Source organism: Salinivibrio sp. IB643 (assembly GCF_001996105.1).
Lineage (GTDB): Bacteria > Pseudomonadota > Gammaproteobacteria > Enterobacterales > Vibrionaceae > Salinivibrio > Salinivibrio costicola.
In genome coordinates this window covers 1-48,287 of record NZ_MUFF01000023.1, presented here as the reverse complement: position 1 = coordinate 48,287, position 48,287 = coordinate 1, and the positions used below count along the sequence as shown (strand labels likewise).

43 protein-coding genes and 1 riboswitch are annotated in these 48,287 nt (G+C 50.7%); of the genes, 29 read left to right on the top strand and 14 right to left on the bottom strand.

From position 1 onward, the window contains the following. Positions 1-151 precede the first annotated feature (151 nt). The gene (gene polA / locus BZG77_RS10760) at positions 152-2,902 is read left to right on the top strand and encodes a DNA polymerase I (RefSeq protein ID WP_077647242.1); all 2,751 of its coding nucleotides are present in this window, start codon (positions 152-154) and stop codon (positions 2,900-2,902) included. Positions 2,903-3,100: 198 nt separating this feature from the next. Then, positions 3,101-3,148: a hypothetical protein gene (locus BZG77_RS15235; protein WP_438616993.1), complete on the top strand. Its 48-nt coding sequence runs from the start codon at positions 3,101-3,103 to the stop codon at positions 3,146-3,148. A gap of 333 nt (positions 3,149-3,481) precedes the next feature. On the opposite strand, the gene yihA is transcribed toward BZG77_RS15235, so the two are convergent. Further along, positions 3,482-4,126, bottom strand: a complete 645-nt coding sequence (gene yihA, locus BZG77_RS10755) for a ribosome biogenesis GTP-binding protein YihA/YsxC (RefSeq protein ID WP_077647241.1) — start codon at positions 4,124-4,126, stop codon at positions 3,482-3,484. 149 nt (positions 4,127-4,275) lie between these two features. On the opposite strand from yihA, the gene BZG77_RS10750 reads away from it, so the two are divergent. The 5 genes from BZG77_RS10750 (at position 4,276) to hemN (ending at position 8,761) form a co-directional block, all read left to right on the top strand. Then, positions 4,276-4,893, top strand: a complete 618-nt coding sequence (locus BZG77_RS10750; RefSeq protein ID WP_077647240.1) for a c-type cytochrome — start codon at positions 4,276-4,278, stop codon at positions 4,891-4,893. Between the two features lie 657 nt (positions 4,894-5,550). Continuing rightward, the gene (locus BZG77_RS10745) at positions 5,551-6,195 is read left to right on the top strand and encodes a class I SAM-dependent methyltransferase (protein WP_077647239.1); all 645 of its coding nucleotides are present in this window, start codon (positions 5,551-5,553) and stop codon (positions 6,193-6,195) included. Further along, the gene (gene yihI, locus BZG77_RS10740) at positions 6,192-6,680 is read left to right on the top strand and encodes a Der GTPase-activating protein YihI (RefSeq protein ID WP_077647238.1); all 489 of its coding nucleotides are present in this window, start codon (positions 6,192-6,194) and stop codon (positions 6,678-6,680) included. Before BZG77_RS10745 ends, yihI begins: the two co-directional genes overlap by 4 nt. A 13-nt stretch (positions 6,681-6,693) precedes the next feature. After that, a complete protein-coding gene (locus tag BZG77_RS10735; protein ID WP_077461681.1) occupies positions 6,694-7,188 on the top strand; it encodes a DUF2489 domain-containing protein in 495 nt (164 codons plus the stop codon). A 199-nt stretch (positions 7,189-7,387) separates the two neighbouring features. Then, positions 7,388-8,761, top strand: coding sequence for an oxygen-independent coproporphyrinogen III oxidase (gene hemN, locus BZG77_RS10730; protein WP_077647237.1), 1,374 nt, complete (start codon positions 7,388-7,390; stop codon positions 8,759-8,761). 48 nt (positions 8,762-8,809) lie between these two features. On the opposite strand, the gene add is transcribed toward hemN, so the two are convergent. The 6 genes from add to glnA form a co-directional block, all read right to left on the bottom strand. Beyond that, positions 8,810-9,811 carry an adenosine deaminase gene (gene add, locus BZG77_RS10725; protein ID WP_077461679.1) on the bottom strand — a complete coding sequence of 334 codons (1,002 nt, stop codon included), beginning with the start codon at positions 9,809-9,811 and terminating at the stop codon, positions 8,810-8,812. 85 nt (positions 9,812-9,896) lie between these two features. Beyond that, the gene (locus BZG77_RS10720; RefSeq protein ID WP_198532412.1) at positions 9,897-12,443 is read right to left on the bottom strand and encodes a bifunctional diguanylate cyclase/phosphodiesterase; all 2,547 of its coding nucleotides are present in this window, start codon (positions 12,441-12,443) and stop codon (positions 9,897-9,899) included. A gap of 135 nt (positions 12,444-12,578) precedes the next feature. Further along, positions 12,579-13,988, bottom strand: coding sequence for a nitrogen regulation protein NR(I) (glnG, locus tag BZG77_RS10715; protein ID WP_077647235.1), 1,410 nt, complete (start codon positions 13,986-13,988; stop codon positions 12,579-12,581). Continuing rightward, a complete protein-coding gene (glnL, locus tag BZG77_RS10710; RefSeq protein ID WP_077647234.1) occupies positions 13,981-15,045 on the bottom strand; it encodes a nitrogen regulation protein NR(II) in 1,065 nt (354 codons plus the stop codon). Before glnL ends, glnG begins: the two co-directional genes overlap by 8 nt. 109 nt (positions 15,046-15,154) lie before the next feature. Further along, positions 15,155-15,691: a DUF4124 domain-containing protein gene (locus tag BZG77_RS10705; protein WP_158011441.1), complete on the bottom strand. Its 537-nt coding sequence runs from the start codon at positions 15,689-15,691 to the stop codon at positions 15,155-15,157. A 201-nt stretch (positions 15,692-15,892) separates the two neighbouring features. Then, a complete protein-coding gene (glnA, locus tag BZG77_RS10700; RefSeq protein WP_077461674.1) occupies positions 15,893-17,302 on the bottom strand; it encodes a glutamate--ammonia ligase in 1,410 nt (469 codons plus the stop codon). A 531-nt stretch (positions 17,303-17,833) separates the two neighbouring features. Here glnA and typA point away from each other — a divergent pair. The 4 genes from typA (at position 17,834) to BZG77_RS10680 (ending at position 22,154) form a co-directional block, all read left to right on the top strand. Further along, a complete protein-coding gene (gene typA, locus BZG77_RS10695) occupies positions 17,834-19,660 on the top strand; it encodes a translational GTPase TypA (RefSeq protein WP_077647232.1) in 1,827 nt (608 codons plus the stop codon). Positions 19,661-19,807: 147 nt separating this feature from the next. Further along, on the top strand, positions 19,808-20,776 hold the full coding sequence (locus BZG77_RS10690; protein WP_021022576.1) for a virulence factor BrkB family protein: 969 nt from the start codon (positions 19,808-19,810) through the stop codon (positions 20,774-20,776). After that, positions 20,748-21,182: a D-aminoacyl-tRNA deacylase gene (gene dtd, locus BZG77_RS10685; protein ID WP_077647231.1), complete on the top strand. Its 435-nt coding sequence runs from the start codon at positions 20,748-20,750 to the stop codon at positions 21,180-21,182. Before BZG77_RS10690 ends, dtd begins: the two co-directional genes overlap by 29 nt. A 27-nt stretch (positions 21,183-21,209) precedes the next feature. Continuing rightward, positions 21,210-22,154 (top strand): bifunctional GNAT family N-acetyltransferase/hotdog fold thioesterase, encoded by a 945-nt coding sequence (locus BZG77_RS10680; protein WP_077647230.1) that lies wholly within the window; start codon positions 21,210-21,212, stop codon positions 22,152-22,154. Here the strand turns inward: BZG77_RS10680 and BZG77_RS10675 are convergent. From BZG77_RS10675 to hslR, 4 genes are all read right to left on the bottom strand, one after another. Beyond that, positions 22,151-23,992, bottom strand: coding sequence for an AsmA family protein (locus BZG77_RS10675; RefSeq protein ID WP_077647229.1), 1,842 nt, complete (start codon positions 23,990-23,992; stop codon positions 22,151-22,153). The genes BZG77_RS10680 and BZG77_RS10675 overlap by 4 nt on opposite strands. A gap of 124 nt (positions 23,993-24,116) precedes the next feature. Next, complete coding sequence (gene pckA / locus BZG77_RS10670; RefSeq protein ID WP_021022572.1) at positions 24,117-25,745, bottom strand: phosphoenolpyruvate carboxykinase (ATP); 1,629 nt, start codon at positions 25,743-25,745, stop codon at positions 24,117-24,119. A 321-nt stretch (positions 25,746-26,066) separates the two neighbouring features. Continuing rightward, positions 26,067-26,942, bottom strand: a complete 876-nt coding sequence (gene hslO, locus BZG77_RS10665; RefSeq protein ID WP_077647228.1) for an Hsp33 family molecular chaperone HslO — start codon at positions 26,940-26,942, stop codon at positions 26,067-26,069. 35 nt (positions 26,943-26,977) lie between these two features. Continuing rightward, the gene (gene hslR / locus BZG77_RS10660) at positions 26,978-27,382 is read right to left on the bottom strand and encodes a ribosome-associated heat shock protein Hsp15 (RefSeq protein ID WP_077647227.1); all 405 of its coding nucleotides are present in this window, start codon (positions 27,380-27,382) and stop codon (positions 26,978-26,980) included. A gap of 274 nt (positions 27,383-27,656) precedes the next feature. Here hslR and gspC point away from each other — a divergent pair, with 274 nt between their 5' ends. From gspC to cysQ, 14 genes are all read left to right on the top strand, one after another. Further along, positions 27,657-28,526 (top strand): type II secretion system protein GspC, encoded by an 870-nt coding sequence (gene gspC / locus BZG77_RS10655; protein WP_158011440.1) that lies wholly within the window; start codon positions 27,657-27,659, stop codon positions 28,524-28,526. 71 nt (positions 28,527-28,597) lie between these two features. Then, positions 28,598-30,577, top strand: a complete 1,980-nt coding sequence (gspD, locus tag BZG77_RS10650; protein ID WP_077647243.1) for a type II secretion system secretin GspD — start codon at positions 28,598-28,600, stop codon at positions 30,575-30,577. After that, complete coding sequence (gene gspE, locus BZG77_RS10645) at positions 30,574-32,100, top strand: type II secretion system ATPase GspE (RefSeq protein WP_077647225.1); 1,527 nt, start codon at positions 30,574-30,576, stop codon at positions 32,098-32,100. Before gspD ends, gspE begins: the two co-directional genes overlap by 4 nt. Then, the gene (gene gspF, locus BZG77_RS10640; protein ID WP_077647224.1) at positions 32,100-33,335 is read left to right on the top strand and encodes a type II secretion system inner membrane protein GspF; all 1,236 of its coding nucleotides are present in this window, start codon (positions 32,100-32,102) and stop codon (positions 33,333-33,335) included. Before gspE ends, gspF begins: the two co-directional genes overlap by 1 nt. Before the next feature lie 7 nt (positions 33,336-33,342). Further along, a complete protein-coding gene (gspG, locus tag BZG77_RS10635; RefSeq protein WP_033379158.1) occupies positions 33,343-33,798 on the top strand; it encodes a type II secretion system major pseudopilin GspG in 456 nt (151 codons plus the stop codon). 1 nt (position 33,799) lies between these two features. Further along, positions 33,800-34,348, top strand: coding sequence for a type II secretion system minor pseudopilin GspH (gene gspH, locus BZG77_RS10630; protein ID WP_158011439.1), 549 nt, complete (start codon positions 33,800-33,802; stop codon positions 34,346-34,348). Then, positions 34,348-34,725: a type II secretion system minor pseudopilin GspI gene (gene gspI / locus BZG77_RS10625; protein WP_021022563.1), complete on the top strand. Its 378-nt coding sequence runs from the start codon at positions 34,348-34,350 to the stop codon at positions 34,723-34,725. Before gspH ends, gspI begins: the two co-directional genes overlap by 1 nt. Then, on the top strand, positions 34,709-35,347 hold the full coding sequence (gspJ, locus tag BZG77_RS10620; protein WP_077647222.1) for a type II secretion system minor pseudopilin GspJ: 639 nt from the start codon (positions 34,709-34,711) through the stop codon (positions 35,345-35,347). Before gspI ends, gspJ begins: the two co-directional genes overlap by 17 nt. Beyond that, on the top strand, positions 35,344-36,348 hold the full coding sequence (gspK, locus tag BZG77_RS10615) for a type II secretion system minor pseudopilin GspK (protein ID WP_077647221.1): 1,005 nt from the start codon (positions 35,344-35,346) through the stop codon (positions 36,346-36,348). The genes gspJ and gspK overlap by 4 nt, the downstream gene beginning before the upstream one ends. Continuing rightward, on the top strand, positions 36,317-37,570 hold the full coding sequence (gene gspL, locus BZG77_RS10610) for a type II secretion system protein GspL (RefSeq protein ID WP_158011438.1): 1,254 nt from the start codon (positions 36,317-36,319) through the stop codon (positions 37,568-37,570). Before gspK ends, gspL begins: the two co-directional genes overlap by 32 nt. Further along, a complete protein-coding gene (gene gspM, locus BZG77_RS10605) occupies positions 37,567-38,061 on the top strand; it encodes a type II secretion system protein GspM (protein WP_021022559.1) in 495 nt (164 codons plus the stop codon). Before gspL ends, gspM begins: the two co-directional genes overlap by 4 nt. A 4-nt stretch (positions 38,062-38,065) precedes the next feature. After that, positions 38,066-38,812, top strand: coding sequence for a type II secretion system protein N (locus BZG77_RS10600; protein ID WP_077647219.1), 747 nt, complete (start codon positions 38,066-38,068; stop codon positions 38,810-38,812). A gap of 43 nt (positions 38,813-38,855) precedes the next feature. Continuing rightward, entirely contained in the window at positions 38,856-39,410 is a 555-nt protein-coding gene (gene nudE / locus BZG77_RS10595) for an ADP compounds hydrolase NudE (RefSeq protein WP_077461661.1), read from the top strand. Positions 39,411-39,413: 3 nt separating this feature from the next. Beyond that, the gene (gene cysQ / locus BZG77_RS10590; protein WP_021022556.1) at positions 39,414-40,223 is read left to right on the top strand and encodes a 3'(2'),5'-bisphosphate nucleotidase CysQ; all 810 of its coding nucleotides are present in this window, start codon (positions 39,414-39,416) and stop codon (positions 40,221-40,223) included. A gap of 76 nt (positions 40,224-40,299) precedes the next feature. Here the strand turns inward: cysQ and sthA are convergent, their stop codons facing one another. Continuing rightward, complete coding sequence (sthA, locus tag BZG77_RS10585) at positions 40,300-41,718, bottom strand: Si-specific NAD(P)(+) transhydrogenase (protein ID WP_077647218.1); 1,419 nt, start codon at positions 41,716-41,718, stop codon at positions 40,300-40,302. Positions 41,719-41,903: 185 nt separating this feature from the next. On the opposite strand from sthA, the gene fabR reads away from it, so the two are divergent. Together fabR and BZG77_RS10575 are read left to right on the top strand one after the other, a co-directional pair. After that, positions 41,904-42,539 carry an HTH-type transcriptional repressor FabR gene (fabR, locus tag BZG77_RS10580; RefSeq protein ID WP_028569605.1) on the top strand — a complete coding sequence of 212 codons (636 nt, stop codon included), beginning with the start codon at positions 41,904-41,906 and terminating at the stop codon, positions 42,537-42,539. A 12-nt stretch (positions 42,540-42,551) separates the two neighbouring features. Further along, a complete protein-coding gene (locus tag BZG77_RS10575) occupies positions 42,552-42,935 on the top strand; it encodes a YijD family membrane protein (RefSeq protein ID WP_021022553.1) in 384 nt (127 codons plus the stop codon). 73 nt (positions 42,936-43,008) lie between these two features. Here the strand turns inward: BZG77_RS10575 and trmA are convergent, their stop codons facing one another. Beyond that, the gene (trmA, locus tag BZG77_RS10570) at positions 43,009-44,112 is read right to left on the bottom strand and encodes a tRNA (uridine(54)-C5)-methyltransferase TrmA (protein ID WP_077647217.1); all 1,104 of its coding nucleotides are present in this window, start codon (positions 44,110-44,112) and stop codon (positions 43,009-43,011) included. 122 nt (positions 44,113-44,234) lie between these two features. Further along, positions 44,235-44,461: riboswitch (cobalamin riboswitch) on the top strand. Positions 44,462-44,493: 32 nt separating this feature from the next. Here trmA and BZG77_RS10565 point away from each other — a divergent pair. Then, positions 44,494-46,305: a TonB-dependent receptor domain-containing protein gene (locus tag BZG77_RS10565; protein WP_077647216.1), complete on the top strand. Its 1,812-nt coding sequence runs from the start codon at positions 44,494-44,496 to the stop codon at positions 46,303-46,305. An 80-nt stretch (positions 46,306-46,385) separates the two neighbouring features. Beyond that, a complete protein-coding gene (gene murI, locus BZG77_RS10560) occupies positions 46,386-47,207 on the top strand; it encodes a glutamate racemase (protein ID WP_077647215.1) in 822 nt (273 codons plus the stop codon). Here the strand turns inward: murI and BZG77_RS10555 are convergent. Beyond that, positions 47,161-47,643, bottom strand: coding sequence for an RNA recognition motif domain-containing protein (locus BZG77_RS10555; protein ID WP_077647214.1), 483 nt, complete (start codon positions 47,641-47,643; stop codon positions 47,161-47,163). The two genes, murI and BZG77_RS10555, sit on opposite strands and share 47 nt — an antisense overlap. Between the last annotated feature and the right edge of the window lie 644 nt (positions 47,644-48,287).

Below are 48,287 nucleotides of genomic sequence, written 5' to 3'. Positions count from 1 at the left end.
CTATTTAGACAAGCCAAAAACCCTATAAAATATTTACCAACAAAGTTATCCACAGATAGACGACGCGATGGGAAAAACCATGGTTAACAGGGGTCACGACTCGTGGCATGCTTAACGACTAACGTGTTTAACTGGCAATCAAGATACTGATATGGCAACTCTTCCCGATAACCCCCTCATCCTGGTGGATGGATCCTCTTATCTTTACCGGGCTTACCATGCGTCACCCAGCCTCACCAATAGTGAAGGTGAGCCGACGGGTGCGGTCTATGGTGTGGTGAATATGCTGCGCAGTTTATTGCGCCAATACCCGCATTCTCATGTCGCGGTGATTTTTGATGCCAAAGGGAAGACGTTCCGCGATGACATGTACGAACAGTACAAAGCGAATCGTCCACCGATGCCAGATGACTTACGTGGGCAAATAGCCCCCCTGCATAAGATTATTAAAGCAATGGGGTTGCCTTTACTTGCGGTAGAGGGGGTCGAAGCCGATGACGTTATCGGCACACTTGCCACTCAGGCCTCACAAGCCGGAATGCCGGTACTGATCAGCACCGGCGACAAAGATATGGCTCAATTAGTGGACGAGCATGTCACCTTAATCAACACCATGACTAATGTGGTGATGGACCCGGATGCGGTGCGTGATAAGTATGGCTTTGGTCCTGAGCATATTATTGATTATCTCGCGCTGATGGGGGATAAAGTCGATAACATTCCTGGCGTGCCGGGGGTGGGCGATAAAACTGCGACGGCGTTGATTGCCAACCTCGGCGGCTTGGATGATATCTACGCCAATCTGGATAAAATTGCTGAGCTGAGCTTCCGCGGCGCCAAGAGCATGGCAAAAAAGCTAACGGACAATAAAGAGGGCGCCTATCTTTCCTATCAGTTGGCTACTATCAAATTAGATGTGGCGCTTGATTTCACCCCGCAACAACTGATTAAGCAAGCACCTGATAATGATACCTTGGTAGTCATGTACCGCGATTTACAGTTCCGTCGTTGGCTAAAAGAGCTCGACGAGGGAGATGCGCCAGAGGAATCAACCTCTGATGAGCCTTTATCGCAGGCAGTCAGTATCGATCGTGATCATTATCAAACCGTACTCACGCGCGAGTCACTGGAAACATGGTTAGAGAAAATTCGTCAAGCTGACGTGGTGGCGGTGGATACGGAAACCGATAGCCTTAACTATATGGAAGCCAATCTGGTTGGTATTTCATTTGCGGTCGCGCCAGGCGAAGCGGCTTATGTACCGGTGGCCCATGATTATCTCGAAGCGCCTGAGCAGCTATCACTGGAAGATGTGATCACTGTATTGCGCCCTTGGTTGGAAGATCCCGCGGCGGCGAAAGTCGGCCAAAACCTAAAGTATGATGCCAGTGTCTTTGCGCGCCACGGGATCACCTTAAAAGGGATAGCCTACGACACCATGCTGGAGTCGTACGTTTACAACAGTGTCGCGGGGCGTCATGACATGGACAGTCTCGCTGAGCGTTACTTACAGCATACCTGCATTAGCTTTGAAGAAATTGCGGGTAAAGGAAAAAAGCAGCTTACTTTCAATCAGATCCCGTTAGAACAGGCCGCACCTTATGCCGCGGAAGATGCGGATATTACCCTACGGTTACATCAGTATTTGATTGGACGAGTCACCAGTGATGAAAAGTTAAAAACCATTTTTGAGTTTTATGAAATGCCACTGGTCAGTGTGCTATCGCGCATGGAACGTCATGGTGTATTAATTGACAAAGACAAGCTGGCGACGCAATCAGAAGCGCTGCATACCCGTTTGATTGAGCTTGAGCGTGAAGCGTTTGAGATTGCCGGAGAAGAGTTTAACTTAAGCTCGCCGAAGCAACTACAAGCGATTTTATTTGAGAAAATGGGTCTGCCAGTGGTCAAGAAAACCCCATCAGGTAGCCCGTCGACCAATGAAGAAGTGCTGCAAGAGCTCTCGCTCGATTACCCGTTGCCTGCGCGTATCTTGGAGTATCGTGGGCTGGCAAAACTCAAATCGACTTACACGGACAAATTGCCGCGCATGATCAATGCGCAAACAGGCCGTGTGCACACCTCGTATCATCAAGCGGTCACAGCCACTGGGCGTTTATCGTCCACCGATCCAAATTTACAGAATATCCCGATTCGGAACGAGCAGGGTCGCCGTATTCGTGAAGCCTTCACCGCGGAACCGGAGCATACGATTTTAGCGGTGGATTACTCGCAGATCGAATTGCGGATTATGGCGCACCTATCCGGTGATAAAGCCTTGTTAGAAGCGTTCCGTGAGGGCAAAGATATTCACGCAGCCACGGCGGCCGAAGTGATGGGGGTGAGTCTTGATGAGGTCACCAGTGAGCAGCGTCGCCGCGCCAAAGCGATCAACTTTGGTTTGATTTATGGTATGAGTGCCTTTGGCCTCTCACGCCAGCTTGGTATTGGTCGCCATGAAGCGCAAACCTACATGGACACCTACTTCGATCGTTATCCAGGCGTGAAAGCATATATGGATAGCACCCGTGAGCAAGCCGCAGAAAAAGGTTATGTGGAGACTATCTTTGGCCGTCGTTTGTACTTACCTGAAATAAAATCACGCAATGGCATGCGTCGCAAAGGAGCCGAACGTGCGGCTATCAACGCGCCGATGCAAGGTACCGCCGCCGATATTATTAAGCGTGCAATGATATTGGTTGATCAGTGGATTCAGGCCAACGCCGCGGATGACGCGCGTCTGGTGATGCAAGTTCACGATGAGCTGGTGTTGGAAGTAAAAACGTCATCTATGTCCAAAGTTGAAAGCCAAGTACGAAAATTGATGGAGTCGGCGGCTGTACTTGATGTGCCCTTAATTGCTGAGGCAGGATTTGGCGATAACTGGGGAGAAGCCCACTAAGTTTACGGTTTTTATCTATATATCGACCTTTTAGTATAAAGAGCCGAATGCGAATTCGGCTTTTTTTTGTTTAGTATCCAACTGATCTATGGTGGTTTTCGTTCTTTTTTGCGTATTTTTATGAAAAAAAATTACGTAATATACTTTTCAAGGCTGGGTGATTGATATACAGTTATCAGCGTAGGGTACAGAGGTAAGATGTTCTATCTTTCAGACCTTTTGTTTCACGTTATTGGATTTGGCTGATTCAGCAGCCCCAGTCAGGATACTGACTGGGGCTTTTTTTATTGGTTGATATGCCGCGACGCGAGCAGCCCTGCCACTGCCTTTTTAACTATTTTCAGCTGTGTTGATCCTGTATTCCAAAAAATTAGAGCAATTACTTTAATTTTGCTGGGGAACCTGGTTATAATACGCACAGCTTCTTGTTCTTTATGTGTTTACAGGGTCTGATTCAGATCACGCACGCACAAAGATTCGCCGACCCTCGATGAGGGTCGGCTTTTTTTTAGCTTTCGTCTTTTAGCGCCAGATCCGTGAGGGAAGACGTTGTGCGTCCCTTACGCCGATAAAAGGCGATTACTCGCTAGGCAGTGGTTGCTCATCGCTAAGCAATGGCGGCGTGGTGTGATACCAGGCATCCAGTTTTTGACGTAATTTATCCACGCCAATGCCCTTGAGTGACGAATACAATTCGACCTCGACATCGCCGCAAAATGCCAGTGACGCTTCTCGAATCTTCATCAATTGCTGTTTACGTGCACCGGTTTTAAGCTTGTCCGCTTTGGTCAGTAACACTAAAACGGGCAATTTTGACTCAACGGCCCAATAAATCAGCTGCTGATCCAAGTCTTTCATCGGGTGGCGAATATCCATCAACACCACTAATCCGCCAAGTTGATCACGTTTTTGTAAATATTCTCCCAGCGATCGCTGCCATTTCTCTTTCATTTCTAGAGGGACTTGGGCATAACCATAGCCAGGGAGGTCGACAATATGGCAACCCTCGTCCACCTTAAACAGGTTAATCAATTGTGTCCGACCGGGGGTTTTACTGGTTTTCGCTAGGCTCTTTTGGTCACATAGACGGTTAAGGGAGCTAGATTTACCGGCGTTTGAGCGGCCAGCAAAAGCGATTTCGATTCCTGTATTATCAGGAAGATGGCGGATGTCTGGTGCGCTAGTAACAAACTGGGTGTTACGGTAATTAAGTGATTGCTCCACTGTTAACTCCGTCTCGTCTTGGTGTAGTAGACTGATTACTTTTGTGTGAATTTGTGTAAAATAACCGTGCTCGGTTTTTGATCGGTAATTGTACCATGACGGTAACTAAGTAGTGGTACTGGAAGCTTGATAATTATAAACGGAATGTCATGAAGAAATTAGCGCTAATATTGACTCTCCTGGCCAGCACTTCAGTCTGGGCTCAAGGAGATGCTGAAGCGGGCAAAGCCAAATCCAATACCTGTGTCGCCTGTCACGGTGCTGACGGTAACAGTGTTTTGCCTGATTACCCAAACTTGGCGGGTCAGCACGCCAACTACATTGAAAAGCAGTTGAAGGAATTTAAGCTTGGCGCGCAAAGCGGTGGTGAGCAAGGGCGATACAACGCGGTGATGGCTGGCATGGTGGCTCCTTTATCGGAGCAGGACATGGCTGACCTGGCTGCTTATTACGCAACGCTCACGCCCAAGCCTGGCACAACCCCCGAAGGCGCGGTTGAAATTGGCCGTCAACTCTATATGGCGGGCGATGCAGAGCGAGGCATTGCGGCGTGTGTCGCTTGTCACGGTCCACGCGGTAATGGCACTCCCTCTTCTGGTTTCCCGAAAATTTCTGGCCAGCCCGCAAACTACTTGGCGAGTCAGTTGAAGATGTTCCGTGCAGAGGAACGTCATAATGATATGAATAACATGATGCGATCGGTGGCTGCCAAGCTCACTGACGAAGAAATTGATGCGCTGTCGAGCTATCTCGGTGGTCTGCATTAATTACCGAGCGTGACAGCAAAGGCGGTTGTGAATAACGCAGCCGCTTTTTGTTTCCTTCCTCTTCCTATCACTGCTTTGCGATTTGCTTGCATGGTGTTCGCGCTGATAACGACAAGTGCGTTATCGGGTGTAAGATATTTGCTATTTTACGGCGAGAAAATCGCGATATCGATTGAAAGATAAAATAAAAAACATTATATATTCAACCTCTTATCACGCACCTTTCTTTTTTAAACAGGATTTTTTTGTTTGGCATGCTAGGCAAATTAAGTGATTAGGATACGCTATCATCATCAACAGGACGTTGACGCCAAGAATAGGCCAACCGGCTAAGGACAGCTTGTCACCAGGAAGGTGTTGCCACAGGATGTGAACTCGCCAAGGTCGGCATGCAAGGATAGTCTCGCACAGGATGTGATGTGGATGTTATGACGACAAGGACGCAGGATGCGACCGTTAGGCAGGTAAGCCAACCACACTAATAGGATGTTAAAACCAAGGCGTAAAACGCTATTGAACAGGGATGAAAGACGTACCAGGACGAACGACACCCGCTTATATCGCCAAGGCGATACCGCGACAGGCATTATGCCTGTCGCTTTTTTATTGACCCACTTTCTGCTACATTCGCGCCAGCTTTTGGCATAGACGAATAACATGCAGCACTGCCCTTTATGTGAGCATACCCAGACTCACCCTTACCATACCGATAAGCGCCGCGCCTATTTTCAATGTACGCGTTGTGATTTGGTGTTTGTTGATCGCCAGGCGCTGCTGGCTCCGCACGATGAGAAAGCCATTTATGACTTGCACCAAAATCATCCTGATGATGCGGGCTATCAGCGCTTCTTATCGCGGTTGGCCACCCCGTTACTTGCGCGGTTAGCTGAATCGCCACGCAACGGCCTAGATTTTGGTTGTGGTCCGGGACCGGTGCTTGCAAACATGCTGCGTGACGCGGGACATTCCATCGCCTGCTATGATCCCTTCTATGCCCCTGATACACAGGTGTTGGCGCGTGGTTACGATTTCATCACCTGCACCGAAGCGATTGAGCACTTTTATCACCCCGCCGAGCAGTGGACACAATGGCTATCCATGCTAAAGCCGGGTGGGTATCTGGGGATCATGACCAAGATGGTCCAGGATCCAGCGGCATTTTCACGCTGGCACTATAAGAATGACCTGACTCATGTCAGCTTTTTTAGCCGCCAAACGTTTCAATTTCTAGCTGCTCAAGCTGGCTTCGAACTGACCTTTTTGGGCAACGATGTAATATTAATGAGGAAACCATTGTTATGACGCGTAAAAAGAAAACGCGCCGCACAGGATCGGAAGGCCCGGCGCAATACGTAGATAAAAACCAGACTGAGCAAGATCGAATTGCTCGCATGCTGAAAAAGCAGAAAAAACGGAAAGGAAAAAAAGCAGGATCGCGTCATTCTGAAGAAAGTGATGTGCAAACGCATCGTCGCGGCGGCAAGAAAGACCCACGGATTGGTAGTAAAAAACCGATTCCATTGGGGCCTGAAGCTGCGAAACCGAAACAATCCACGTTGACCCCTGCGCAAGAGCTGGAAAAGCTCGAGCAAGACCCGCAACTGAATGTCTTACTCGATCGCATCGAAAACGGTGAAAAGCTCGGGGCAGGGCTGCAAAACTATGTCGATGAAAAACTCGATCGCATTGAAGTGCTGATGGATAAGCTAGGGTTGCTGAGCGACGAGGATACACCGGAGGATGATGACAGCGATCTGCTTGCCAAATTTGAGCAACAGAACGATTAATGAGGAGTAGCAGGTGCAGGACGGGATCTGGATACTAGCAGGACTAGGCGCGTTGATTATTTTAGCGTTATCGGTATACGCCGGGACTTTGCTGGCAAGACTCAAGCGGCAGACGGCGCTGCAAGCGGAGATGGAAGAGGCGGCGATAAAAAAGCGGAATGATAAAATCATTGAAAGCGTTGATGTGATTGCGTTCGCAGCCTTGAAAGATCAATGTGATTTGTCCGAGGCGGCGATTCGTCTTTATATGATTATGGATCACCTTCAAGGGGAAAAGCGGGTTGAATTTGATAGCCGCTACCCTGCGTTATTTGAACTTTACGAGGCGGTCAAAGACACCCCACGAGGTGATGCCAGGAAAACCCTTAAAAAGAACGAACGGATGCGGTTGGACTTTGATCGTGCCAAGCATGAAGCGCGACTCGAGCAGGCGATAAAAGCCGAGTTGGCCGAGATTTTGGCCTTTACGGGTGGCCGGCATATCCCTGATCATATTTTGACCCACTAAGTGTACCTGCTTGGAATGCGGCTGCTCGCAGCGGCATTCCTTTATTATTTTGGCACAATACCCTTATAATTATTAGGCGAAAATCGATCTCGCCGACACTTTCACTATACCAATGCGGGTAGTGCTAAACACCTAACTTAAGGCTGTGGCACACTATACTTTGTCCTCCTTTCCTAAGCGCCTTTGCGGAATGTAAGCCATGTCATCACCACAAATCATTTGGGATCAAGCCTTGATCAATAAGTATAATTATTCAGGGCCCCGCTATACCTCGTACCCCACCGCGCTTGAATTCCATGAGGCATTTACGCCTGCGGAATTTGATATGGCATGTAGCCAGTACCCTGAGCGGCCGTTGTCGTTGTATGTGCATATCCCATTTTGTCACAAGCTTTGCTATTACTGCGGCTGCAACAAAGTGGTGACCCGGCATCAACATAAGGCGGACGAGTATCTGGATGCCTTGGAACATGAAATTCGCCAGCGTGCATTCTTACTGGGCGCCCGTCGGGTTACTCAATTGCACTGGGGAGGCGGTACACCCACCTTTCTCACCAAAGCACAGATCTCGCGTCTAATGGGGTTACTGCGCCAAGAGTTCCAGTTTGAAGACGATGCGGAAATCAGTATCGAGGTGGACCCACGTGAAATACCGCTGGATATGCTCGATCATCTGCGCAGTGAAGGGTTTAATCGCATCAGTATTGGCGTGCAGGACTTTGATAAAAAAGTGCAACAGCTGGTCAATCGAGAGCAAGATGAAGACTTTATTCACGCATTGGTTGCACGTGCGCGAGAGCTTGGCTTTCGCTCCACCAATCTTGATTTGATTTATGGTTTACCCAGCCAAATCCCCGAGGGATTTGCCAACACGCTAGAGCAAGTGCTCACCATGCGCCCTGGGCGGCTATCAGTGTTTAACTATGCGCATTTACCTAATTTATTCGCCGCCCAGCGGAAAATAGACGAGAATGCCTTACCGTCACCCGACGCCAAGCTCACCATGCTGCAAGAAACCATCAACACGCTAACGGCGGCGGGGTATCAATTTATTGGTATGGACCACTTTGCGTTGCCCGATGATGAGCTGGCGGTTGCGCAACGTGAGGGACGCTTGCATCGTAATTTTCAAGGCTACACCACCCAGGGTGACTGTGACTTATTAGGATTGGGTGTGTCCGCGATTTCGATGATTGGTGATTGTTACGCGCAAAATCAAAAAGAGATGAAGCGGTATTATCACCAAGTGGATGCGGAGCGACATGCCTTATTTAAAGGCGTTATGTTGGAGCGCGATGATCGTATTCGCCGCGATGTGATTAAAGCCTTGATGTGTAACTTTACCCTTGAGAAGGCGGTGATCGCCGCACGTTATCAGATTGATTTTGACCGTTACTTTGCTGACGATCTCAAGTTGCTACAGTGTTTTATTGACGACGATTTGGTCCGTGTCACCGACCAGACCATCAGCGTGACCAAAACCGGTCGGATGCTGATCCGCAATATCTGTATGAGTTTTGATATTTATTTACGGGATAGGGCGCGACAACAACAGTTCTCACGGGTGATTTAAACAAAAAAACCGCCAAATGGCGGTTTTTTTTATAACACCCACAGCCCATTAGCGGGCCGCAGCTTTGGCTATTAGCGCCGCTTTCTCATGGTCAGACAAGAAGGCAATGGTTAGGCCATTTTCTTGTAGTGTGTTGATTTGCGTAGCGGTTAAGCCTGCGGCTGGGGCCGCGACTTCATATTCATAGGGCAGCTCGATGCCTTCCACGGCTGGATCGTCGGTATTTAACGATGCCAGAATACCGTGGTCGAGGAATTGGCGCACCGGATGCTGTGCGAGATCAGCAATGGTACTGGTCTGAATATTCGAGGTTAGGCAGGATTCAATCCCGATACGGTGCTTGGCTAAATAGTCCATCAAAGCGGGGTCTTCAATCGCTTTCACGCCATGGCCAATACGGGTCGCGCCTAGCTCGTTAATCGCCTGCCACATACTCTCAGCGCCCGCAGCCTCACCAGCGTGAACCGTCACTTGCAAATCACTGGCTCGAACTTTGGCAAAATGTTCGGTGAATTGGTCTCCGGGCTGCCCCAGTTCGTCACCGGCTAAATCGATAGCAACCAGTTGCGATTTCTGTGTCAGTAGTGCATCCAACTCGGCCATACAGGCTTGGGTGCCGAAAGTACGGCTCATGATGCCAATCAGGTTGGTTTTCACGCCAAAGTCACGGCTGCCGGCCTGCACGCCATCGACGACGGCTTCCACCACGCCTTCGAGGGGCAGTTGATGTTTCATCGCCATGTAGTAGGGCGAAAATCGTAGTTCGGCATAGTCGATGTGTGCATTTAGGGCATCCTCGACGTTTTCATACGCCACGCGCCGTACCGCGTCGAGATCTCCGAGTACTGCCACACCCCAATCAAGTTTTGAGAGAAACGCGACCAAATCAGGCGCGGTATCAACCACCTGTACATGGGGGCGCAGGCTTTCAATGTCATGTGCCGGCAGCGGCATCGAAAACTGCTGACCAAGCTCTAAAATCGTATTGATGCGGATGTTGCCATCGAGGTGACGGTGTAGGTCCGTTAAAGGAAAATCGTGTCTCATCATCGTTGGTTCCCAGCCGGTGAGTTGGCGCTCAGTATAGCGACTGTGGCGCCATGCGTCAGCTGTCGAAGCGCGTAGGACGTGAGCCTTATCGCGCTGGCAATTTATCCGTTACCCGTTCTGTTGGTTGTTCGGCCAAGGGTAGGGGCCTGGCGAACAAGAACCCTTGCGCATAATGGCAACCAATTTCACGTAACCTAGCCGCCTCTTCTTTGGTTTCAATGCCTTCAGCGACCAAGTGGACATCCATGCCACGGGTCATGGCAACCACGGCTTCAATGATCCTTTGGTTGGTGCTGTTTTCGGTCATCGAATGGACGAAGCTACGGTCGATTTTTAGGCTGTCGAAAGCCATCTGATGTAAATAGGCCAATGAAGAATAGCCCGTACCAAAGTCGTCAATCGCAATTTTAATCCCAAGGGCGCGGATTTTAGTGAGCCCAGAGGTCGCGAGATGCTCATGGCTCATCAACTGTGACTCAGTGATCTCTAAGGTTAAATTCTCGGGCGGAAGTTGTGTGCGTGTGAGCACTTGCTCCAACTTGTCGATAAAGTCAGCCGATAATAACTGTCGTGCTGATAAGTTGACATGTAATTGGAAATGGGCAGGCCATCGTCCGGCCTCAATTTGTGCGACCGTATCAAAAGCGGCTTGTTCAAGCACTTGCATGCCGATTTGGTTGATTAAACCGCTTTGTTCGGCGACCGGAATGAACTCAGCTGGGGACACCATGCCACGGCTGGGGCTTTCCCAGCGTACTAAAGCCTCCGCGCCACAGAAATAGCCATCGCTTAAGCGCACGAAAGGTTGATAGAACACGACGAATTCATGATGCTGAACGGCATGATGAAGCTCAAGCAGGAGCCGAGACTGCTCTTGCACCCGAGCTTGCATACTGGCTTCAAAATAGACATACATCGCCGTATCACTGCGCTTGGCTTCACTGAGAGCCAACCCTGCGTGTTGGAGGCTTTCATGAATGGCATCCCCGTAGGTATAACCGAACACCACCCCGGCACAAGCATCCACCAAGACATCGTCGTTACCGATAGTGACTGGGCGGTTAAACAGACTCAGTAGTTGACTCACTAGCGCTTCTGACTGGGTTCGGTTGGTGGTGTGGGGCGCCAGGACCGCAAATTCATCACCGCGAACGCGTGCGATTAGCATCTTGGAGCCCTCGGCTAAATCTGTTAACCGTTGTGCGATGGCACGTAGCAGCACATCACCGCCGTCTTGACCTAGGCTATCGTTAATATCTCGAAAGCCATTGACGCCTAAAATCGCCAAGGTATTCGGTGACCGATAACGCAGCCCGGCGGCTTGTTCAATCAAGCCTTCGCGCGTATACAACTGGGTTAAGTTATCTTGGCGGACTTGCTGACGTAAGCGGTTGAATGACTCTTGCATTTTGCCGGACATGTTATTAAACGCGTCTTTTAATATCGCAATCTCCCGCAGGTTGGCAGGGGTGTTAATCCGATAAGTGAGATTGCCTGAGGCGAGCTTTGCCGCCGCCTCTGCGGTGTCACGCAAAGGCCGAGTGAGTTGGCGAATAATTAAATAAACAATCACCAAGCCAACTACCGATATTGCGATCACTAAATAAATACTGATTTCTTGTTGGCTTAACAAGCTTTCGAGAAGCAGCTGATCAGGCAGCGCAACCACCACATACCATTGATGCTGAAAAGGCGGCGGTAAGGCGATTTTTTTGACGGTGCCATAGAAGTAACCCTGTTTTTCATGGATGTCGAAATGAAACGATTTGCCGAGCTTTTCAGGTTCAGGAGGCCAATCAGCCGATATCTCATTGATGGTAGCGTTGAGTACTGAGTTATTGGTGATATTAGGGAAGTGCAAAATGTTGCTAGGACTGCTGTTGCCGCTATGGGCGATCATCCGGCCTTCGTCATCGACAATAAAAAGCGCGCCGCCGAGTTTTTGCTGGCGCTCACTGAGAAAGCGATTAAAGGCCGTCAGCTTGATATCGCTGGCGACCACCCCCCAGACCTCGCCACTGACCTGCACGGGCGCAATGGCGGAGAGTGATACTTCGCCGATTTCATCAGCATCGAGGTATATATCGGTCCAGCGTGGATGTTCGCGGTTAAAGGCTGGAATATACCAGGGGCGAACACGAGGATCATAGTGGCTGTCTTGGTAAACAATATTGGCGTTTAACGTTCGACCGTCGAAGATGCGTAATGCGCCTTGTGTGGCATCACTTCGCTCCATCAAAATCGACTGGCCTACTTGATTTTTGCGATAGCCAAAATAATCGCCGTTCGCATCAACGCCAATGCTGAGCACTTGCATGTATGGCATGGCCTGATAAAGCGACGTATGACTACTGAGTAAATAGTCTCGCAAGCCTTTATTGTTGATGGGAGCGGCTTGGAGGCGGGCGGCGAGACGCTCAGCGACAAATACGTTGGCGTTAAACGGGTGCTGAAGATACTGGCGTAAGTCTAATTCAATCCCTTGAGAGTAATCGTCCAGCAGCAGTTTACCGACAAACTGAGAGCTGGTGCGGTAGTGGCTGTTAATGGTCAGAATGATCACAATCAAGGTGAACGTGAGCACGAGAAACACGGGGATCATTACAGCGGCTCGAATCGACAATGGGCGCATGTTTCTCATCAAAACAACAACATCACTTTTCTCATCAACTAAACACCATTGAAGTTAACACGATCAACGGTTTTTACTTCAATCTCTTTACTTAAATTTAGCAGAGGTTCAAATTGTGTCAGTTTTAATATTGCGTTAGTGCTCAATATTAAGCTCTTTCAGCTTGCGTGTCAGTGTATTACGCCCCCATCCTAAAATTTTCGCGGCTTCTTGCTTATGCCCATTAGTATGTTGCAACGCTGATTGTAGGAGTATTCGCTCCACGTTAGGCAATGCTTGTTGCAAAATGCCATGCTGCCCCTGAGTGATTGCGTCCTGAGCCCATTGAGTGAGTGCATCCTGCCAGTCTTGCGCTTCACTGTCGGTCACAGACAATGGCTGATTGACCAATTCGCGCGGTAAATCACCGGGGAGTACTTCTTTACTGCTGGCCATCACCGTGAGCCAGCGGCAGGTGTTTTCCAGCTGACGCACATTGCCAGGCCACGGAAGCTGACTCATCATGGTTTCGGTGTCCGGGTGAAGTTGTTTGGCCTCGACATCTAACTCTTTAGCTGCGCGGGCCAAAAAGTGCTGGCACAGTTGCGGGATGTCCTGGCGCCTGTCCTTGAGTGATGGAAGGTGGACGCGAATCACATTTAAGCGATGGAATAAGTCCTCTCGGAATGTGCCATTGGTGACAAGACGCTCTAAATCTTGGTGGGTCGCAGCAATAATACGGACATCCACATCGACGGCTGCGTGGCCACCCACGCGATAGAATTGACCATCGGCGAGCACGCGTAGCAAACGCGTTTGCACATCCAACGGCATGTCACCAATTTCATCCAAAAATAAGGTGCCGCCATTGGCTTGCTCAAACCGTCCTCGGCGAACGGCATTGGCTCCGGTAAATGCGCCTTTCTCATGTCCAAACAGCTCTGACTCGATCAAATCTTTTGGGATTGCTGCCATGTTCAGGGCAATAAAGGCTTGCTCTGAGCGCGGACTATGGCGATGAAGCGCTTGGGCAACTAACTCCTTGCCGGTGCCGGACTCACCGTTGATTAACACCGAAATGGATGAGCGCGATAACCGACCGATGGCGCGAAACACTTCTTGCATCGCTGGGGCTTCGCCAATGATTTCTGGCGTTTGTGGTTGTGGTTGCGTCGCCGTTTGCTGCTTTTGCTGTTCTTTAAAGTGGACTAACGCGCGCTCAACCAAAGCCAAGGCTTCGTCAATATCGAAAGGTTTTGGCAGGTACTCAAACGCGCCTTCTTTATAGGCATTAACCGCGGCATCTAAATCAGAGTGGGCGGTCATGATAATGACGGGTAAGTCTGGATGTTGTGCTTGCACCACATTGAGCAGAGCAAGCCCATCGCTGCCTGGCATACGAATGTCTGACACTAAAACGTCGGGGGTGCGATCGTGCAACGCACTCATTACACTTTCAGCATCGCAAAATGTATCGCACGTGAGGCCCGCGGCACTCAGTGTTCGCTCCATCACCCAACGAATCGAGCTGTCATCATCCACGACCCAAATAGTCCCTTTACTCATGCGGTCTATCCTTTTCAATAATGGGTAATTGGATAGTGAAGCAGGTATGGCCCGGCCAGCTATTCACTTCAATTTTGCCCTGGTGTTGATCGATTAAGTGGTGGGTAATGGCCAGTCCGAGTCCATTACCATCCGCTTTGCTGGTGACCATCGGATAGAACAAGGTATCTTGTAAGTGAGAGGCGATACCTGGGCCATTGTCGATGATTTCTATCTGGGCCACGACACGATGGCGTTGACCATGAATCACGGTTTGAAAACCGGTGCGGGTGCGCAGTGTGAGGCGTGCATCCTCTTGCCCACTCACCGCGTCGGCGGCATTGGTCACCACGTTGAGGATCGCCTGCTCAAGCTGCTCTGGATCCATATCAAAATCAGGCAAACTGGGGTCATAGTCGCGCACAATATGCACCCCATCATGATGATCAAGGCTGACCAGTTGACGGACTTTCTCCAAGACCACGTGAATATTTTGCCGTTGGCGTAATCCCGGGCGCTGCGGTCCAAGCAAGCGGTCGACTAAATTTCTTAAGCGGTCCGCTTGCTCGATAATGATTTGGGTATACTCCGCGAGGCTGGCATCGGGTAGCATTTTTTCCAGTAGCTGTGCCGCCCCGCGCAATCCGCCTAGCGGGTTTTTTATTTCATGAGCCAAGCCACGCACCAGCTCTTTTGCTGCTTGTTGTTGCGCTTTTTGGGTCAGCTCCTTGCTGATCCTTTGTTGCTGGCTCACGACGTTGACTTCAAGTAACAGACGGCCCTCATCCTCGGCGTCAAATAAGGGACTTGCACTGAGTTGTACTTTTTGTGGTTGTCCATCAACCACCCAAGTGACATCACTATCGGTTAAACTTTGCCCTGCCTGAGTGGCGCTGGCTATGTGCGCCCAGTCAACACTGGCATGCTGAATTTGCTGTGTGAGGGGTTGCTGGCGCAAGCGCCTAGCACTTTGATGCATTAGCTGTTCTGCTGCTGCATTAACGTATTCAATACGCCATTGGCTGTCTACCACAATGATGGCGGTAAGCAGATGATCAAACAGTTGAGCTGGCGTCATCCGTGTCGCGTCCTTGTTTGCACTAGTTTGGTGCATTGAGTGTAATCGAGATCCTTGCATGATGCAGCCGGTACCACTGAATTTGTGATGGTTTAGGTGCCGTGGTCGGTTAATCTTGGCGTCGATGGCGTTGATTAACGTGCGCGCGGTGTAAATACACGTGATGTATCGATGAGGATGCAATTACCTTGCCGCTTTCGAGGTATTGGACTTGAATCTGATGGGTGCCACGATCAATGGGCGCCAGCCGCCAATCCAGCTGTCGCTGTGATGCGTTCAAGCTACTGGTTGGGGGAGACGCAACGGGCTGGCCGTCTAAGACGAGCCGTGTTTGCTCGGCGGGGATGGAAAGCGGTGACACCGTGGCTGTCACGGATAGCTCGCCGGGATTACTGCGTAATGTTGCGCCATCATTGGGCGATACAAGAGTGAGTGTCACCGATTTGGGTGGTGTCAGGGCTGGCGCAGGCTGCTCAGCCGAAGACGAAGAAACATCGTAGAGAGAGGGCGAAGACGCTAGAGATGCATACGGCCTAACGTGGTGCGGGTGCGCCGGAGGTTGGTCGCTAAAATGCACCTGGCCGTGGTCATCGGTCCACTGATAGAGCATGCCCGCATGACTGCTAAAAGCCAATGTCAGTAACATAGCTCCTAGTAACATAGCGCCTAGTAAAAGAGCGCCTCGCGAAAGAGCTCCTAGCCAACGAGCACCTAACCCACGCATCACAGCCCCTTAGGTTTGCGTGATCCCCTACGGAGCATTGTAAGTGGATACATACAGTCGCCAAGCATAAAAAAGCCCACCTGCGAGGTGGGCTGCATTTTCAATGTTCAGCGTGACGAGTCGTTACACCGAATAGTAAAGCTCAAACTCAACTGGGTGCGTTGTCATTTGAATACGCTCAACATCTTCGCTTTTCAGTTTGATGTATGAGTCGATAAAGTCGTCTGAGAACACGCCACCTGCGGTCAAGAATTCGCGGTCAGCATCCAGCGCTTGTAGAGCTTCTTTAAGGGACTCCGCTACCGTCGGAATTTCTGCCGCTTCTTCAGCCGGGAGATCATACAAGTCTTTGTCCATGGCGTCGCCTGGATGAATCTTGTTTTTGATACCGTCAAGGCCGGCCATCAGCATCGAAGCAAAGCACAAATAAGGGTTCGCGGTTGGATCGGCAAAACGGAGCTCAATACGGCGCGCTTTCGGGCTAGGCACCACTGGGATACGAATTGACGCAGAGCGGTTACGCGCAGAGTAAGCCAGCATGACCGGCGCTTCAAACCCAGGAACCAGGCGCTTATACGAGTTGGTTGACGCGTTGGCAAAGGCGTTAATGGCTCGAGCGTGCTTAATCACACCACCAATGTAATAAAGTGCTGTTTCAGATAGGCCACCGTATTTATCACCTGCAAAGAGGTTTTGACCATCTTTGGCCAGTGATTGGTGAACGTGCATGCCTGAGCCATTATCGCCCACCAGTGGTTTCGGCATAAAGGTCGCCGTCTTACCAAAGGCGTGTGCGACGTTGTGCACCACATATTTATAGATCTGAATTTCGTCCGCTTTAGTGGTCAAGGTGTTAAAGCGGGTCGCAATTTCGTTTTGGCCTGCCGTTGCCACTTCATGGTGGTGCGCTTCAACCACTAAGCCCATCTCTTCCATGACCAATGACATGGCCGAGCGAATATCTTGTGACGAATCGACCGGTGCAACAGGGAAGTATCCACCTTTAACGCCTGGACGGTGGCCTTTGTTACCGCCTTCCAGTGCGGTGCCTGAGTTCCAGCTCGCTTCGACGTCATCGATTTTGTAAAAAGAGCCGGCCATATCGGTGGCGAATTTCACGTCATCAAAGAGGAAAAACTCGGGTTCAGGCCCAATCAGAACGGTATCTGCGATCCCCGTTGAGCGCATGAAATCTTCAGCGCGTTTAGCAATGGAACGTGGGTCACGATCATACCCTTGCATGGTAGACGGCTCTAGAATATCACAGCGAATATTCAAGGTGCTTTCTTCGGTAAAGGGATCGAGCACGGCCGAACTTGCATCTGGCATCATGACCATGTCTGATTCGTTGATCCCTTTCCAGCCCGCCACGGATGAACCATCAAACATTTTGCCTTCTTCAAAGAAGTCATCGTCCACTTGATGAGAGGGGATGGAAACATGCTGCTCTTTGCCTTTGGTATCGGTAAAGCGCAGGTCGATGAATTTCACCTCGTTTTCTTGAATAAGTGCGAGCACATTTTCTACTGACATGTGAAATAACCTCCGGTGTCAAATTAGGTAAATAGCGAATTGGCTCCTTGCTGCATGACAAAGCGAAAACTGTGCCAACAATTTAAAACCACGCCATAGCAGGCTCGGCGGGTAAAAATGGCGCTCAGTGCTCGTCAAATGAGAGCGGGTTGCACCATTATTGTGCATGCATGCTCAATCATAGTGCAAGGGGCGAAAGTGGTGCAGATGTTTGTGCACGACATGGGTGCAAACCCATCCCCCTCTTCTTTTTAGCAGACAATCGGTATTGAGAGTGTGGGCCGTCTTTAAAAATTCATGTTTGCTCGAACACCGGTGAACCCTTGTATTTGCTTAACAAATGACCAACCAGACAGCAGTCAAGCCACTTTGATGGTGAGCTGATTCACAGAATAAGGTGGGTTTTGCGACAAAATCTGGTACATTACGGCCGTTTTTTTAATCAGATGGTGGTCCCGTCGTGCTAGTATACGCTGCCTCAGCGTGTCAGGTTCGACACGCGCCGCGTCTAACGAGTGAAAAAGAGAGTCCATGACCAAAATACAAACAGATAAATTAAGAAATATCGCCATTATTGCCCACGTTGACCACGGTAAAACCACGTTAGTGGATAAGCTGCTTCAGCAATCCGGTACGCTGGCTTCCCGCGGTGAGGTGGAAGAGCGTGTCATGGACTCAAATGATATTGAGAAAGAGCGTGGCATCACCATTTTGGCGAAAAACACCGCCATTAACTGGAATGATTATCGAATTAACATCGTTGATACCCCAGGGCACGCCGATTTCGGTGGTGAAGTTGAGCGTATCATGTCGATGGTTGATTCGGTCTTATTGGTGGTTGATGCTGTTGATGGTCCGATGCCACAAACCCGCTTTGTGACCCAAAAAGCCTTTGCTCACGGTCTGAAGCCGATTTTGGTTATCAACAAAATTGACCGTCCGGGTGCACGCCCTGACTGGGTGATGGATCAAGTTTTCGATCTGTTTGACACCTTGGGTGCCACGGACGAACAGTTAGACTTCCAAGTGGTTTACGCATCAGCGCTAAACGGTTGGGCGAGCCTAGATGAAGCGACTGAAGGCGACGATATGGAGCCGTTGTTCAACGCGATCGTGGATAACGTCGATGCGCCTGACGTCGACATTACTACGCCATTGCAAATGCAAGTGTCTCAGCTCGATTACAACTCATATGTCGGTGTTATCGGTGTCGGTCGAATTACGCGTGGCTCGGTGAAACCGAACCAGCAAGTGACCATCATCAGTGCCGATGGCAGCAAGCGCAATGGCAAGGTAGGTAGCGTCTTGGGTTACCTCGGCCTTGACCGTACTGATGTCGATGAAGCCTCAGCGGGCGACATTGTTGCCATTACGGGTCTGGGCGAGCTAAAGATTTCAGACACTATCTGTGATCCAAGCAACGTTGAAGCGCTCCCCGCACTGACCGTTGATGAGCCAACTGTGACCATGACGTTCCAAGTCAACACCTCGCCGTTCGCCGGCCTAGAAGGTAAGTACGTGACGTCACGTAATATCCTTGAGCGTTTGCAAAAAGAGCTGGTCCACAACGTGGCGCTGCGTGTTGAAGAGACCGAGAACCCGGATAAATTCCGTGTATCAGGTCGTGGCGAATTGCACTTGTCGATCCTTATCGAGAATATGCGTCGCGAAGGCTTTGAGCTTGCCGTCTCTCGCCCTGAAGTGATCATCAAAGAAGAAAACGGTGAGAAATTTGAACCGTTTGAAACCGTGACCATCGATGTGCTCGAAGAGCATCAAGGTGGCGTTATGGAAAGCATCGGTCTGCGTAAAGGCGAGCTGAGCAACATGCTCCCAGATGGTAAAGGCCGTGTACGCATGGACTTTGTGATGCCATCACGGGGTTTAATTGGTTTCCAAACCGAGTTCTTAACCCTGACCTCTGGTTCGGGCCTGATTTATCATACCTTTGACCATTACGGTAAATTCAAAGGGGGTGATATTGGCCAACGTATCAACGGTGTATTGATCTCAAACGCCGCAGGTAAGGCACTGACTTATGCCTTGTTTAACCTACAAAGCCGTGGTCGCTTGTTTGCTGAACACGGTGATGAAGTGTACGAAGGTCAAGTTATCGGTATTCATAACCGCGCCAATGATTTGACAGTTAACTGTTTGAAAGGTAAGCAATTGACTAACGTGCGTGCCTCGGGTACTGATGAAGCGCAGGTATTGAGCCCAGCGATCAAGTATACCTTGGAGCAAGCGCTTGAGTTTATTGATGACGATGAGCTGGTTGAAGTCACGCCAGAAAGCATCCGTATTCGTAAAAAGCTGTTGACTGAGACAGACCGCAAGCGCGCTGGCCGTAAAGGTTAATCGCGTTATATCATCATGTGACTGAGTCACCAGATTCTGTCCCAAGATTAAAGGCACCGTTAGGTGCCTTTTTTTGATCGCAGCGAGCGAGAAGTAAATCATGTACACTCATTACGCGTAAAACGGGCACAAGATAAAGGTGGAAGGATGCGCATAATTGGGACGTTAAATCAGAAAACGTGGCGTGACAGCCGTAATTGGTTGAAAGCGATGCTCACGCATTTGTGGCAGCGTATGGGCGAAGACAGGCTCACGGTGAGTGCCGGTTATATGGCGTATGTCACGCTGCTTTCTTTGGTCCCCTTAGTCACTGTCGTGTTGTCTGCTTTTTCGAGTTTCCCGGGATTTTCTCAAGTGGGTGATACCTTACAAACATTTGTGATCAATAATTTTGTTCCCGCCGCCGGTGAGGTGGTGGCACGCTATCTCAACCAATTTGTTGCTAACGCCGGTAAGATGACCGCTGTTGGGGTCAGTTTTTTGTTTGTGGTCGCGATTATGCTGATCTCGGCGATCGACAAAAGTTTGAACCACACGTTTAAAATTCAGACCAAACGGCCGATGATGATTGCGTTCTCAATCTATTGGATGGTGCTCACGTTAGGGCCTATTTTGATTGGTACTAGCATCGCGCTGAGCTCTTACTTAACGTCTTTGTCGTTATTACAGACAGGGCTGGCGAATGATTTGTTTACCACCTTACTCCGAATCCTGCCTTTTCTTTTAACCACGCTCACCTTTATGGGATTATATACCCTGGTACCCAATACTCGCGTGCGCCTTCGCCATGCCTTGGTCGGTGCGGCTGTGGCGAGTGTGCTATTTGAGCTAAGTAAAAAAGTATTCGCGCTATATGTTGCCCACTTTCCCTCGTATCAATTAATTTACGGCGCCCTGGCCGTGGTGCCCATTCTGTTTGTGTGGGTGTATTTTAGCTGGTGTATTGTATTATTCGGCGCACAAGTTACCGCGACTTTAAGAGAGTCGGAGACTTGGTGGCCAAGTGGCACCTCGCCAGCGGTTAACAATCAGTCAGCCGGTTTGGCTGAGCCATCCCATCCTTTAATCAATCAAGCGGAGGCGCCTTATGATTGCCCTAATTCAACGCGTGAGTGAAGCCAATGTCACTGTCGACGGTGAGAGCTTCGGTGCGATAGGGAAAGGGCTGGTGGTGCTTCTGGGCGTCGAAAAGGGCGATACCGATGCGGATGCCGCGAAACTGGCGCATAAAGTCAGAGGTTATCGTGTGTTTGAAGACGATAATGGCAAAATGAATCTCAATGTGTCGCAGCACGGCGGTGAATTGTTGGTGATATCGCAGTTTACCCTGGCTGCCGACACAAAAAAGGGAATGCGTCCGAGCTTCTCGGGAGCATCGCCCGATGAAGCAGAACGTTTGTACACGGTATTTTGTCAGGATTGCCAGCGTGCAGGGGTAAAAACGCAAACGGGTCAATTCGCCGCCGACATGAAAGTAAGCCTCGTGAATGATGGCCCTGTGACTTTCTGGCTTCAGGTATAACCACGCGCCTCACAAGGAGAGACAGGCATGTTTAGAATCGTTACCCCGCGCACAGAGCAAGAGCTAGCGCGTTATTATGACTTTCGTTATCGGATGTTAAGAGAGCCATGGCATGCGCCGCGTGGTTCAGAGCGCGATGCATATGATGTTAATGCGTGTCATCGTATGATCGTAGACAGTGATGACGCGCCGGTCGCGATTGGACGCTTGTACTTAACCCCAGACAATGACGGCCAAATCCGATATATGGCGGTGTCACCAGATTATCGTAATCGTGGTTTAGGAGCCTTAGTGCTCATGGCGTTAGAGTCGTTAGCGCGGGAAGAGGGCGCTAAGCGTTTGGTGTGCAGTGCGCGTGAAGAGGCGGTGAGCTTTTATGCACAACACGATTTCCTCCGTCAGGGCGATCTGAGTGACGAGCGAGGGCCGATACGTCATCAGCAGATGGTTAAACCCTTGGATCCGTTATCGGATGTGGTTCGCCGTCCTGAGTGGTGCACCGAGCTTCAGCAGCGTTGGCAAGCACACATTCCGATTAGCGACAAAATGGGAGTCAAAATTAGCCAGTTCACTGGCTACAGCTTTGAAGTGAGCGCCAATTTAAACGCCAATTTAAACCCTCGCCAAACCATGTTCGCAGGCAGTATTTTCAGCCTTGCGACGTTAACCGGTTGGGGCATGGTATGGCTATTGATGAAAGAGCGCCAACTCAGCGCGGATATTGTCCTAGCGGATAGCCATATTCGCTACCGTCGTCCGGTTGCAGAGCGGCCCCGGGCGAGTGTGTCACTCGATAACCTTAGTGGCGAGCTCGATCGATTAGAAAACGGACGCCGTGCCCGTGTGACGTTAGAAGTCGATTTTTTCAGTGGTGATGAAAAAGCCGGTGTATTTACCGGCACCTATGTCCTGCTCCCCTCGGATGATGGCGCTACCGCACAACCTGCTCCACAGTTGACCTTGTTACGCTAACGAATGCGTGGGGCGTCCGTGCGATAAATCGGCCACTGGATGGATAAGCGTGTCTCGCCTTGCAGTGCGCCGGTCAGTTGACCGCGATCAGCATCAATGGATAAAGTCTCAAACGGGAAAGTCTGTTGTTTGTCCTTCTTGGGGCTTGGCTGTTGCAGCCAAGCGCTTATTTGCGTGGCCCAATTTGTGTCTGAATCCGCATGGGCTTTTGCATCTAAGAAGGTGATATCCATCTCGCCATTGAGCGCCACATTGAAGCTTTCTCGATCCGCTGCCAGCCCTGACCACTTTGCCTCAATATCATGAAACCCTGTCAGGGGGAGGGGCCAATCAAACCAGTCTTGATAGACAGAGAGCGGAATTTGTAACCCATCCACAAACAGTGACCATGGTTGACTGGGGGCGCTTAAATCCCAGGCGCCTGATACAGCCAGTTGGCCATCAGGGAAGCCCAGCAATAGCTGCTGGAGGGTTAATTTCCCTTGATCGGCATCGAGGCGCAAATAGGGCTCAGCCAGCCAATGCTGATTGATGCTGGCGTGGCTTGCGCTGGCGGTCAAACTTCCATCGGTTAAGCGCCATTGTTTGAACGGGGATAGCTGCAATGCGCGTCCATTAACATCAATGCCACTGATTTTGATAGGAAACTGCGGCGATAAGGCCAGCCATTGATTATGTTTCAGTGATACGTCGTCAATGAACAGTGTCTCCGGCCACTCCGGGAGTGCCGCCATCAGCGGAGAAAGCACTGCGTGACTGAGTGTCAGGTTATTGGCTTGTAGCTTATCAATCTGCCAATGACGCTTAGAAAAGTGCCCGGATAGCCCGACAAATCCTTCTTGCCATTGACTGGTCAACTGATGGATCACCCAGCTTTCGCCGTGACGTTCAATATCCCCAAGCGGTTGATCCCAAGTCTGCGTGTGCCAGCGGATATAGTCAGCGTTGAATGATGCACGCAGCTTAGGCTGTTGCCACCAAGGCGTCTTTGGCGCAATGGTGATGTGCTCGGCCGATAAGGTGAGGCCATTCACCGAAAACTGTTCGGTTTCGGCACTGAGTTGGCGAATATCAGTGCGGTCGATGGTTAACGTGGTTGTGTGGGGCCATTGCAATAAGGCGTTGGACACGCGTTGATACGTATCCTCCCCGTCGATAATGACATCGCTCAGGGTTAACTGGGTTAAGGCGAGCGCACCTGGCTGCCAATGGCCTTGGGCGCTGATCGCGGCACCTTGCCACTCAAAAGACACGCCGCGGAATTGCCAACCGTTAGGCGCTGGTGTGGCATCGACTAAAAGTTGAGAGGCTTGTAGCCCATGCCAGTCGACTTGTTTGGCCTCCCATTGCGCGCGGCCGCGAACTGATCCTAAAGGGGCTTGTCCTTTGTGCCAATCATCGAGCTGAGCGCTGACTTGCTGCGCTTGCCAGCCTTGTCCTTGCAGGGAAAGATCATTAAAAAGGACACGACCAATGGTAAGCGTCGCCGGTAGCATATCAAGAGACGTTATGGCGCGATCGGTCAGATCAAGGCTTAGACCGTCAATCCTTACCCATCGTAGGTGAGACCATCGTTCGGCAGAGAACTGTACACGCGCCGTATTGGCCTGCCAGTGTTGATGGCCATATTGGTAATTCGGTTGCGTCAGAGTGAGGTGAAGCGGACGTTGCCAGTGATAGTCCACTTGTTCTGCTGTTAAGGTGCCTGGCAGTGTAGGGGTGATAAGGGTAGTAAAAACCTGGGTGGCGTGTCGCGTATGGAGCAATACGAAAATCACTGACAGCGAGATTATGATTAGGATAAAAAAGCTGGCAAAGAGTTTGGCCAGGATGCGCATGAATGAATCCTATCAGGCAACGAGTAGCAGTAAGATTGGCGTAAAAGTTGCCAAACTTCAACCAGTCAACCAGTCGCCCTGAGGAATAGCGCCCCATATCGCATCAGCAATATGGGGCTAGGGGTTAGTCTAACTGTGGACCTGCAGCGACCAAGGCTGCGCCTTCTTCGGTATCTGTGTATTTATCGAAGTTATCGATAAAGCGTGTGGCCAGGTCTTTCGCTTTGCTTTCCCATTGCAGCGGGTCAACATAGGTATCACGCGGGTCAAGAATGCCGTCGCTCACTTCGTCTAGCGAGACAGGAACTTCCAAATTAAAGATTGGAATTACCTTGGTGTCGGCTTTTTCGATCGAGCCGTCTAAAATCGCGTCGATGATCGCGCGGGTATCTTTGATGGATATCCGCTTGCCTGAGCCATTCCAGCCTGTATTGACCAGATAGGCTTCAGTCCCTGCCGCCTCCATGCGCTTGACCAATACTTCCGCATACTTGGTGGGGTGCAAGGTCAAAAATGCCGCGCCAAAGGCCGCTGAGAAAGCAGGCGTGGGTTCAGTAATGCCGCGCTCGGTACCTGCTAACTTCGCGGTAAAACCAGATAAGAAATGGTACTTGGTTTGTTCAGGCGTCAATTTAGACACCGGTGGAAGTATGCCGAATGCATCCGCAGACAAGAAAATCACCTTGTTTGCATGGCCGCCTTTTGAGACCGGCTTCACAATATTATCGATATGATAAATGGGGTATGACACGCGGGTGTTTTCTGTCTTCGAATTATCGTCAAAATCGATGCGGCCGTCGCCACGGACGGTGACGTTTTCTAATAACGCATCACGGCGGATGGCGTTATAGATATCTGGCTCAGCCTCTTTAGATAACTTGATGGTTTTGGCATAGCAGCCCCCTTCAAAGTTAAAGACGCCCTGATCGTCCCAACCATGTTCATCGTCACCGATAAGCTGGCGCTTAGGATCGGTGGAGAGTGTGGTTTTCCCGGTTCCAGATAGCCCGAAGAAGATGGCAACGTCGCCATCTTTGCCCATGTTGGCGGAGCAATGCATCGATGCGACATCTTGCAACGGCAAGAAGTAGTTCATCATCGCGAACATGCCTTTTTTCATTTCACCGCCATACCAAGTACCGCCAATAAGCTGCATCCGTTCGGTGAGGTTGAAAACGGTAAAGTTTTCTGAATTTAGGCCGTGTTCACGCCATTGGTTGTTCACGCATTTGGCACCATTCATCACCACAAAGTCAGGCTCGAAATCTTTAAGCTCTTCCTCGGTTGGACGAATAAACATATTTTTGACGAAGTGCGCCTGCCAAGCTACTTCGGTGATCACGCGAATACGTAATCGTGTGTTGGGGTTGGCACCGCAATAGCCATCAACGACAAACAGGCGTTTATTAGAGAGTTGTTGTGTGACCAGTGCCTTGAGATCATTCCATACCGCTTGATCGATCGGTTTATTATCGTTTTTGCCTTGATCCGACCACCACAGGGTGTCGCGCGTAGTGTCATCACGAACAATGTACTTATCTTTGGGAGAGCGGCCGGTAAAAATACCCGTGTCTACCGACACCGCGCCGAGTTCGGTCACTACGCCTTTCTCGTAGCCTTCCAGCCCAGGTTTGGTTTCTTCTTCGAACAACTGCTCATATGAGGGGTTACGGATGACTTCTTTGACATTTTCCAGACCATAACGGGAAAGATCGATGTCAGCGACCTCAGATTCGACGTTCAGGACAGTCATAGGTGCTCCTTGAGGTAAGATGGTGTTAACTGTCTTTGTGCTAGCAACCTGAAATATAGATTCAGGAACTGACTCCATAAATGACGACAGACTGGGGTTATTGTGATTGTAGGGTACGGACCACCAGCTGCCATGTCATAGACATGGTAACGCTTAGTTAAACGTTTGCGCTACCCAAAGACCTATTATTGTTTGTACAAAAATAACGCGCAGAAAAATGTGAGTTAAGTCGGGAAGGAATAAGAAAAAAGCCAGCGTTGTGCTGGCTTTTGAGCTTGGTCAAGCTTATTTACTTCGAAGCGCTAAAAATGTAGCACGTGGTTATTGCATTTGAGAGGAGGAGCTGGCGTTTTGCTCAAAAATTGCCGCCACATCAACGCTATCGAACGCATAGTCAGTGCCACAGTAATCACAGTGCAAATGGATCGTACCCATTTCCGCGACCATTTTGTCGACTTCACTGCGCTCAATCGCGGCAATAGCACCGGCGCTGCGTTCACGGGAGCAACTGCATTTAAACACCACCTCTTGTGCCGGATACAGGGTGACTTTCTCTTGATGGTACAGACGGTATAAGACATCTTTGGCGCTGAGGCTGAAAAGTTCATCATTTTTAATCGTTTCAGTCAGCTGGGCAAGGTGATCAAAGTCGCCTTCGTCGCCTTTATCGTCAGGCAACACTTGCAACATCATACCGGCCGCATGCGGCTTGCCATCAACCTCTCCCGTACGTAGCCAAAGACGGGTCATTAGCTGCTCTGAGCGTGCGAAATAATCTTCCAGGCAACCTTGTAAATGATCCGACTCTAAGCCAACAATGCCTTGATAGCGCTCGCCATCGACAGGCTCAATGGTAATGACCAGTTGGCCCTTGCCCATCATTTCTGGCAAGGTCGCATCCTCTTTGACGTCACCTTTCACCCGCGCGGTGCCGCGCAGTTGCTGATGGTGATCACCATTAATGACCGCCAGCGACACAGGACCATCTCCCTGCAATTGCACCGTGATCGAGCCATTAAATTTGAGTGTTGCGGTAAGCAGGCTGGTGGCGGCCAACATTTCACCCAGTAAAGCATTCACCGGGGCTGGAAAATTTTGATTCTCCAGGATGCGTTGATAGGTTTCGTCGAGCTTGACTAGCTCACCACGCACAGACACATCTTCGAATAGGTAACGGTGTAATTGATCGTTTGACATGCAATCTCTCTCCGGCAATGGCGCGACTAGCGGCCTTAGTCTATGCCTTGTTTAAACTTACGAATATCTCGGCGTTGCTTTTTATCCGGTCGTCCATCGGGACGTGGATTATGGGCATTTAAGCGACGCATTTCCGTCTCGTGCTCACGTTTCTTTAGGCTCGTGTCGGTTTCTTGATACAAGGTTTGCGCGATCGGCGCGCCTTGACGTTGCTCCGATAACGCTAAAACAGTGATGGTTCTTTCATCATGGCCTTGGCGCAAGCGTATTTCAGCCCCAACCTCGACCATTCTGCTTGGCTTGGCACGTTGACCATTGTAGTGCACCTTGCCCCCATCGATCATATTGCGTGCAATAGAGCGTGTTTTATAAAAGCGAGCGGCCCACAGCCATTTATCTAACCTGACCGCTGTCAAAGGTGCCGATGTGCTTTTTTTCATCCCTCAACTCCTGCGCAATCTGGAGCGGCGACATTAGCATAAAATTTACTTTAGAGCAGTATCACAGCATCAGCGTTTATCTTCCCGTCATCGCTGCGACTTGGGTAAAATAAACACGCTATAAATGAAAAAGTCTCAAGATCACAATGTGTTTTTGCTAGTATGTCTAGCTTTTCGTAATCTAATGGCGAAAAAGGCCATCAATAGGTATGTGGTGTCATTAATTGGTTTTAAAAGGATGATCCAGGCAGGAAGTCCTGAACGAACAATCTCGATGTCTGCACTAACACGCGGTCGGGTACTGCTGTGCCTAAACGGTGGGCTAGTACTTTTACTGGCTTGGCTTATTGGGCGACTGGTGTGGCATGTCTACACGCCTCCCGCGGCACCTATCTTGCCGTCGAGTAGTCAGGTTGTGATGAGCCAAGTCGCCAGTAAGGGGGCCTTTTCATTGGCGCCCGCGATTAATGCCCAGTTATTTGGTCGATTCCAAGCTTCCGCGCAACAGCGCAAGCAGTCGGTTAGCCAAGTGCCTGAAACCCGTTTACAGCTTACTTTAGTCGGCGTGGTGGCTTCCAATCAGCCTGCTCGGGCATTAGCGGTGATTGCTAACGGTGGTCAACAAGCAACCTATGGTGTGGGTGAGCAAGTTAAAGGTACCCAGGTCAGTGTCGATCAAGTCTTGTCCGATCGCGTTATCCTTCGTCAAGGCACGCGTCGTGAAGCCTTGTTGATGCCGGGTGTGGAGGCCGACAGTACACCGCAAACCGTGTTCTCTTCTTCTGAGGGTAACCATACGCCCCCAAAGCCGACGGCAACCTCAAGGCAGACCAGCCCTGACTGGCCTGCCGACTTAGCGCGACAGCTTGCCAGCAATCCTCAGCGCTTATTTGATTATGTCCAGTTAGCGCAGGTCGGCGATGCCAAACAGTTAAAAGGTTTTCGTCTCGTACCAGGAAAAAATCCAGTGTTATTTGAGCAATCGGGATTACAGCCGGGTGATATCGCTATCGCCATTAATGGTTTAACACTGGACCGTTCGGTGGCGCTTCCCGATATTCTCAATCGCATTCAACAACAGGGCACGCTTGATTTAGTGGTCGAGCGACAAGGGCTGCAACATGACATTTCGATTCAACTATAAATTACCACAACCGCCCCGTGCGGCTTTAGGAGTGTGACGTGAACGTAAAGCAACGACTGATCCCCTATCTGATGGCCGCAAGTCTGCTTTTCTCTGGCCTACCGGCGAGAGCGGCAGAATTTAGTGCCTCGTTTAAAGGCACGAACATTCAAGAGTTTATCGAAATTGTAGGGCGCAACCTCGAGAAAACCATTATCGTTGACCCCTCGGTGCGCGGCACCATTAATGTACGCAGTTACAATACGTTAGACGATGAACAGTACTACCAATTTTTCCTTAACGTGCTCGAAGTGTATGGCTTTGCGGTGGTTGAGATGGAAAATGGGATTGTTAAAGTTGTTCGCGACAAAGATGCGAAAACCTCGCCCGTTCCTGTGGTTGGAGAAGGCGATAACGTGGTCGGCGACGAAGTCGTGACGCGCGTGATTGCCGTGAAAAATGTCTCGGTGCGCGAGCTATCCCCTTTGTTGCGTCAGCTGATCAATAATGCGGGGGCAGGGAACGTTGTGCACTATGATCCTGCCAATGTCATTATGATCACCGGTCGTGCCGCGGTGGTGAATCGGCTCACCGATATTATCCAGCGTGTCGATCAAGCAGGCGATAAAAAAGTGGAAGTGGTCCGCCTTGACCACGCTTCAGCCGCGGAAATGGTACGGATTGTCGACACCCTCAATAAGCGAGACAACGCCAACACCCGCCCTGAGCTATTAGAACCACGCATTGTCGCCGATGAACGGCTGAATGCGGTGTTGGTTTCTGGCGAGCCCAAAGTCCGTGAGCGCGTGATTGAACTTATCCGACAACTTGATCAAGAAATGGCGACCACGGGCAACAGCCGGGTGATTTATCTGCGCTATGCGAAAGCGGAAGACGTCGTAGATGTGTTACAAGGCGTCTCCGATAATCTGTTAAAAGAAAAAGAGAAGAGAAACCAACCGAGCGTAAATGATCAAGCGGTACAAATTTCCTCTCACCAAGGCACTAACTCGCTGGTGATCACCGCGCCACCCGATATTTTAAAGACCCTCGAGAGCGTGATTTCTCAGCTCGATATTCGCCGCGCACAAGTGTTGATTGAAGCGCTAATCGTCGAAATGTCGGAATCCGATGGGGCGAACCTCGGCGTACAGTGGGGCTCGCTTGAAAACGGTGGGATTCAGTTTAATAACACAGGTGTCGGCATTTCGAGTTACCTCGGTGGGCAGGAAGCCACCAAAGATAGAACGCGAACCGAGACACGCATCATCGATGGTGAGGAAAAAACCGTTGAGATCACTGAATCGGGCGATTACTCCGCACTTAATGAAGTGTTAGGTGGGTTAAATGGCTTGGCTGCCGGCGTAGTCATGGGCGATTGGACCGCCTTGGTGACCGCGGTAGCGTCGAAAAACGAGTCGAATATTTTGTCGTCGCCCAATTTGATGGTGCTTGATAACCAAGAAGCCTCGTTTATTGTCGGTGAGGAAGTGCCGGTGATTACGGGTTCGCGGACAGGCTCAAATAACGATAACCCTTTCCAAACCGTTGAGCGTAAAGATGTGGGGATCAAGCTGAAAGTCACCCCGCAAATCAATGAAGGCTCCGCGGTGTTGCTCGATATTGAGCAAGAAGTCTCGAACGTGCTTGGCGCCAGTGGCGCGGTGGATGTGCGCTTTGGTAAACGCCAACTGAATACATCAGTGATGGTCGGTGACCAACAAATGATTGTATTAAGTGGCTTGATTGACGAACGTACGGTCGAAAGTGAATCCAAGGTGCCACTGTTGGGGGATATTCCCATTTTAGGACACTTGTTTAAGTCGACCTCGACCGAAACTGAAAAGAAAAACCTGATGCTGTTTATTAAGCCGACCATTATCCGTACCGGTTTGACTGCAGACGGGGTGACTCAACGCAAATACAACTATATCCGCGCCGAGCAATTACTGCGCGCCCAAGATGGCGTTAAGCTGATGCCTGACGCCGAAAAACCGGTCCTGCCTGATTACAACAGTGAAGCGGTGATGCCGGCCGAAGTACGTATGCTACAAGCGGAGTTAGAAGGATGAGTGAGCGTGCTGCGGCGCTAGCGGCTGAACCGGTGACAACCTGGCAGTTACCCTTTGGCTTTGCGCGTCGTCACGGTGTGGTGGTCTTGGCCGATAACGACACCCCACGTTTATTGTGTTTAGCGTCGGTAACACCGCAGACCTTGGTGGAGGTGCAACGTGTGCTGGGCGCGACTCTCGCCCCCGAATGGGTGTCGGATGCTGACTTTGAGCACCACCTGACTCGCCTCTATCAAAGAGACAGCGCCGATGCACAACAGCTAATGGCTGACATTGGTGCGGATGCTGACAGCGACGACTTTTTCTCGTTGGCCGAAGAGCTGCCGCAAAGTGAAGACTTGCTTGAATCGGAAGACGATGCGCCGATCATTAAGTTGATTAATGCCATGTTAGGCGAAGCGATTAAAGAAAGCGCGTCTGACATTCATATCGAAACCTTTGAGCATGCGTTATCAATTCGTTTTCGCGTTGACGGGGTGCTGCGTGACGTTCTATCCCCCAGCCGCAAGTTGGCCCCATTATTAGTGTCTCGCGTCAAAGTGATGGCAAAACTAGATATTGCAGAAAAACGGGTGCCGCAAGATGGGCGCATTTCGGTCCGTATTGGTGGGCGAGCGGTGGATGTGCGCGTGTCGACCATGCCCTCGTCTCACGGCGAGCGTGTCGTCATGCGTTTGCTGGATAAGAACGCCGTCCAACTGGATCTCGCGCAGTTGGGTATGGTGCCCAGCTTGCACCAAGATTTTCGCGCACTGATTCACAAACCTCACGGTATTTTGCTCGTCACCGGCCCGACGGGGTCGGGGAAATCCACGACCTTGTATGCTGGATTACAAACCATTAACAGTGAGGATCGCAATATCCTCACCGTGGAAGATCCGATCGAATTTGATCTGGCGGGTATCGGTCAGACCCAAGTCAATCCAAAAGTCGATATGACCTTTGCACGAGGGTTGCGCGCTATGTTGCGTCAAGATCCCGACGTGGTAATGGTGGGTGAAATTCGAGACTTAGAAACCGCACAAATCGCCGTACAAGCCTCACTGACCGGTCACTTAGTGATGTCGACACTGCACACCAACACGGCGATTGGCGCGGTGACACGCTTACGTGATATGGGCATTGAGCCTTTCTTGTTGTCTTCCTCGTTACTCGGCGTGCTGGCGCAGCGCTTGGTCCGCACCTTATGTCCACGGTGCCGTATCCCTTATCAAGCCGATAGCTCGCAGCAGCCGTTATTTGTCGAGCTAGGCTTGGCGAGCCCCGGCGAGGCGATCACGCTCTATAAAGCGGATGGCTGTGAACACTGTCACCACAAGGGCTACCGAGGCCGAACCGGGATTCATGAATTGCTGACAGTCGACGAGAAGGTGCAAGCGCTGATCCATCATGATGCGGGCGAGCATGCGATAGAAGAAGCCGTGCGTGCGCAAAGTCCGAGTATTCGCTATGACGGCCTAACCAAAGTGCTGCAAGGGCAAACCACCCTTGAAGAAGTGATTCGTGTCACCAAGGAGGGCTAATGGGCGCATTTGACTATCAAGCGTTAGACGCGCGAGGGCGTAAGCGTAAAGGGGTGATTGAGGCCGATACTGCACGACAAGCGCGTCAGCAGCTGCGTGACAAAGGCTTTACCCCGCTCGACGTCAATGCTACGCGCCGTCGCCGTGCTAACCAACAGCCATCGTCGTCGCAGCCACTGTTCAGTCAACGAAACCGCGGTATTCGTACACAAGAGCTGTCGTTGATCACCCGCCAATTAGCGACCTTAATCGATGCCTCTATGCCACTTGAAGAGTGCTTAAAAGCAGTGGCAGAGCAAGCGGAAAAACCGCGAATAGGCAGCATGATGACCAGTGTTCGAGCGCGAGTGATGGAAGGGTACACCTTGGCTGATGCGTTAGCCGATTACCCACAGGTGTTTAATGAACTCTACCGAGCGATGATTGCTGCCGGTGAAAAAGCGGGGTATTTATCCACCGTATTATCACGCTTGGCTGATTATGTTGAGAACCGTCAGCGCATTCAGTCCACGTTGTTACAAGCCATGTTGTATCCCGCCATTCTCACCTTCTTTTCGGTGGTGATTGTCGCCTTTTTACTGGCCACCGTGGTGCCTGATATTGTCGGCCAATTTGTTCAAACCGGTCAGGCGCTGCCGGCATCCACCCAATTTCTATTGAACGCCAGTGATTTTATTACCGACTGGGGGATTTGGGTGGTGAGCGCACTGATCCTTATCGGTGTCAGTATCCGAGCCTTGCTTAAGGATACGCAGCGACGCTTAGTGTGGGATAAAAAAATACTGTCCTTGCCGGTAATTGGCCGGGTGGCTCGCGGCCTGAATACATCCCGTTTTGCGCGTACCTTGGCAATATGCACGGCCAGTGCCATCCCGTTATTAGATGGGATGAAAGTCGCCGCGCAAGTGATGAGTAATCAATACGTCCGCATGCGCGTATTGGAGGCTGCGGATAAAGTGCGGGAAGGTGCCAGTTTGCGTGTCGCTTTGGATCAGTCGCGCTTATTTCCTCCCATGATGCTGCACATGATTGCCAGTGGTGAACGCAGTGGTGATCTTGAGCCCATGCTCTCTCGTGCCGCGGATAACCAAGATAAAGATTTTGAAGCCCAAGTGAATGTGGCACTGGGTATATTCGGCCCGTTAATGATCGTATTAATGGCAGGATTGGTGCTTTTTATTGTCGTGGCCACCTTGATGCCGATTATTGCCATGAACGATATGGTTGGATTGTAATTTTATAATGATAAATAAGGAGAACAAGATGCGTCGTCAACACGGTTTTACCCTGCTCGAAGTGATGGTCGTGGTGGTGATTATTGGCTTATTAGCAAGCTTTGTCGCCCCCAATTTGCTCGGTAATAAAGATAAAGCCGCGGTCAAAAAGGCGATTGCTGATGTCAGTGCGCTTGAAAACGCACTGGACATGTACAAACTGGATAACAACCAATATCCCACCACCGATCAAGGCTTAGACGCGTTAGTGAACAAACCGCAAAGTGAGCCGGTACCGCGCAGCTATCCGGATCAAGGCTACATTAAGCGCTTACCACAGGACCCATGGAATAACGATTATCGCTATGTCAGCCCAGGTGAACATGGGGTGATTGATATTTTCTCGTTAGGCGCGGATGGCCAAGAAGGGGGCGACGGTGTCAACCAAGACATCGGCAACTGGAACCTTAACGAGCTGCAATAAGATGCGCCAAGCGGCAGGTTTTACCCTCCTTGAGATCTTACTGGTGGTGGTCATTATCGCTGTCAGTGCCTCTGGTGTAGTGATGGTGTGGCCAGAGCCTACCGATACCCGTGCGCAAGAAGCGGGGCAAGCGTTACACCAGCGGATGAAGCTATGGGCCGAGCAAAGCTGGCTCGAGGGGCGAACGTATGGCGTGCGCATCAATGAGCATGATTATCAGCTGTTAACGTTGGGGGAAGACAAGTGGCGCCCCGTGCGCAGTGAACGCTGGGCAACCCAAGGGACCTTGCCAGCGCAAAGCCGGTTTTCTCTCACCATGGACGGCTTTGGTTGGCAGCAACAAGACCGCTTGTTCGAAGATAAGCCTCTGTTTGAGAACCTGTTTGATGACGAGGGTGAACAGCCCGTGGCCCCACCACAGATCTGGTTATTGCCCAATGGTGAACTCACCCCTTTTACCTTACGAATCGACGTAGATGGCCGGGCCGCTTGGCAGCTTAAAGCCAATGAGCTGGCGCAGTTTACTTGGCAACGGGTGGAGGACCGCTGATGCATGGCAAGACGCCAAGCCCCCAAAAGGGCATGACTTTGCTTGAGGTATTGGTGGCGGTGGCCATTTTTGCCATTGCCGCGCTCAGTGTCATGAAGGCGACGGGCCAGCATACCCGTTCGCTAGGGCGTTTAGAGCAAAAAACCTTAGCGGCTATGGTGGCGGATAACCAACTTGCTGAAGTCGTGCTCAGGGCTGACGTGCCAGAAAAGGCGACGCAAGGGACCACTGAGATGGCCGGTCAGCAATGGCAATGGCAACTCACGCCGGTGGCGACCGAAACCGGCCAACTGCGAGCGGTGGATCTGTCGGTGTCGGCCGCTGAGCAGAGCGATAACCCATTGGTGACCGTGAGGACGTATGTCGAGACGCGCTGAAAAGGGATTTACGTTACTTGAAGTCTTGTTGGCGTTGGTGGTATTTGCCAGTATCAGCCTGACGGCTTATCAAGTGCTACAAACCGTACAACGCAGCAATGTGCAATCGCGTGAAGTCGGCAAAACCTTGCAGCGGTTGCAACGTGCGTTAGTGATCATGGACAGTGACTTTCGTCAAATGGCCGCGCGTCGTCAGCGTATCGACGGTCAAACACCGACCGAGCGATTACTGATTGCCGGACGCGATGTTCTCCAAAGTGAGGAAATGGGTATACGTTTTACGCGTACCGGTTGGATTAATCCGCAAGCGCGTTTTCCTCGCGGTGAAGTCGTCGCGGTTGGCTACCGACAACGGGACGGTCACTTAGAGCGCCTGCGTTGGCGTTATCCGGATCAGGCCGCAGGTGATGAGCCAGCGGTGGCCACCTTGCTCAGTGATATCAAAGCGCTCACGTTTCGGTTTTACGTGGAAGACAATTGGCAAGAAAGCTATAACACGGCCCATGCTTTGCCCAAAGCGGTGCAAGTACGCTTTACTCATCCGCGTTACGGGCGATTAGTCCGGACGTATTTGCTGGCGGGGCAAACGTTACCCGCGCCGCTGCAGCGGGAGGCACAATGACCCGACAGCGAGGCGCGGCGCTTCTTATCGTGATGATGATCATGGCGCTGATGACAGCGATTGCTGGCAGCATGGCGTCACGATTGTTTACCAATTACCATCGGGCGGAAAACCAGCTCCATTTTCAGCAAGTGTACTGGTACAGCAACGCGGTGGAAGCTCTTGCCTCTGCGGTATTACGCGAAAGTTTATCGGACAGTGACACGGTGAATGTAAACCAGGACTGGGCCCAGTCTGCGCGGACATTTCCGCTTCAAGGTGGCAAAGTTAGTGGTCACTTACAAGATGCGCAAGCCTGCTTTAACTTAAATAGTTTGCAGTTGCGAGGTGCAGCGCTAGGCGGTGAGGTGCCGTATGAAGTGCGCGTACTGCGTGCTTTAATCGGTAGCCAGGTCGACGATAGTTATCAAGCCGATGTGATTGCGCAAGCGAGTCGCGATTATATTGATGAAAATAATCAGCTTGATCAATCGTTAGGCGCGGAAGATGCTCACTACGAGAGTGTCCGCCCCGCTTACGTGACGGCTGATGCTGTGATTGCCGATGTCAGTGAGTGGCGCGCTGTTCGTGGGGTCAACGCTGAGGTCTTTCGCCAGTTATCACCGCAGCTGTGTGCGATTCCCTCTACGGAGCTGATGGTGAACGTGAACACGTTAACGGACAAACAGGCTGCATTGCTATCGGCGTTGTTTACCCCGGCCCTGTCAGTTGAACAGGCAGAACAGGTACTGACCGAGCGCCCTGAGTCGGGTTGGAAAAGTGTCGACGATTTTATCGCTACCCTGACGCTGACTGATTTTGATGAGGCGGCGCGCAAGCAAGTGATGTCGCATTTAAGCGTGACAAGCCATTACTTTTTATTACACGCCGATGTGCACGTGGCCTCAGCCCAACGTCATATCCAGGCATTATTGCACTATCAAGACGACGGCCAAGTATCGGTTTTACGCCGTCGGTTCGGAGGAATGCGTGAGCGAGCGACTGATAATCAGGATCAGTGATGCCAGCCAACCCATTTATTGGGCGCAGGTGCGTACCAGCGATAACCAAGTGATGACAACCGGCACCTGTCAGCAGTTGTCAGCATTAACAGAACAAGCACAGACAAGACGTGTGGTCGTGCTGGTGGACAGTACCTGGCTGACGCTCACTTCGGTGACGTTACCGCCTGGCTCGCGCCGGCAACGAGACAAAGTCGTGCCCTATTTACTGGAAGAAGCATTAGCCGATGAGGTTGAGGCGGCGCATGTCACCCTGCTCGACACCCAAGAAAACACCGCTCAGGTCGCGGTGGTGGCTCATCGGCAGATGCAAGCTTGGCAGCAGGCCCTTGATGCGGCCAATATCCATGCTCGCCAGTGGATCCCGGATGTGTTGTGTTTACCTTGGCAGCCTCAAACGTTGACGCTAGCGCCACTGGCCGATCAGTGGTTGTGCCGCTCTCAACCCCATCAAGGTGTGGTTGGGCAGCGCGCATGGCTTGCCTTCTGGGCGCAAGCTTGGTGGCAACAGCTGGGCAATCAAACCGAGGGAGCGCGCGCGGCAGACACCGAGTCATCGACACTCAGCCTGCAGGTGTATGGCGCGCAAGACGCACACACCGAGTCGCCTTTACCCATCGATGGCTTCCCGGTGCAGTGGCAGCAAAGTGAACCAACTATCAGTCTGTTGGCCGCACAGAGTACCTCGGTGTCTGCCAATTTATTATCCGGCCCTTATCGGCCGCAAAGCCAGATGAAACAGCGATTCAAGCCGCTGATCCCCACTGCCGCGCTATTGGTGATGGTGATGGCGTTGTTGGGCAGCGAGCAATGGCTGGCACTTCGTGACACCCAGCAACAGGTGCAAGTGTTACGCTCGCAAAGCGAAGCCTTGTTTCGTGAGACGTTACCACAATACCAACGCATTCCAACCCGCTCGTATATGGTGCGGCAAATGGACGCTGAAATTGCCCGCCTAGCCGGGCAGCAACAGGATTCCGCGCTACTGCCTTGGTTGGCACAATTAGCGCCAATGCTGGATGATGTGCCTGGCCTGGAGCTCCAGGCGCTGCGTTATCAGGGTAATCGAGACGCGTTGATTTTACGCGCCAAAGGTCGAGACTTTGCACAATTTGAGCGTTTGCGAGGAATATTGAGCGAGCATTATGCGACTGAGCTCGGCCAGCTGAACCGTAGTGGCGACGCAGTCAGTGGCGAGTTTACGTTAAGGAGCCCATCATGATGGCACGCATTCAAGCCCAGTGGCAGGCGATCAGTGTGCGCGAGCAGCGGTTATTACTGATCGCAGGTGGCGTGCTGGTCGTTAGCCTTTTGTACTGGGGAGTTATCGCCCCGCTTCAAACTCAGGCCGAAAAGGCTAATACCGCGCTAGCCAGCGAGCAGCGCTTGTTGCGAGACGTTCAACAAAAGCGCACCCAAATCATGCAGCTGCGGGCGCAGTCAGGAAGCGGTCATCAAGCTTCTGCGAGCCGAACACAGCCATTAAACCAAGTCATCGCGGCCAGTGCTGGGGAATTTAACCTCACGATTACGCGCTTACAACCGGGTGAAGATAGCGTGCAGCTTGGGATTGAACCGCTGCCGTTTAACCAACTCCTCCGTTGGTTAGATCAACTGGCGAGTGTACATGGTATTCGCGTAGTGCGTTTAAGCACGGAAGCCACAGAGACGGCCGGCAAAGTTAAGGTGAATCGACTGCAGTTGGAGCGATAAAACAATGTGGAAAAAAGGCTTATTCGGCATAGGGTGTGTGCTTGTCTTTGTGGTCAGTGTTGTGGTGCATGCGCCTGCATCTTTATTACGTCTAGCGCCTTTGCCCGATGCGATACACATCGGTGAAATCGACGGCACGGTTTGGCACGGGCAAGTCGAACAAATACGGTGGCAAAATTATACCCTAGGACCGGTGCAATGGGATGTGCAGTGGCATCGTTTAGTCACCGGCGCGACGTTTGAAGCGGCCATTCAGGTACGTAGCCCTGACGGGTTGCGAGGAAAAGGGAGCCTTGGTTTTAACGGCTCGACACTGACGGTGTCACAAACGTTGGTGTCTGCGCCCGCGCAGCTATTAACAGGCGCTATCGCATTGCCCCCGGGCGTTGCGATTGATGGCACACTCGATCTGGTGCTGCGCGATGCCATCTTGGCTGAATCAGGGTGTCAGCAATTGCAAGGGCAAATCCAATGGCAGCATGCGGCATTGCAACTGCCGATGGGGCAGCTAGAAAATATTCCTGCGCAAGCCGCTTTATCCTGCGAAAATCAAGGTATTGCCGCGCACGGTGAGGGGCAGTCGGCGTCTTTAAGCAATAAGTTTTCATTGTCAATTACGCCGTCTGGGCGATACTCTGTATCGGGATGGCTAAAGCCGGGGCCTGACTATCCCGAACCGATGAAGGCGCCATTATCTTGGTTAGGCGCGCCAGATCAACAAGGCCGCTATCGCTTTTCTTTTCGCGGCTAACAAGGCCTGATTGGCCTATCAGCAAAGGGTGGCAAATCACACTATGACGCAGCGTAAACTTCCTCAAATCCTGTCGAAACAGGTCGTCGCCGCTTCTCGTTTGTTTAAGGTGGAGTCGTTAGCGCTCACGTTTAGCAATGGCGTTGAACGTACCTATGAGCGGATGAAACCCTCAGGCCGTAATGCGGTAATGATGGTGCCGGTTACCGAGTCAGGCGATCTCTTATTAGTCCGAGAATATGCTGCTGGGACAGAGCGCTATGAATTGGGATTCCCGAAAGGCTTAATTGACCCGGGTGAAGAGGCCGCGCAAGCGGCGGTGCGTGAGCTGAAAGAAGAAATTGGCCAGGGCGCGCGCGAATTGATCCCGTTGAAAGAGGTGGTCCTCGCGCCTTCGTACTTTTCCAGCCGTATGACCTTGATGTTGGCACGTGATTTGTATCCAGAAAGCTTGGAAGGTGATGAACCCGAACCGCTTGAGATCATTCGCTGGCCGTTAGCCCAAGCGGAAGAGTTACTGACCCATGGTGATTTCTGTGAAGCGCGCAGTATTACCGCACTGATGATGGCGCTGAAGTACTTACAAGCGGAGAGGTGAGGCATGGCATTGCCTGAGTTGTTGCCCGATGTGATTGAAATAACCCGCTCAGCGGGCCAGGTTATTCTCGATATTTATCAAGACGGTGATTTTGAAGAGATCACCAAAAGTGATCAAACGCCGGTGACCAGCGCCGATTTAGCTGCCCACAAGCTGATTACGGAAAAACTCACTGCGTTGACGCCGGATATTCCGGTATTGTCGGAAGAAGATTGCGGTGTACCCTTCAGTGATCGCCAACAATGGCAGCGATATTGGCTGATTGATCCACTGGATGGTACCCAAGAATTTATCGCTGGCAGTGGCGATTTTGCCACTATTATTGCGCTGGTGGAAAACAACCATCCGGTGATGGGCGTGGTCTATGCGCCTGTATCGGGTGTGACCTATTATGCGTGCCAAGATAAAGGGGCGTGGAAAATCACCCCTGATGGCGATATGCATCGCATCTCGACCATGAAGCGCGACGAAGCGATTACCTCGTTATCCATTGCGATCAGTCGTCGACAAGATATTCATGCGGTGACGGAAAAACTAGCGCCTGAAATTAATTACGATTTGATCCCTTTGGGCTCAGCCGCACTGAAAGCCTGTTTAGTGGCGGAAGGGGCGGTAGATTGTTATCTGCGTTTAGGACCGACAGGTGAGTGGGACACCGCCGCGACGCAATGCATCGTCGAGCAAGCAGGTGGACGGATCCTCAGCACAGAGCTTGACCCTTTGTCGTATAACGAGCGGGATTCACTGCAAAATCCAAACTTTATTGTTCTTGGTGATGAGTCGCTAGCGTGGTCATCTATTTTACGTCGCTAGAGACACCGCAGGTGTTTGATAATACAGTCAACGGCACCGCTCTCGGTGCCGTTTTGCATGGATAAGAACAAAGCCGCTAGAACAAGCGATTGAGCCCATTAAGCGCCGCCACCCGATAGGCTTCTGCCATGGTGGGATAATTGAAGGTGGTGTTGACAAAATAATCGATGGTATTTGCCTCACCTTTTTGCTCGAAAATCGCTTGGCCAATGTGAATGATTTCCGAGGCACGTTCACCAAAGCAATGGATGCCAAGGATCTCGCGTGTTTCACGGTGAAACAGTATCTTTAAGCTACCGACATCCATCCCTGCAATTTGTGCTCGTGCTAGGTGTTTAAAAAGCGATCGGCCTACTTCGTAAGGGACTTTCTCTGCAGTGAGCTCCTGCTCGGTTTTCCCCACTGAACTGATCTCCGGAATGGTATAGATCCCGGTTGGAATATGTTCAATCAGGCGCACATTGGCATTGCCTTGGCAGATGGCTTCAGCCACCACACGGCCTTGGTCGTAGGCAGCACTCGCTAAACTTGGATAACCAATGACATCACCGACCGCGTAGATGTGACCGACCTCAGTGGCATAGCTTTCGCTATCGACATCAAGTTGACCGCGAGAATTCGGTATCAGCCCGACGGATTGAAGATTAAGTTTGTCGGTATTGCCCGCGCGTCCGTTGGCATAGAGCAAACAATCGGCTTTCATTTTTTTGCCTGACTCAAGATGGACGACCACCCCATCTTCCGTGCCTTCAATGTTTGCATAGGTCTCATCGTTACGGATCATGACGCCGCTACTGCCAAAGTGATAGGACAAGGCATCAGAGATTTCGTTATCCAAAAAGGAGAGCAAGCGGTCTCGTGTATTGATTAAATCGACCTTCACCCCTAATCCGCGAAAAATCGAGGCATATTCACTGCCAATGACCCCCGCACCATAAATGATGACATGACGAGGGTCGTGCTCAAGCGACAAAATTGAATCACTGTCGTAAATACGAGGGTGAGCAAAATCAACATCTGCCGGTTGATAAGGGCGAGAGCCGGTGGCTATCACAAAGTGATCAGCCGTGTAGGTATCAGCGCTGCCATCACTATGATGAACCGCTAATGTGTGTGCATCAATAAATGTGGCACTCCCATGTAACAAGGTACATTGGTTGCGGTCGTAAAAGCCTTGGCGCATGCGCGTTTGTTTGCCAATCACTGAATCGGCATGACTTAGAATTTGTGCAAACGTGCTGTGTAGGCTTTTGGTGTTTTGGGTATAAATCGGACTTTGATTAAATTCGATGATCCGGCTAACCGTGTGGCGCAGCGCTTTGGAGGGAATCGTGCCCCAATGGGTACATCCGCCGCCAACCGTGTTTTCGCGCTCAATCACCGCGACGCGTTTGCCCGCTTTTGACAAACCCATCGCGGCCCCTTCACCGCCAGGGCCGCTACCAATAACGATCGCGTCAAAGTGATCTTTTGGGTGGGGACTCGACTTGCTCATAGGGCTCAGACCTTATTTTCATTATTGCAACATCCATTTATGACTAGTTTAACGCTTATTATCCGTAAGGTTAACTTTCGGTGCCCAATCTCTGGTGAAATTGGCGTTCGCGCGTGATGTCGGCTGGCTGATTTGCCGATAAAAATTGCGTATAGTGACACCATGGTGACCATGAGTTGGATATGATGGGGATTCGAGCAGAACAAAAAGAAAAAACGCGTCGATCTGTCATTGATGCGGCGTTTAGCCAACTCAGTGCTGAGCGCAGTTTCTCAGGCTTAAGTTTGCGCGAAGTGGCCCGAGAGGCAGGTATAGCGCCGACTTCGTTTTATCGTCACTTCAAAGACATGGATGAGCTCGGTTTAACCATGGTCGATGAAGGGGGCTTGTTATTGCGCCAACTGATGCGCCAAGCGCGTCAACGTATCGCTGCGGAAGGCAGTGTGGTACGTACTTCCGTCGAAACCTTTATGGAATTTATTGAAAGTAGTCCGAATGTGTTTCGATTGTTGCTCCGTGAACGGTCAGGCACATCCGCTGCGTTTCGTGCTGCAGTCGCGCGAGAAATTCAACATTTTGTTGCGGAGTTAACCGAGTATTTACAATCGCGCACACAGCTCACGTATGAAGAAGCGTACAATCAATCTGAGGCGTGTGTGATTTTAGTCTTCAATATGGGGGCAGAGGCCCTTGATCTCGACCCGCACGCACGCGCAGAATTGGCGGAGCGAATGGTGTTACAATTGCGCATGATAGCCAAGGGAGCTTACTGGTACCGTAAAGACCGTGAGCGGCGAGCCTTACAGGAAAAACTGTCATAAACAGGTGAAAACATGGAACACGAGCAAGTCAAATCAGAACGTAAATTCTTATTGCTGGCGCTAGTCACTGGCATTTGTGGAAGTGCAACGCTAGCCACCGTCTTTTTCAGTGGCGTGGCGTTTTCGATCTTCCCCATTCTCGCATTTGTACTGGCCGTACATGCTTGTTATCAATTGCATGAACGACAGCCACTGACAGAAGGCACACCGCTGATTGCCTTTGCGTGTTTCCTGGTGGGGGCATTTGGCTATTCCGCCTTTATTCGCATGCAAATACCAGAGCTGGGCGGTAACTTCTTCTCGATCTTGGTCTCAATGGCGTTAGCCTTCTGGATTGGACATAAGTTGGGCTTTTTCAGTCGCAAACAGACTGCAGAGACGGCCTCTGATTCCTAATCACCAGGCCTAAAAACAAAAAAAGGCGTCCCTTTCGCGAGCGACGCCTTTTTTGTTTCTGGCTTTAGCGGTTTTATAGGCGCTCTAACCACACACCCGCTTCGGTATGGTGGGTGAACGGGAATTGATCGAACAGGGCACAACGACTAATCCGGTGTGTTTGGCCTAAGCGTTGTAAATTCTCGACCAAGGTTTCCGGATTGCATGAAATATACAAAATACGATCGTAGCCTTGCACCATTTTGCAGGTTTCATCATCCATGCCCGCGCGGGGTGGATCGACAAAAATGGTGTTGCACTGATAATCACTCAGTGTCACGCCTTGGTCTTGTAAGCGACGGAACTCACGCTCACCATTAATCGCTTGGGTAAACTCTTCGGCTGACATACGAACGATTTGCACGTTATCGATATGATTGGCGGCAATATTGTATTGCGCCGATTGTACCGAGGACTTGGCAAGCTCGGTGGCTAAGACTCGACGGAAGTTTTTCGCCAGCGCCAGAGAGAAGTTGCCGTTACCACAATACAGTTCCAGCAAATCGCCCTCGCTATCTCGGGTACAATCAATCGCCCAATCCAGCATTTTTTGCGCCACTGGGCCATTGGGCTGGGTAAAACTGTTTTCAATTTGCTGGTACACCAAGGTTTGGCCATCAGCCTGTACCTTTTCTAGCACGTAATCGCGGTCTAGTACCTTTTTTTGCTTACGCGCACGGCCAATCAAGTTGAGGTTAAAGCCTTCATCATTGAGGCGTTGCTTCAGTGTTTGGGCGGCCTGCTCCCACGCTTCATCTAGTTGGCGGTGGTACAGTAACGACACCAAGATCTCGCCACTTTGGGTTGACAAAAAGTCCACTTGGAACAGTTTGCGGCGCAAGGTCTCGTTGGGTTTAATTGCTTCGAGTAAGAGCGGCATCAAGTCGTTGATTAAGCGGCTCGCCACGGGAAAGGTATCAACGCGATATTTTTGTTTAGTCGCCGGGTCAAACATGATGTAGTAAAGATCATCCCCCTCATGCCATACCCGAAATTCCGCGCGCATCCGATAATGCGTCTCTGGCGAATGAAACACTTCGAGCTCAGGCGCGTGAAACGGTGCGAGTTGTTCCGTGAGTCGTTGGACTTTCTCAGCAAGCTGTGTGTCGTAGTCAACGGTTGATTGGGCCTTGGTCATGATGGCTGCCTCAGCGATTGGAAAATGAGCGCAGATTTTAGACAAATCCCCAGCTATGTCCAGCCTTGCTCACGATTCTCCGTTATTCTATAAGGTTATCAATGGACAATATCCATCTAGATGGCTACTATCCTTGGGCGGGTAAGCGATTAGCGAGCAAACAGGCCGTAATCGCAGGAATGCGGTGAGAATCCGCAACTGACGCGCAGCGGTATCAGAGAACGACCCTAACTCGGCCCCTGGCCAGACACTGTCGCCAATTCTTTGGATAGGTGATGGGAAGTCGTTAGCAGTAGGCGGCGAAAGCCATGCTCTTAAGTCCGAATACAGCCCGCCCCGCAGCACAATGCTGCATATTCTCGCGATAGGAAGGAATAACCCATGAACAAACCAATTGTGGCGAGCCTGGCGGCGTCATTACTCCCCACGAGCGCGTGGGCCGAGCAAAACACCGAAACGGTGGTGGTGACCGCCAGTCGGTTTGCGCAGTCCGATGCCTCAGTATTGCAATCCGCAGCCATTTTGACACGTCAAGACATTGCGCGCTTGCAGGCGCGAAGCCTTGTCGATGTATTGCGCTCGGTGCCGAGCATCGAGATTGCTCAAAGCGGTGGTCGTGGCCAACTTGCCTCTATTTTTATGCGCGGCACGGAATCAGACCACTCTTTGGTCCTAATTGATGGGGTGCGTATGGCCTCGTCCATCACAGGGTCGGTGGATTTTAACCAGATCCCGGTGAACAGTATCGAGCGTATTGAGGTTATTCGCGGCGCACGCGCCACACTCTATGGGTCGAGCGCGATCGGCGGTGTGATCAATATCATCACTAAAACCGATAAAGAGCGAGCCAATGTTTCCGTAACCATGGGGAGTTTGGATCATCATGCGATTAACGGCGCTTGGGCAACAAAGTTAGGCGATAAGGGTCACTTTTCAGGCATTGCTGGGTATGAGTCGAATGATGGATATAATGTTCACCCAAAGGCGAGTAACCGTGGAGACCAGCATGGCTTTACTGGCCGCAATACACAACTTGGATACAATTATCAATGGAACGCTGCTTGGTCGGCTGATATCACAGGGCGCTGGTACCAGAATGAGTACGATTACGATAATTTTGATAGCTTAAAACATGGCTGGTTAGAAAGCCAAGCACTGGCCAGCACGCTGAATTATCGCTCTGATGCCTGGAGTGCAACACTCAGCGCAGAAATCTCCCAACAAGAAAACTATGACTACAGCCCTGGCAGTGACCGTAAAAACAATAAAACTTCAGATGTTGAGCAAGTCACTACCTCGTTGGGACTCCAGTATCAAGCCACGAATGATTGGCTGCTTGGCGGTGGTGTGGATTATCGACAAGACACCTTTAATGAAGGAAGCTTGATTACCAACCCCGATGATATTGCAATCAATCCGCGTGATAACTTGGGCACTTACCTTTTAACGCAATTTAGCCCAGTAGAGACACTATCTATTGAGGCAAGCGCACGTTCGGACGACAACGAACAATACGGGCAGCATACGACTTGGCAGACAAGCGCGGGTTTTGCGATAGCGGAAGGGTATCAATTGGTCGCTAGCTATGGCACCGCTTTTAAGGCACCCGGTCTGACTGAGCTTTACGGATGGGGCGGCAATGCAACGCTCAAGCCGGAGGAATCGTCCAATACCGAGTTTGCTCTTCGTGGCGTGACGGCTGACGTTGATTGGTCACTTACAGGCTATATCAATCGCATTGATAATCTCATTCAGTATGCAGGTAGTTACCCCAATGGTCAGAACCAAAACGTGGGTGAAGCTAAGATCAAAGGCGTTGAGTTTATTGCTAACTTTGATGTCCACTCTTTAAATAACCGCATATCGTTAGAATATAAAGATCCTAAAAATGAGAAAACAGGCGAGCAGCTCGCACGTCGCGCTAAACGGATAGCGAAGTGGGATGCATCCTACCAATGGGAGCGACTGCAGCTCGGTACTCAGTGGCAGTATCAAAGTGAACGTCTAGATTATTCCGGTGGAAAGATGCTGGGAAGCTATAGTCTGTGGACGGTTACTGCCTTTTATCAGGCGACCGATAACCTGACCGTGAAAGGTAAAGTCGATAATGTGTTCGATAAAGAGTACGAGACTGTGGGTGGTTATCCTGCGGCCGAACGCGGCTACTTTATGACGCTGGACTATCAGTACTAGCGTTTGCTTTTATGGTGAAACTAGCTTTAATCACGCCTTTATCGTTATGATAAGGGCGTTTTTTATTGAATGGGTGTCCCATGGCGCAGCCCAATATATTGATCTTCGACTCCGGTGTGGGGGGCTTATCGATTTATCAGTCGGTGCGAGAGCTGCTTCCTGACGCTAACTACACCTATTTGTTCGATAACGCAGCTTTCCCATACGGTGAGCTGGACGATACCCAACTCATCACTCGTGTGACTGCTTTGGTGAGTGCGGTATGTATGCAGCATGATATTGATATCGTCGTCATCGCATGTAATACCGCCTCGACGCTGGTACTGCCGCAGTTACGTGAACAGTTAGCGATTCCGGTTGTCGGCGTGGTGCCGGCGATCAAACCGGCAGCGGCGCAAAGTCAGAATAAAACGATAGGTTTGCTGGCCACACCTGCCACCGTTGCTCGTCCTTATACGAAGCAGTTGATTGCCGATTACGCCAAAGGCTGTCATATGGTGTCGGTAGGTACTACAGCTTTGGTGCATATGGCAGAGCGAAAGTTACGAGGCGAGGCCGTTAATCAAGAGGACTTAACGGCAATATTAGCGCCGTTTACAGCCACCATCGATACGTTGGTGCTGGGATGTACGCATTTCCCCTTATTGCGAGATGAAATCCAACAAGTATTGGGTGAGTCAGTGTGTTTGATTGATTCAGGCACTGCAATCGCGCGCCGCATCGTCTCACTGACGGCCACACTGAACTTATCCAGTGTTACCGCGACAACATCAGGCAATCACGCTTACGCAACGGCAACACCGATTAAGGCTGACGCGCTATCCGACTATATACAGTCGATAGGATTGACGCGCGTTAGCTATTCGCCTGCTTTTTTGGTTCGTTCGCTTCACGGACTTTAAGTGTCCGCTCGCCGTATACATTGTTATTCAGGGCGTTGATGGCACCCTCGGCATGCGCAGCGGCCATCACCACGAAACCAAAGCCTCGACGTTTGCCGGTGCGTTTATCCTTCATCAGCCGAACGGCAAAAACCTCGCCATGTTCGCTAAAAAGTGTACGGACATCATTTTCATTGGCGCGATAAGGTAGGTTACCCACATACAAGGTTTTACTCTGAGGTGATTCTTCCTCGTCGTTGTTCGCGCTATGTGGTGCAGGGGCATCCTGTGTCGCTGGTTTAAAATCGGGGAGAGGAAGGTAGAGGCAAGCCAGTCCGCTGACGATTGCGCCTGCAGCGAATGCAATGGCAGGTGAACTGACCCCCATCAGGTTGACGATAATGGCGCCGAGTACGGCGATACAGATAATTAGTGCAAAATTGACTGGTGATTTCATAAGCATTATTAAAAATAGAGCGATTAAAAGTGATGACATGAACAACAAATAGGCAATGCATGTCATAAAAAGGACCAAGAAAACAGGCCAGCGTTATCTCTCAGTAAATACCACGTATCAAGGATGTTTCAAAACGCTGGTTATTCATCATTTTAGGTGGATTATTGCCCAGTCGAAATAAAAAACGTAAAAAACCCTTGTCAGTGTGATCTGTGTCGCTATACTACGCCCCACATCGACACGGCACACAGGGCAAGCGCTCAGCGCCATGTTGAAGTGAAAAATCAAATAAAAATAAGCGCTTGACGTGAGTTTTTAAAAGATTAAGATAGCCGTCCACTCAACGCTAAGCGTTAGGGAAGTCAAAAAGAAATTTTATTTCCGGCCCTGAGGGTTGAAAATAAAAGATAGAATTTCTTCTTGACTTTAACGGCAAGGCGCGTAAGATACGCAGCCCTGACCAAGCGAAGCACTGCTTCGCACAGTCAACGCTCTTTAACAATTTGACCTATGCAATCTGTGTGGGCACTCGTTGAGAATAGACAAAAAGATTTATTCGATGAACTGAGTGACCAATTCATGTTGGTACAGCCTTGAGCTGTTTTGATTTCACTTTTTTAAAAGTGGATGCCAACAAGAGCACA

Coding starts and splice junctions, on each gene's coding strand:
- BZG77_RS10575 (WP_021022553.1), top strand. CDS start 42,552: ATGGAACACGAGCAAGTCAAATCAGAACGTAAATTCTTATTGCTGGCG.
- murI (WP_077647215.1), top strand. CDS start 46,386: ATGGCGCAGCCCAATATATTGATCTTCGACTCCGGTGTGGGGGGCTTA.
- gspI (WP_021022563.1), top strand. CDS start 34,348: ATGCATGGCAAGACGCCAAGCCCCCAAAAGGGCATGACTTTGCTTGAG.
- nudE (WP_077461661.1), top strand. CDS start 38,856: ATGACGCAGCGTAAACTTCCTCAAATCCTGTCGAAACAGGTCGTCGCC.
- fabR (WP_028569605.1), top strand. CDS start 41,904: ATGGGGATTCGAGCAGAACAAAAAGAAAAAACGCGTCGATCTGTCATT.
- hemN (WP_077647237.1), top strand. CDS start 7,388: ATGTCATCACCACAAATCATTTGGGATCAAGCCTTGATCAATAAGTAT.
- BZG77_RS10705 (WP_158011441.1), bottom strand. CDS start 15,691: ATGTTACTGACATTGGCTTTTAGCAGTCATGCGGGCATGCTCTATCAG.
- BZG77_RS10675 (WP_077647229.1), bottom strand. CDS start 23,992: ATGCGCATCCTGGCCAAACTCTTTGCCAGCTTTTTTATCCTAATCATA.
- sthA (WP_077647218.1), bottom strand. CDS start 41,718: ATGAGCAAGTCGAGTCCCCACCCAAAAGATCACTTTGACGCGATCGTT.
- gspD (WP_077647243.1), top strand. CDS start 28,598: ATGGCCGCAAGTCTGCTTTTCTCTGGCCTACCGGCGAGAGCGGCAGAA.
- glnL (WP_077647234.1), bottom strand. CDS start 15,045: ATGACGCCAGCTCAACTGTTTGATCATCTGCTTACCGCCATCATTGTG.
- BZG77_RS10555 (WP_077647214.1), bottom strand. CDS start 47,643: ATGAAATCACCAGTCAATTTTGCACTAATTATCTGTATCGCCGTACTC.
- gspM (WP_021022559.1), top strand. CDS start 37,567: ATGATGGCACGCATTCAAGCCCAGTGGCAGGCGATCAGTGTGCGCGAG.
- gspK (WP_077647221.1), top strand. CDS start 35,344: ATGACCCGACAGCGAGGCGCGGCGCTTCTTATCGTGATGATGATCATG.
- gspC (WP_158011440.1), top strand. CDS start 27,657: ATGTCTGCACTAACACGCGGTCGGGTACTGCTGTGCCTAAACGGTGGG.
- BZG77_RS10565 (WP_077647216.1), top strand. CDS start 44,494: ATGAACAAACCAATTGTGGCGAGCCTGGCGGCGTCATTACTCCCCACG.
- gspF (WP_077647224.1), top strand. CDS start 32,100: ATGGGCGCATTTGACTATCAAGCGTTAGACGCGCGAGGGCGTAAGCGT.
- BZG77_RS10600 (WP_077647219.1), top strand. CDS start 38,066: ATGTGGAAAAAAGGCTTATTCGGCATAGGGTGTGTGCTTGTCTTTGTG.
- gspH (WP_158011439.1), top strand. CDS start 33,800: ATGCGCCAAGCGGCAGGTTTTACCCTCCTTGAGATCTTACTGGTGGTG.
- polA (WP_077647242.1), top strand. CDS start 152: ATGGCAACTCTTCCCGATAACCCCCTCATCCTGGTGGATGGATCCTCT.
- gspG (WP_033379158.1), top strand. CDS start 33,343: ATGATAAATAAGGAGAACAAGATGCGTCGTCAACACGGTTTTACCCTG.
- gspE (WP_077647225.1), top strand. CDS start 30,574: ATGAGTGAGCGTGCTGCGGCGCTAGCGGCTGAACCGGTGACAACCTGG.
- dtd (WP_077647231.1), top strand. CDS start 20,748: ATGATTGCCCTAATTCAACGCGTGAGTGAAGCCAATGTCACTGTCGAC.
- trmA (WP_077647217.1), bottom strand. CDS start 44,112: ATGACCAAGGCCCAATCAACCGTTGACTACGACACACAGCTTGCTGAG.
- typA (WP_077647232.1), top strand. CDS start 17,834: ATGACCAAAATACAAACAGATAAATTAAGAAATATCGCCATTATTGCC.
- BZG77_RS10690 (WP_021022576.1), top strand. CDS start 19,808: ATGCGCATAATTGGGACGTTAAATCAGAAAACGTGGCGTGACAGCCGT.
- hslO (WP_077647228.1), bottom strand. CDS start 26,942: ATGTCAAACGATCAATTACACCGTTACCTATTCGAAGATGTGTCTGTG.
- glnG (WP_077647235.1), bottom strand. CDS start 13,988: ATGAGTAAAGGGACTATTTGGGTCGTGGATGATGACAGCTCGATTCGT.
- BZG77_RS10750 (WP_077647240.1), top strand. CDS start 4,276: ATGAAGAAATTAGCGCTAATATTGACTCTCCTGGCCAGCACTTCAGTC.
- pckA (WP_021022572.1), bottom strand. CDS start 25,745: ATGACTGTCCTGAACGTCGAATCTGAGGTCGCTGACATCGATCTTTCC.
- BZG77_RS10720 (WP_198532412.1), bottom strand. CDS start 12,443: ATGCGCCCATTGTCGATTCGAGCCGCTGTAATGATCCCCGTGTTTCTC.
- gspJ (WP_077647222.1), top strand. CDS start 34,709: ATGTCGAGACGCGCTGAAAAGGGATTTACGTTACTTGAAGTCTTGTTG.
- add (WP_077461679.1), bottom strand. CDS start 9,811: ATGATGAGACACGATTTTCCTTTAACGGACCTACACCGTCACCTCGAT.
- cysQ (WP_021022556.1), top strand. CDS start 39,414: ATGGCATTGCCTGAGTTGTTGCCCGATGTGATTGAAATAACCCGCTCA.
- glnA (WP_077461674.1), bottom strand. CDS start 17,302: ATGTCAGTAGAAAATGTGCTCGCACTTATTCAAGAAAACGAGGTGAAA.
- yihI (WP_077647238.1), top strand. CDS start 6,192: ATGACGCGTAAAAAGAAAACGCGCCGCACAGGATCGGAAGGCCCGGCG.
- BZG77_RS10745 (WP_077647239.1), top strand. CDS start 5,551: ATGCAGCACTGCCCTTTATGTGAGCATACCCAGACTCACCCTTACCAT.
- hslR (WP_077647227.1), bottom strand. CDS start 27,382: ATGAAAAAAAGCACATCGGCACCTTTGACAGCGGTCAGGTTAGATAAA.
- BZG77_RS10680 (WP_077647230.1), top strand. CDS start 21,210: ATGTTTAGAATCGTTACCCCGCGCACAGAGCAAGAGCTAGCGCGTTAT.